39 protein-coding genes and 6 pseudogenes are annotated in these 53,634 nt (G+C 59.9%); 25 read left to right on the plus strand and 20 right to left on the minus strand.

The features are described from left to right. From NKI88_RS26730 to NKI88_RS26745, 4 genes are all read right to left on the minus strand, one after another. On the minus strand, positions 1–628 hold a 628-nt coding region (locus tag NKI88_RS26730), incomplete at its 3' end, for an ABC transporter substrate-binding protein (protein ID WP_352658387.1). Between the two features lie 1,055 nt (positions 629–1,683). Next, entirely contained in the window at positions 1,684–2,871 is a 1,188-nt protein-coding gene (locus NKI88_RS26735) for a glycine C-acetyltransferase (RefSeq protein ID WP_352658389.1), read from the minus strand. A 207-nt stretch (positions 2,872–3,078) separates the two neighbouring features. Next, a complete protein-coding gene (locus NKI88_RS26740) occupies positions 3,079–4,026 on the minus strand; it encodes an aminotransferase class IV (protein WP_352658391.1) in 948 nt (315 codons plus the stop codon). Between the two features lie 208 nt (positions 4,027–4,234). Further along, positions 4,235–4,687: an Lrp/AsnC family transcriptional regulator gene (locus NKI88_RS26745; RefSeq protein WP_352658393.1), complete on the minus strand. Its 453-nt coding sequence runs from the start codon at positions 4,685–4,687 to the stop codon at positions 4,235–4,237. A gap of 272 nt (positions 4,688–4,959) precedes the next feature. On the opposite strand from NKI88_RS26745, the pseudogene NKI88_RS26750 reads away from it, so the two are divergent. After that, positions 4,960–5,054, plus strand: a pseudogene (locus NKI88_RS26750) (IS21-like element helper ATPase IstB); the annotation flags it as partial. A 185-nt stretch (positions 5,055–5,239) separates the two neighbouring features. Here the strand turns inward: NKI88_RS26750 and NKI88_RS26755 are convergent. The 5 genes and pseudogenes from NKI88_RS26755 to NKI88_RS26775 all read right to left on the minus strand — a co-directional run. Then, positions 5,240–5,904, minus strand: a pseudogene (locus NKI88_RS26755) (methylenetetrahydrofolate reductase); the annotation flags it as partial. A 112-nt stretch (positions 5,905–6,016) separates the two neighbouring features. Further along, positions 6,017–7,057, minus strand: coding sequence for a phosphotriesterase family protein (locus NKI88_RS26760; RefSeq protein WP_352658395.1), 1,041 nt, complete (start codon positions 7,055–7,057; stop codon positions 6,017–6,019). A gap of 150 nt (positions 7,058–7,207) precedes the next feature. Beyond that, a complete protein-coding gene (gene tnpB, locus NKI88_RS26765; RefSeq protein ID WP_352658397.1) occupies positions 7,208–7,513 on the minus strand; it encodes an IS66 family insertion sequence element accessory protein TnpB in 306 nt (101 codons plus the stop codon). A 126-nt stretch (positions 7,514–7,639) separates the two neighbouring features. Further along, a pseudogene (locus tag NKI88_RS26770) lies at positions 7,640–8,478 on the minus strand (integrase core domain-containing protein); the annotation flags it as partial. A 166-nt stretch (positions 8,479–8,644) separates the two neighbouring features. After that, positions 8,645–10,063 (minus strand): aminotransferase family protein, encoded by a 1,419-nt coding sequence (locus NKI88_RS26775; RefSeq protein ID WP_352658399.1) that lies wholly within the window; start codon positions 10,061–10,063, stop codon positions 8,645–8,647. A gap of 798 nt (positions 10,064–10,861) precedes the next feature. On the opposite strand from NKI88_RS26775, the pseudogene NKI88_RS26780 reads away from it, so the two are divergent. The 6 genes and pseudogenes from NKI88_RS26780 to NKI88_RS26805 all read left to right on the plus strand — a co-directional run. Further along, a pseudogene (locus NKI88_RS26780) lies at positions 10,862–11,334 on the plus strand (transposase); the annotation flags it as partial. A 257-nt stretch (positions 11,335–11,591) separates the two neighbouring features. After that, on the plus strand, positions 11,592–12,800 hold the full coding sequence (locus NKI88_RS26785; RefSeq protein ID WP_352658450.1) for a site-specific integrase: 1,209 nt from the start codon (positions 11,592–11,594) through the stop codon (positions 12,798–12,800). 1,663 nt (positions 12,801–14,463) lie between these two features. Further along, a complete protein-coding gene (repA, locus tag NKI88_RS26790) occupies positions 14,464–15,657 on the plus strand; it encodes a plasmid partitioning protein RepA (protein WP_352658401.1) in 1,194 nt (397 codons plus the stop codon). Continuing rightward, positions 15,657–16,667 (plus strand): plasmid partitioning protein RepB, encoded by a 1,011-nt coding sequence (repB, locus tag NKI88_RS26795; protein WP_352658402.1) that lies wholly within the window; start codon positions 15,657–15,659, stop codon positions 16,665–16,667. Before repA ends, repB begins: the two co-directional genes overlap by 1 nt. A 155-nt stretch (positions 16,668–16,822) precedes the next feature. Continuing rightward, entirely contained in the window at positions 16,823–18,166 is a 1,344-nt protein-coding gene (gene repC, locus NKI88_RS26800) for a plasmid replication protein RepC (protein ID WP_352658404.1), read from the plus strand. A gap of 39 nt (positions 18,167–18,205) precedes the next feature. Then, complete coding sequence (locus NKI88_RS26805) at positions 18,206–18,439, plus strand: hypothetical protein (RefSeq protein ID WP_352658406.1); 234 nt, start codon at positions 18,206–18,208, stop codon at positions 18,437–18,439. A 25-nt stretch (positions 18,440–18,464) separates the two neighbouring features. On the opposite strand, the pseudogene NKI88_RS26810 reads toward NKI88_RS26805, so the two are convergent. Then, positions 18,465–18,767, minus strand: a pseudogene (locus NKI88_RS26810) (recombinase family protein); the annotation flags it as partial. A 52-nt stretch (positions 18,768–18,819) separates the two neighbouring features. Between NKI88_RS26810 and NKI88_RS26815 the strand changes: the two are divergent. From NKI88_RS26815 to scpB, 3 genes are all read left to right on the plus strand, one after another. Then, positions 18,820–19,692: an RHE_PE00001 family protein gene (locus tag NKI88_RS26815; RefSeq protein ID WP_502909494.1), complete on the plus strand. Its 873-nt coding sequence runs from the start codon at positions 18,820–18,822 to the stop codon at positions 19,690–19,692. Between the two features lie 117 nt (positions 19,693–19,809). Further along, the gene (locus NKI88_RS26825) at positions 19,810–20,832 is read left to right on the plus strand and encodes a DUF1403 family protein (RefSeq protein ID WP_352658452.1); all 1,023 of its coding nucleotides are present in this window, start codon (positions 19,810–19,812) and stop codon (positions 20,830–20,832) included. A 5-nt stretch (positions 20,833–20,837) separates the two neighbouring features. Beyond that, entirely contained in the window at positions 20,838–21,557 is a 720-nt protein-coding gene (gene scpB, locus NKI88_RS26830; protein WP_352658410.1) for an SMC-Scp complex subunit ScpB, read from the plus strand. 394 nt (positions 21,558–21,951) lie between these two features. On the opposite strand, the gene NKI88_RS26835 is transcribed toward scpB, so the two are convergent. From NKI88_RS26835 to NKI88_RS26845, 3 genes are all read right to left on the minus strand, one after another. Further along, positions 21,952–25,752, minus strand: coding sequence for a hypothetical protein (locus tag NKI88_RS26835; RefSeq protein WP_352658412.1), 3,801 nt, complete (start codon positions 25,750–25,752; stop codon positions 21,952–21,954). Positions 25,753–26,189: 437 nt separating this feature from the next. Continuing rightward, on the minus strand, positions 26,190–26,714 hold the full coding sequence (locus NKI88_RS26840; protein ID WP_352658414.1) for a hypothetical protein: 525 nt from the start codon (positions 26,712–26,714) through the stop codon (positions 26,190–26,192). Next, a complete protein-coding gene (locus NKI88_RS26845) occupies positions 26,687–27,130 on the minus strand; it encodes a hypothetical protein (protein WP_352658416.1) in 444 nt (147 codons plus the stop codon). The genes NKI88_RS26840 and NKI88_RS26845 overlap by 28 nt, the downstream gene beginning before the upstream one ends. Before the next feature lie 155 nt (positions 27,131–27,285). Between NKI88_RS26845 and NKI88_RS26850 the strand changes: the two genes are divergently transcribed. The 3 genes from NKI88_RS26850 to NKI88_RS26860 all read left to right on the plus strand — a co-directional run bounded on the left by NKI88_RS26850 (position 27,286) and on the right by NKI88_RS26860 (position 34,352). Next, positions 27,286–32,307, plus strand: coding sequence for an NACHT domain-containing protein (locus tag NKI88_RS26850; RefSeq protein WP_352658418.1), 5,022 nt, complete (start codon positions 27,286–27,288; stop codon positions 32,305–32,307). Between the two features lie 389 nt (positions 32,308–32,696). Further along, the gene (locus NKI88_RS26855) at positions 32,697–33,413 is read left to right on the plus strand and encodes a hypothetical protein (RefSeq protein WP_352658420.1); all 717 of its coding nucleotides are present in this window, start codon (positions 32,697–32,699) and stop codon (positions 33,411–33,413) included. Positions 33,414–33,629: 216 nt separating this feature from the next. Beyond that, positions 33,630–34,352, plus strand: coding sequence for an AbiV family abortive infection protein (locus tag NKI88_RS26860; RefSeq protein WP_352658422.1), 723 nt, complete (start codon positions 33,630–33,632; stop codon positions 34,350–34,352). A gap of 112 nt (positions 34,353–34,464) precedes the next feature. Here the strand turns inward: NKI88_RS26860 and NKI88_RS26865 are convergent, their stop codons facing one another. Then, positions 34,465–35,775, minus strand: a complete 1,311-nt coding sequence (locus NKI88_RS26865; protein WP_352658424.1) for a DUF4238 domain-containing protein — start codon at positions 35,773–35,775, stop codon at positions 34,465–34,467. Between the two features lie 186 nt (positions 35,776–35,961). Between NKI88_RS26865 and NKI88_RS26870 the strand changes: the two genes are divergently transcribed. From NKI88_RS26870 to NKI88_RS26905, 8 genes are all read left to right on the plus strand, one after another. Continuing rightward, complete coding sequence (locus tag NKI88_RS26870) at positions 35,962–36,591, plus strand: DUF6088 family protein (RefSeq protein WP_352658426.1); 630 nt, start codon at positions 35,962–35,964, stop codon at positions 36,589–36,591. Next, positions 36,584–37,648 (plus strand): nucleotidyl transferase AbiEii/AbiGii toxin family protein, encoded by a 1,065-nt coding sequence (locus NKI88_RS26875; RefSeq protein ID WP_352658428.1) that lies wholly within the window; start codon positions 36,584–36,586, stop codon positions 37,646–37,648. Before NKI88_RS26870 ends, NKI88_RS26875 begins: the two co-directional genes overlap by 8 nt. A gap of 105 nt (positions 37,649–37,753) precedes the next feature. Next, entirely contained in the window at positions 37,754–39,472 is a 1,719-nt protein-coding gene (locus tag NKI88_RS26880; RefSeq protein WP_352658430.1) for an SIR2 family protein, read from the plus strand. Then, positions 39,469–40,086 carry a hypothetical protein gene (locus tag NKI88_RS26885; protein ID WP_128304742.1) on the plus strand — a complete coding sequence of 206 codons (618 nt, stop codon included), beginning with the start codon at positions 39,469–39,471 and terminating at the stop codon, positions 40,084–40,086. Before NKI88_RS26880 ends, NKI88_RS26885 begins: the two co-directional genes overlap by 4 nt. Continuing rightward, entirely contained in the window at positions 40,083–42,497 is a 2,415-nt protein-coding gene (locus NKI88_RS26890) for an AAA family ATPase (RefSeq protein WP_352658432.1), read from the plus strand. Before NKI88_RS26885 ends, NKI88_RS26890 begins: the two co-directional genes overlap by 4 nt. A 524-nt stretch (positions 42,498–43,021) precedes the next feature. Then, entirely contained in the window at positions 43,022–43,297 is a 276-nt protein-coding gene (locus tag NKI88_RS26895; protein WP_352658434.1) for a helix-turn-helix domain-containing protein, read from the plus strand. A gap of 175 nt (positions 43,298–43,472) precedes the next feature. Beyond that, positions 43,473–43,892, plus strand: a complete 420-nt coding sequence (locus tag NKI88_RS26900) for a hypothetical protein (RefSeq protein WP_352658436.1) — start codon at positions 43,473–43,475, stop codon at positions 43,890–43,892. Between the two features lie 35 nt (positions 43,893–43,927). Beyond that, the gene (locus tag NKI88_RS26905; protein WP_352658438.1) at positions 43,928–44,635 is read left to right on the plus strand and encodes a hypothetical protein; all 708 of its coding nucleotides are present in this window, start codon (positions 43,928–43,930) and stop codon (positions 44,633–44,635) included. Between the two features lie 76 nt (positions 44,636–44,711). Here NKI88_RS26905 and NKI88_RS26910 read toward each other — a convergent pair whose 3' ends face one another. Continuing rightward, positions 44,712–44,945: a hypothetical protein gene (locus tag NKI88_RS26910; protein WP_352658440.1), complete on the minus strand. Its 234-nt coding sequence runs from the start codon at positions 44,943–44,945 to the stop codon at positions 44,712–44,714. A gap of 49 nt (positions 44,946–44,994) precedes the next feature. Here NKI88_RS26910 and NKI88_RS26915 point away from each other — a divergent pair, with 49 nt between their 5' ends. After that, a complete protein-coding gene (locus NKI88_RS26915; protein ID WP_352658442.1) occupies positions 44,995–45,381 on the plus strand; it encodes a hypothetical protein in 387 nt (128 codons plus the stop codon). Here the strand turns inward: NKI88_RS26915 and NKI88_RS31875 are convergent. Then, positions 45,369–45,620: an SOS response-associated peptidase family protein gene (locus NKI88_RS31875; protein WP_502909496.1), complete on the minus strand. Its 252-nt coding sequence runs from the start codon at positions 45,618–45,620 to the stop codon at positions 45,369–45,371. The two genes, NKI88_RS26915 and NKI88_RS31875, sit on opposite strands and share 13 nt — an antisense overlap. After that, complete coding sequence (locus NKI88_RS26920; protein WP_502909497.1) at positions 45,520–45,978, minus strand: SOS response-associated peptidase family protein; 459 nt, start codon at positions 45,976–45,978, stop codon at positions 45,520–45,522. The genes NKI88_RS31875 and NKI88_RS26920 overlap by 101 nt, the downstream gene beginning before the upstream one ends. A 506-nt stretch (positions 45,979–46,484) precedes the next feature. Here NKI88_RS26920 and NKI88_RS26925 point away from each other — a divergent pair. The 3 genes and pseudogenes from NKI88_RS26925 (at position 46,485) to NKI88_RS26935 (ending at position 49,575) form a co-directional block, all read left to right on the plus strand. Next, positions 46,485–47,660, plus strand: a complete 1,176-nt coding sequence (locus NKI88_RS26925) for a hypothetical protein (protein ID WP_352658444.1) — start codon at positions 46,485–46,487, stop codon at positions 47,658–47,660. A gap of 325 nt (positions 47,661–47,985) precedes the next feature. Beyond that, a pseudogene (locus NKI88_RS26930) lies at positions 47,986–49,184 on the plus strand (IS256 family transposase). 268 nt (positions 49,185–49,452) lie between these two features. Then, positions 49,453–49,575 (plus strand): hypothetical protein, encoded by a 123-nt coding sequence (locus NKI88_RS26935; protein WP_352603732.1) that lies wholly within the window; start codon positions 49,453–49,455, stop codon positions 49,573–49,575. 432 nt (positions 49,576–50,007) lie between these two features. Here NKI88_RS26935 and NKI88_RS26940 read toward each other — a convergent pair whose 3' ends face one another. The 3 genes from NKI88_RS26940 to NKI88_RS26950 form a co-directional block, all read right to left on the minus strand. Next, entirely contained in the window at positions 50,008–51,702 is a 1,695-nt protein-coding gene (locus NKI88_RS26940) for a hypothetical protein (protein WP_352658446.1), read from the minus strand. Between the two features lie 57 nt (positions 51,703–51,759). Then, on the minus strand, positions 51,760–52,827 hold the full coding sequence (locus NKI88_RS26945) for a dsDNA nuclease domain-containing protein (RefSeq protein WP_352658448.1): 1,068 nt from the start codon (positions 52,825–52,827) through the stop codon (positions 51,760–51,762). Positions 52,828–53,164: 337 nt separating this feature from the next. Continuing rightward, the coding region (locus NKI88_RS26950; protein ID WP_502909495.1) for an alanine dehydrogenase at positions 53,165–53,634 on the minus strand (470 nt) is incomplete at its 5' end.

The raw sequence follows: 53,634 nt of genomic DNA on the forward strand, positions 1-53,634 counted from the left end.
AGGTGAAGCTCGAGCCCGGCTTCGCAAGGGCCTGATTAAACCTGAACGGCCCTGATCCGATATTCGCGGTCACCTGCTCGGTCGCGGGGCGACTTGCATCCTTCTCGCGCATTATAAAAAGAGGCTGCCCGTTGTTGGTTGCCAGTAAATTGATCAGAAGCCCCAGCGGTTCCTTGAGCGCGATTGTGAAGGTCTTGTCGTCCTTCTTTGAAATATCCTTGGCTCGCTCCATAAGCAATTGTGCACTGGGTACGTGGACCCAGCGGCGGATCGAGGCGACACAGTCCGCCGCGGTGACCGGGGTGCCGTCATGCCAGCTCAGGCCGTCCCGGAGTTCGAACGTGTAAGTCTTCTTGTCCTCGGAAACGCCCCACTTCTCCACCATTTGTGGCTGTGGCATAAGCTTGGCGTCAAGCGAGAACAGCATGTCGTAGATTGCCAGGCTATGGTCGACGGTTATGTTACTCGTCTCAACGACTGGATCGAAGACGCGGAGATCCACCGCCTTCACCATGCGCACCGTCCGCGCGCCGGCTGCCGTCGTCTGCGCTCGCAGGACAGAAGGGATCGATAGAGCCGCTCCGGCGGCCATGCCTACTTTCATGAGGTCGCGTCGCGAGATCGTCATGTTCCAGTTCCCCTTTTTTGAGTTAAGCGCGCGCTTAACCTGCGCCTTCTTTAGAGTATTTGTCGAACGCCCGGGGGGAAGCAATATCCGCCTGTCGTTTCGACGAACGACTGATCGGTCGTTCAGAAGATGCTACTATCTGAGAGTGCAAGCTTGGCGCCAAAATGCGTCGATTGCTGAAATGCAGGCCGCACACAACGGCGCGGTTTGAAATGTCTCCACCTCCGCGAACCGCCCGGGGGCCGTCATGTGCGGTCGCAGGCGCGAGAGCCAATCAAAATTACAATGTAGCTTTTTGAGCGACCTTCCCTGTCGGCGCCGATCCGGCTGACCATTTAACCGCCGCAGATCAATTCGAGACGGGTCGGATCATGGGCGTTCGTCTTCCAAGCGATGAATTTCTTTCCAACTGGCATTGTGGCCTTCCGCTTTTTCCGTGCCCTCGGCCTCGGGGATCGCGTCTGTAAGTGCAAGTGCATCACAAAGCGAGGCCCACCTCGCATCGGCGGTATTCAGCGTAGCTCGCATTCATCACCGCACTTGCGGCGTGCGAGCGGTGAGATCTCCCAGTCGATGTCGCTGACTAGCACACCGAATCAGCCTTCTCCTGAACGACCTCAACAAGGGCGCCTTATACCTGATGAGGTCCACGGCCGTGCGGCTGCTGGGTCGATCTGCTTCTGAATATCCTCTCGAATTTGCGAGGCACGAGGTCGTGTAGGATTGAAGAAAAGGCGGCCGCCGACAACTGCATCCGGAAAACCGTGTCGCATGAAGGAGTGCTGCTCGGTCGGTTCATAATGGTCGTCTGTGCAGCGGGGAGATTCATCGTACTCTCTCCCTTGTAGTCAGACATCTTTGCGCGGGTCGGCCAACAGGTTACCAGAAATGATCCTTAGGCAACTGGGGTAGCGCTGGACCGGGCAGTTGTTGAGCCGAGCGCCAATCTAGCGGCAGAGTCGCCCCTCCAACGGGCGGTGCAAATGCCGATGGCGTCTGCGCAATGTGTTCATGACTTCCTCGCTAACACCGACGAAGGCGCTCCATACTGAATATCAGAGCACTCCCAATTGCCTGCCTACCTCGGTGAAGGCGTCGACCGCGCGGTCGATGTCGGCGCTGGAATGCGCGGCCGACATCTGGGTGCGGATGCGCGCCTGCCCCTTCGGTACCACCGGGAAGGAGAAGCCGATGAGATAGACGCCGCGCTTCAGCATGCGTTGTGCCATCTCCTGAGCAAGAGCCTCGTCGCCCAGCATCACCGGGATGATCGGATGATCCGCGCCCGCCAGCGTAAAGCCAGCCCTCGACATCTTCCAGCGGAAGCGGTTGGCATTGGCGTAGAGCTTTTCGCGCAGCGCATCACCATGCTCAACAAGGTCGAACACCTTTAGCGACGCCCCCGCAATGGCGGGCATCAGCGTGTTGGAGAAGAGATACGGCCGCGAGCGTTGGCGAAGCCATTCAATGACGTCGCGCTTGCCTGACGTGTAGCCACCTGATGCGCCTCCAAGCGCCTTACCCAGCGTACCTGTGACGATGTCGATGCGGCCCTCGACACCGCAATGCTCAGCGGAACCGCGCCCGTGTCTGCCCACGAAGCCAACCGCATGGCTGTCGTCTACCATGACAAGGGCGCCGTATTTCTCCGCTAGATCACAAACGCCGCCAAGATTGGCAATGATGCCGTCCATCGAAAACACGCCATCGGTCGCGATCAACTTGAAACGGCTGCCTTCGGCCTTCTTCAGTTCCTCTTCCAGTGCGGCCAGGTCGTTGTTGGCATAACGGAAGCGCCTAGCCTTTGAGAGCCTTACGCCGTCGATGATGGAGGCGTGGTTCAGCGCGTCGGAAATGATTGCGTCTTCCTGGCCGAGCAGCGTCTCGAACAATCCGGCATTGGCGTCAAAACAGGAGGAATAGAGGAGCGTATCTTCCATCTTGAGAAATGAGGAGACTCGCGCCTCCAGTCGCTTGTGCTCTTCCTGAGTACCGCAGATGAAGCGCACCGACGCCATGCCGTATCCATAGCGATCGAGTGCAGCCTTAGCCGCGTCCCGCAGGTCTTGATTATCGGCGAAACCGAGATAGTTGTTGGCGCAGAAGTTCAGGACCTTGCTGCCATCCGCAAGTTCGATCTCGGAAGACTGGGTCGACGTGATGACGCGCTCGGATTTGTAGAGCCCCGCAGACTTCAACCCGGCCAGTTCCGCCGACAAATGTGCAATGAAAGCGTTCTTCATCAGCAAGTCAGCAGAAATGGCATGAAGCAAGCCCTACAAAGGTACATGAAACTGGACGCTCATCATCGAGTGGCAACGGTTGTCAATTGGCTCAACTCGGCGCGCCACGAGGCCAAAGGTGAGCCTGCTCGAATTTGCCGGCGTTTGCGTGACGACAACTCATCGTCAAAGGCGCTGGCCAACTGGCAGTCGTAGGGCTCATTCCGCTCACGGATACATGACAGCAGTCGACCATGCCGGCTCATCGTGTTTATGCCAGTAGAGATCCATGAGCCGGCGGGTGATGGATCCGACGTGTGCATTGGCAATCGCGGTATCATCGATACGGGTCACGGGCATAATGCCGCCGGCAGTCGAGGTGATAAACACTTCGTCGGCCCCTTTGATCTCAGCACGACTGATATCAGCGGCCGTGGCTGAGAGTCCGATCTCGGCACAAAGATCGAAGACAGTCCGGCGCGTGATGCCCGGCAATACCCCAAAAGCGGGTGTCCTCAATGATCCGTCCTTGACAACGAACACATTGAAGCCGGGGCCTTCCGCGATGTGCCCGTTCGTGTCAATGACCAGCGCGGTCTCCGCTCCCGCGTCATAGGCGTCGAATAGTCCCTTCACTAGGTCGAGCCAATGATAGTTCTTGATTGCGGGGTCGATTGATTTTGGCGGGATGCGGACGGTGTCGCTGATCGCGACGTGCAAGCCTCTCTCCAGCTGTTCCTTGTTGGCAACCGAGCCAAAGCTGACTGCAAACGCCATGAAGCGGTTCTCGGCCTGGCGGGGATCCCGGCTGAAGGTCGGCGATGAACCGCGCGTGCAGATCATCTCCACGTACGCCGATCTGTGGCCTGACAGCGCGACGCAATCGTTGAGGATCGATGCTATTTTCTTGCGATCATAGGGCAGCTTCATTCGCAGCCGTTCGACGCCCCCGAAGAAACGGTCAAGATGCAAATCGAGCCGGAAGAACTTGCCATTCCAGACGTGAACAGTGTCGTAGGTTGCGTCGGAGTGCAGGAAACCCCAATCGAGCACCGAGATCTTCGCTTGGGACATCGGCAGATATTGCCCATCCATGAAAGCCACGCCGTCCGGATAGCGCCGTCGATCAACGTGATGCTCATCGATAGTTGGAAAGACAGGCAAGATCTGTATCATTGGGGTCGCCATTCTTTTTCCTTACACCTAGGAAACGATTGCTTGCCCACGTCGAGGTCGGGCAACTCACATCGTCCTGACGTAAGATCAACTGCGTCCTCTAGATCGCACACTTGATTAGGTGAAAAAGCTCAATCTGATGCCGGACGCGAAATGGCAGTTTCAAAAAGCGGTCCAGGTGATAATTTCAGCACAACCCCGCCCAACGCTACACCGCAACGCGTGGCTCGAACTTGACACGATCAAGCGAAATCATGCTCTGGAATTTTCGGACATTGGGGTTGGTGTAGAGCTTTGTCTTGACGAAGACGTCAAAGGCCTCGACGTCTTCAACGGAGACGAGCAACACGAAATCGGCGTCGCCCGTAACCATGTAGCACTGGGTAACCTCTTTGGCCGCGCGCATTGCGCGCTTGAACTCATCGACAAGGTCAAGACGCTCACGATCGAGCTCTACTGTGACGACAACGGTGAGCGATTTGCCAAAAGCCCTCGGGTCCACCAACGAGATGTCCGCAAGGATCACGCCATCCGAACGCAGCTTGTTAACTCGACGCATGCATGACGCTGCCGAAGAACCAACCACTTCTGCCAGTTCGGCAAAAGAGAGTCGGTTGTTCTTTTGTAGAGCCGCAAGGATTCTTCGATCTAGGTCATCCATGGAATAACGTCTGCTAAGATTGCAACTTCAATAATCGCCTGAAGTGGCGCTACAATCATCGCACTTTGCCCTAGAAATTGAAATAATCAAATCAATCTTGGCCCACGGACGTAACGAATTAACCACCTGGCGGTCCAGAGAGTCCGCCTGCGATCGACGCAAAGCCCCGGCATTTCAAACTGCGCCGCAACAGGCCATCACAAAAGTCAAAGCTGGTGCGCGCGACACCATGGTCCCGGCTCCCTTTTGCATTGCGTCGACGGGACAGGCCTGGCAAGTCGCACCTGGGATCGCCATTGCCCATTCTTTCATCCGCAACTGCGCACGCGGGCGCTTCTTCAACGTTGTCGACCTCGTCAACAGGCTCTGTCGCAAACTCGGGAAATGGGATCGTGAACGGCCATTTCGGCCCCACTCGTTCGCCCGGTGGAGCAGACCTTGGCCGGCCAGCATCGCCAGAGAAACTGTCGGCGACGGGCGCCGGCGAGGCTCGATGAAAGTTGGTTCATCTCCAATTTCTGCTTTCAATGCCATTTTGGCCGAACGAGTGCCGTGCACCACGCTGTGGATTCCTGAGGCCCCGGTGATCTCTTTCAGCTCGTTGATGATGTCGATGCAGATCTGCTTGCCTTCCTTCTCTGATCGGCTGCGCCCTCCATTCGCGCGATCACGGCATCCGGAATATCGACGCCCGGAACGTTGGTCCGCATCCACTTCGCTGTGCGGGCGGAGGCGAGCAGGCCGGCGCCGCGCAGGACACTTCTCGACCAGTCCGAGGTCTCGGACGCGCTTCATGTACTCGCGAAAGATCGGCACGTCGTAGCAGTATTGGCTCTGGACGAAATGTGCGCCGGCGGCAATCTTCTTCATTAGTCTGTGCGGACGGAATCGAGGGGCTGCGCGAACGGATTGATGGCAGCGCCGAGGAACACCGCAGGTGGTTTCGAGAGCTTGCGGCCGGACAGTAACCGGCTCTCGTCGCGCATGGTGCGGACCGTCTCGAGAAGCGACATGCAGTCGAGATCGAATACCGGCTTGGCGCTTGGATGGGTCGCCGGCCTGGACACCGTCGCCGGTCAGGCCCAGGATGTTCGCCACACCTATCGCGGCCGCGCCCAGCACGTCCCCCCTGGATTGCGATTCCTGTCGCGACAGGTGATTTGCATGATCGGGGCATAACCGGGGCAGGTAAGCAATGCGCAGATACCGACGGAGTGCCTACTCAGCCCGGACTGCCGGACCCGCTCAACAAAAGGCTTTGTTCCGGCAGCTTCACCCTGCGGCCCACATCCTGCTGTCCGCCGACGAGCACTGGCACTCGGAGCCTCGTCAAACAATGGTCAGCAGCCGCCGCGGATTATCGATCATGATTGCATTAATCTCATCCTCCGAATAACTGCGCTTTCGCATGTGGGGGAGTACCTTCTTCTGAATATGAGCATATCCATGGCCGCCGAACTCAGCCAATCGGATTGTTTGCCAGATATCGTGACTGATCACGATTTGACCGAGATGCCCGCGATCAATTAAACGCCTGATCGTCCGGATGCGCATGCCATCATTCGGCATGTCAATGTCTAGGAGACCGTAGTAGGTGTTTTCTTGCCCGAACAGGTCCCATTCCAGCACGACACCGGAGTCGGCCAAGCGAAATAGACGATCGTCGTCAAAAATCGTCCTGTCTATATGATCTATGATCGTACGCGACAGATCGGCACCGCGGTCCCGTAGGAACTCCGCAAGCATCCACGGGTGATCCGCATGCGGCGCCGGATGGATCGTCAGCGCAGCCCCTGTCTCTTGCTGAGCAATAACGGCGGCCGTCAGCACACGTTTCTCGAGATCAGTCCATGGCCACGAGCAACCTATTTCGCCAATGATGCCCGCATGTACCTGTGTTCCCCAAGCGCCCAGTTGAACCTGATCAGTCATCTCCTGGGCAAGGCTCTCGACAGTCCGCTTGTTGTTGTTCGGATCCTGGTACTGGTCGACGTAGTGACCGCAACCCATCACGATATGGGCGCCACTCTCCCGCGATACCTCGACCAGGGCTTCCGGATCGGGCACGAGACCGCCGATTGTCAGCTCGACGATCGTTCCGCCACCTGCTTCGACTAAACGAGCCGCCTCGCGCGCAGCCAGCTCACGATCCCTCTGTGTGGTGCTGCGTGCATCCGAGATGCCACCGGTCATTAGGTTCCAGTAGTCTCGCGGATCCGGACCGCCCATGGTCGACGCCTCCCGCCGAGCCGGCGGCGTGGCGTCCCAGATGAGATGCTCATGCATTAGCGTCGGCCCTAGCGCCGCTGGGTCAAAGAGGCCCAGAACCGTCTGGACCTTGCCCCTCATCTTGCTTCTGCTTAACCGCATTTCATTTCCGTTGACCTGCTTCCTAAATTCGGGTTCTGACAGCGCGTACTCACGCCGTGGCGTCGACGGATTCGAGCATTGTCTGAAGTGTTTGCACTAATTTCTCCACTTTGGCCGAGTAGGATAATAGATTGGCGTGTGGGATTGCCGTCAAACTTCACTGATTGCTGAAACGTTTTTGACAAGGGCGCGACGGCGTCTGAAATGGCGGTAGACATCTTGGGCCGCCCGGAACCCCAAGGTCGCTCGGGTGGATGGCGCGATGCGAACACGGTCCGCACGCTTCGAGCGGAACACGTGAAGCGCTCCAGAGAAGGGGTCGAGACCGCCATCCCTCACCAGAGCCATCAACGATGCGGCTCCCTTGCGAAAGTCGACCGGCTGGCAACTTGCTGGGTTGAAGTCTGCTGGGCTCGTCGACAACTCCGCAGGAATGGCAGGACGTAAGCCCTGCACAAGTATGACCGGACGCTCGTCTTCGAATGGTAACGGCTGTCGATTCGCTCAACGTCGCGCTTCAAGAGGCATGAGTGCGCCCGGTCGGCTTTCTGCACTTTGAGGGACGACGGCTCATTGCCATTGTTACGAAGCCGCTTCCCAGCTTGCGCCGCCTGGTGCATCTCGATCACGGGTAGATGGCAACAGTCTACCATTGCGGATCGAGCTCGGTCCCGCCATGGGATGGATTGGGTTTAGCCTGAACCTGTGCGGCTGCTCAGTCCAGGTTTTGCAGATGTGCTCGAAGGGGGTTAGGCCGTTGAGGCTCTTCGGGCGTTTGGCGAAATTGTAGGCGTCGAGGAATCTTGCCAGTGGGTACGTAGCCGATCATGGTTTTCGTAGTAGCGGCGCACGGTGGCTTCCTTGATCGTGCGGTTCATCCTTTCGACCTCACCATTCGTCCACGGATGGTTCAGCTTCGTCAGACGCGATATCGTTGCGGGCGCAGGCCACGTCGAAGGAATGGGCTCGGAAGATTTCCTTGCGCTCGATCATCGCCCTGATCTTGGGGACGCTCCAGCTTGCGCCTCCGGGCACTGTGAAGTGAATGCCTTTGTCGGTGAGAACGGTATGGATCTTGTAGGGCACCAGTTCGATCAGCTTGCGAAGGAAGCCGGCCGCAACACGTCTGGTGGCGCTTTCATGCAGTTCGGCGAAGGCGAACTTGCTTACTCGGTCGATGGCTACGAACATGTAGAGCTTGCTCTCCTCGGTCCAGACTTCGGCGATTCGTATGGAAGTAGCCGATCGGGTAAGCCTTGAACTTCTTGCGCGGCTTGGCGCCTTCGATGCCTGGCAGGCGGCTGAGGTCATCGCACTGGACAGCCGATGCAGACTGGAACGGGTGAGATGTGGGACCGTGGCCGCGCATAGAGGCAATCGTCGAGCGGCAGCAGCGTATGCCTGCGGAAGGCGACAATCAGCGTGAGTGGTCGTGGCGCTCGCGTGAAGTGTCTGTCCCATAGTCTGTCCTTGTCGATGGCGGCATCAATTCTACCATCACACCGTGGGACTAAACATCTAGGGACGGGTCCGACCGCCCCATTAGCAATGCAGTTATCCCATCGGATCGCTTTCGACTCGAAGCATCTAACTGTTCAGCTCAAGGGACGACGACCTCTTAGGAGAGCCGGCTGCAACACATTCAGCTTCAAATCTATTCCGAACACCCTCTAGCATACGCTCCAATCGCTGCCCGATCTGGTCACAGTCGGCTCGGGTCACGGTCAATGGCGGTGCAACGATGAACCAGTCTCCGTATTTCCCTCCGGACGTACGCCTCGAGTAGATTATGAGCCCTTCCTTCAGTGCCTCGGTCCGAGCGACTTCAGCCACGTTAAAATCGTAGCGAAATTGAGCCTTCGAGTCTTTTTCGCGTACCAATTCAACCGCGTATAGCAGTCCAATTCCGCGCACATCGCCTACAATGGGTGAGGTATTCATGAACTGCCTCAATATTCTCCCCAGATGTTCGCCAGCTTGTGCGGCGTTGGTAATTAAATCGTGATCGTCATATTCGTCCAGGACCGCGAGCGCGGCGGCGCACGAAATAGGGTTTGCGCCGTACGTGTGTGAAAAGTTAAAGCCGGTGAGCTTTGCCAACTCATCGACGGGCTCTGCAGGGAGCAGCACCGCACCTAAAGGACTGTAACCCGCGGCAATTCCCTTTGCCATGACAATGACATCTGGAATGCAGCCGCTCAAATGATGTGACGCGAGAAACTTACCGGTCCGGCCGGCGCCGCACAAAATCTCATCGAATACGAGAAACACGCCGTATCGGTCGCACAACTCACGGATGCGTTGAAAATAAACAGGTCGCGGCACGAGGCATCCGGTTGCCACACCGCCTACCGGTTCAACCACGTAGGCGAGGACGTTTTCTGGGCCGAGGTTTACGATAGTATTCTCAAGCGTCGCTACGCATTGCTCGGCGATTTCTTCAGGCGACAGTCCCGGTTCTCCTCGATAGGTCATTGGAGCGGGCACTTTGGCGCCTGTAACTGCGAAGCCAGATAGAAAAGGTGCTAAGGATTCATCGCCCGAAATAGCGAGCGTGCCGATTGAGGCGCCATGATACGAGGGCATGTTGGAGATCAAAATGCGCTTGCTGGACAAGCCCTTTGCAACCGCGTATTGCCGCAGGAACTTCAGCGCAAGATCCATAGCCTCGCTTCCGCCTGACGCGAGACCAACCCGTTCGAATGGCGCCCCCGCGAGACTGCAAAGCCGCCCTGTTAGCGCGGCGTTGGGGGCGTGACGCGCAACCCGCGGGTAAGCATAATCAAGCGTCATGGCCTGCTGATACATCGCATGCGCAACACGCTGATTAGCATGTCCGATATTGCAAGCTATAGGACCCGACGATCCGTCGATGTAGGCCTTCCCATGCTCATCGGACATCCAGATCCCTTCCGCTTTGACCATAAGCGGAACGGGCTCAGATCCATCTCGACTAAAAAAAGCGTCCTGAAACATTCCGGAGCTTGCGGCAAAATTCGTGACCAACTAACATCTCCAAGTGGTATTCTACATTCAGACGGTAGATGAAATTCTACTATTTGGCAGCCAAGTCTATCTATTCCTAAAAGTAGCGTTGGCAGCGTTGAAACTGCCCAAAGGCTATGACATCTGAGGTGGAGCTTCGCACCAAAAGGGGCCGCTGGCTGAAACGGTTGTCGCATACAGTGTTGTGGTCTGAAACAAGTAGGATCCGTGGCACACTCTGACTGTGCGGCTGGAGATGCAGGGAGCCGGTTTCTGGGACATTGACCAGCGCTATTTGCGGCCGAGCGAAGCCGGCGATCCTCTGGAAAAGCCGAACGCGCTAGTCAGTGGAGAGGGCCGGCAAGCCGCTCTCCAAGGCGTTGAAGCGCTCCGATGGAGCCGAGGGGCGGTCGTGCACCCTGCTGCACGCGCTTCGGCAGGCTCGGCTGGGGGCGCCGGCATCACCCAAGCCAGCCAAAGGGTCGCTCGACGACCCAGCGGCACGGAAGGACTTCGAAGCCCTTGGCGCTGTCGAGCCGCTTTTCTCGGCACGAACCAAATCCACCTTTCCGTGGGCGCACAACAGGCCTCGGGTTCGGTATCAACGGCGCGATCGTTCCCGAGTCCGCGTCGCTCAGGTCGCTTGCGTCACGCCGTCTCGCGGGCATAGTCGGCCCGGCCAGTTCAGGGCATCTTGTCCTTGATCGAGTTCCTTTGCAAAACCGACGGATCACAACCTCCTGAGTGTCCGCTCCAAAAAGACGTGAGTGATTTCAGCGGGTAGTGATTCTGTCGGATTGCTGAGATTCGGAGATCATGATGCCCTGGACCGAAACCACTCGCCCTCACTATGAACGGCGCTGCCGGCGCTACGCAAGCGACCTGACGGACGCGGAGTGGGCGCTGCTCGAGCCGCTGATGCGAACCGGATCGGCCGGCCGCGGAAGACGGACCTGCGCGAGGTCGTGAACGCGCTGTTTTACATGGCTTCGTCGGGCGGAGCATGGCGGCTTCTGCCGAAGGACTTCCCACCGTTCTCGGCGGTGCAGAAGTACTTCTGGCGCTTGCGGGACGAAGTATTGCAGCGCGCCATCAACAATGAACTCGTCATGGCGGCGCGCGAACGGGAAGGCCGCGGGAGGCAAGCCCGTCCGCCGGCGTCATCGACAGCCACTCGGTGAAGACCAATCGAAAGCGGCGGAGTTCGTGGCTTCGACGCCGGCAAGAAGGTCAAGTGCCGCAATCGGCACATCGTCGTCGACACGCTGGGCCTGCTGGTCGGCGTCGCCGTGCTATGCAGGGCCGAAACTGCGGGGCGCCCTGTAAAAGATCGGCAAGTTCACGATGGAGATCGTCAAGCGTCGGACAGCGCCGCCTGGAAGGGTACCGTGGTGAGGTAATACGGTGTGGGACGCAGTATCATCACCGACGATGATGAATCTCTGCGGCGCTTTTGGCAAGGACTTCCGACAATAACCGCCGCGCCTGTCGCGGATATGATACGAACGATAATGTTGCATTATCATTCGTTTTGCTCTTTAATAGGAAAATGGCCCAAAACGTCGAGCAGAAGCCAAGAAGTCACCCTCAGCAGGGCTCCGCATCGTCCCACAGCACGGGGGCCGATGTCGATCAACCCGCGGCGCAGACGGCGGCCGACGACCTGCCTGATATTGTCGAGGTCGTGTTCGCTATGAGCCAGACCGCGGACGATCTCGAGAATGGCGAAAAGTCCCCTGCCCCGCTGCCGGCGCCCGGTTCGGAGTCAACGTTTGGCCTGCCGGCGCATCTGGGAAAACTCGCCGATCGCGCCCGCGACTACGTTGAGGCGGCTAGCTCCGCCAACACCCGGCGCGCCTACGCCGCCGACTGGAAGCATTTTTGCGCCTGGGCGCGCCGCCAGAACATCGAGGTGTTGCCGCCCGATCCTCAGACCGTCGGCCTTTACATCACCGCGCAAGCCTCGGGATCTGGTCGGGACAAAAAATCGGTGGCGACGATTGAGCGCCGCCTTTCTTCGCTGTCTTGGAATTATACTCAACGTGGCCAACTACTGGACAGGAAAGACCGCCACATCGCCACCGTGCTGGCCGGTATCCGCAACACCCACGCCTCGCCTCCCCTGCAGAAGGAAGCCATTCTCCCGGAAGACCTAATTGCCATGCTGGAGACGCTCGATCGCGGCACGCTGCGCGGCCTGCGTGATCGCGCCATGTTGCTTTTGGGCTTTGCGGGCGGACTGCGGCGCTCGGAAATCGTCGGCCTAGATGTTGCCCGGGACCAGACCGAGGACGGCCGCGGCTGGGTCGAGATTTTCGACAAGGGTATTTTGGTGACGTTGCGCGGCAAGACTGGCTGGCGCGAGGTCGAGATCGGTCGTGGCTCCTCCGACTCGACCTGCCCGATGGTCGCCCTGCAGACCTGGCTGAAACTCGCACGGATTGGGCACGGACCGCTATTTCGACGCGTCACCGGCCAAGGCAAGGCTGTCGGCGCCGAGCGATTGAACGACCAGGAGGTGGCGCGGCTGGTCAAGCGCGCGGCGCTCGCTGCCGGCGTGCGCGGCGACTTGTCGGAAGGCGAGCGCGGACAAAAATTTTCCGGCCATTCGCTACGCGCCGGGCTCGCCTCCTCGGCCGAGGTCGACGAGCGCTTTGTGCAGAAGCAGCTCGGCCACGTCTCGGCGGAAATGACCCGCCGTTACCAACGCCGGCGAGACCGTTTTCGTGTCAATCTCACCAAAGCCGCCGGCCTATAGCCAAGGAGCGGCGATGCCTTCCAACGACGAGTTTGGATTCCGACGGTCGAATACCAAGCCCACTTCGATCAATTCGGTGCTCCATTTCTGACAGGAAAGAATGAGGAGAGTGATCGCTACTTTGACAGCCAGGCGTAGGAGAACCACGTCTACAGGGATCAACAACATTGCGGGGCGGTTCACCAAAGACGTTGAACATTTCCTACGTTTCGGTGTCATGCGCCGCTGCGGATGCTGATGTCGTCGTTTAGAAGCTTTCAGAGCATCATCATGCCTGATTGCGTAGCTCCGCTGATGCAGAGCAGTCGTATGAGGTCTGTCGAGACCTCAATGCCATCTCGACAGTTACGCGTGGACGATGGTCTTCCATGCCGGAAGTGACGCAACCAAAGCCGTGGCCTTCAGGGCCCATCATCGCAGCGGATCCGGCGCTGAAGGCAACGGCATAGGTACGCAGCATGGGAGGATGATGTGAAGAGTCGCCGGAATCCGACCCGCTCATCGAATGGCTGGGTTTGTTCCACCTGCGTCGTACACCCCTCGAGGTTGTTGCTGGATACGAGGATCTGAGCAACTGATATCGCGCATCCTACGCAAAAGTTCGACAACTTGTCTGACTTTCGAGCAGTGGGCCGTCGGATCGGCACCCTGATGATCGCGTCGCTCAAAGCTTCCTTCGCAAACCCGGCCACTCCCCGCCGCGTGACCAGCCTCGCATAAAATAGAGGCCCCTACCCTTCTTACACCGCTCTCCCGCCCGAATTTGGTGTCGTTCAGGCCCTGGAAAGTCTCGCCGGTTGTAGTCGCGGTCAACAGTATAGCGACAGGCTTATTTCGGCGGCGCCGAAACCGAAGTTCATTTCGGCTATGTCGGCCGGAGAGGCTCGCCGTCTGCAGCCCACGATGTGCCGCCGGTTGAGCGCTGCTGCCCAGCGCGACAATGCGCTCGACGATGGCTGCGCCGGTTCGACGAATAGACTTCTTGGGGCGCGACTGGGGGTCCGCCGTGCCTGTGGGCCTTCAGCCTCTAACCGCTCCATCCCACGGGGCAGGGTCTTGGCCCGACACACCATGGCCTGTGCCGTAAGGGAGAAAGATGTCCTTCGATGACCGAAAGAGCCGTTCGGCTGACTCTTTTTCGGTGCTTGACGCACACCTTCCCTTGCCTCACCTCGTATGATCGTTTGTCATGGTCGATCGGCTTTAAGTGGTCCATAGATCATCCGGCCAGCACATTAGATGGACAAAGCGTCCAGTTGTCCGCGGACAACTGCCATTGGTGAACGGCGCGCCCACTCTTCGTTCGCGCCGGCGGACGAGGGAGAGGCGGCTTCCTTCCGGCGCCATCTGCGTTCAGGTCATGCTCACCGACGCAAAGATGCGGTGTCGCGTCCTTTAGGCGGCGGTAGTGTTTATCTCCGATGCGCACCTACAAATTGATTTCTGGGCGGCCGTCAAGCCGGCATGCGCCGGATAACGAGCCTTGTAGGCTACCCTACATCCCAGGGAAGCGGAGCGCGCCCGGGTTGTCCGCGGACAACTGCAGCCTGAGAGGGTCAACACCCTCATGGTTAAGCGTTTGTAAAATGTTTACGAATCGGGTCATACTGTAACTGCGCAGTTTGAATGAAATCTGCATCAAATGCGTAGTTCGAGGCGAGCAATGCTACAAACGTATATGCAAACAAGCGGGCAGGAACATCTGCCGTCGATGTTGTCCGCGGATTCTCTCGAATTGTCACGGCAGCTTCAGTTGCACCAACAAAAGATTTTTCCTCCAACCTCCCAAAAAACGATCCGGCATTTCACGCCTGCAGAGGCCGCATACTATATCGGCATCGGCGAGGGATACCTAAGACAGGTGGCCTCGGATGGACATGGGCCGGTACCATTGGCCAACGGTCGCCGGGTCTATTCTCCTGCCGACATGGAAAACATCCGGCGGTCGCTCGACGAAAAAAACGGAACACCGAAATACGTTCCGAGCCGTCGTCCTGGCGAGAAACTGCAGGTCGTGGCCGTCATGAATTTCAAAGGCGGTTCGGCGAAAACGACGACTTCCGCACACCTGGCCCAGTACCTTGCTTTGCGCGGCCACCGGGTTCTAGCAATCGATCTTGACCCGCAGGCTTCGTTGTCCGCGCTCTTCGGACATCAACCCGAACTTGATGTGGGCGAAGGCGAAACTCTTTACGGAGCGATCCGCTATGAGGCGCCGCGATCGATCGCCGAGATTGTCCGCGCCACCTACACCCAGAACTTACATATCGTACCGGGAAATCTCGAACTCATGGAGTTTGAACATGAGACACCGAGAGCGATCACGTCGGGTTCGGCGGAATCCATGTTCTTCGCCCGCATCGGCGAGGTTTTGACAGACATCGAGAGCCTATATGATGTCGTAATTATCGATTGCCCGCCACAACTCGGCTTCCTAACGATGTCGGCGTTGTGTGCGGCGACGTCGGTATTGATAACGGTACATCCGCAGATGCTGGATGTGATGTCGATGAGCCAGTTTCTTGCGATGACTAGTGAGATGATGGCGGTCGTCGAAAGGGCGGGTGGTCGTACCAGCTACGATTGGATGCGCTATCTGGTTACTCGCTACGAGCCGAACGATGGTCCGCAAAGCCAGATGACCGGCTTCATGCGGGCGATTTTTGGCAATCGAATGCTTCACAATCACATGCTGAAGTCGACGGCAATCTCTGATGCCGGGGTCACGAAGCAGACACTCTATGAGGTTGAGCGACAACAATTCACGCGCGGCACATATGACAGGGCGATGGAATCCTTAAACGCGGTGAATTCCGAGATCGAAGCCCTGCTAAGGACTACTTGGGGGAGAAAGTAATGGCCCGCAAGAATCTCATTGAGGTTTCAACTGCAGAAGAAGCGCCGATTCCTATGGCGGATGTAAGACCGATCGCCGGCTTTGTCGCGCCGGCGGTTCGCAGTGCTCCCATCGGCGGCATCACAAGAACCCTGGGTAACATCACCCAGAAGTTCGAACGTGCGCAAGACATCGAGAAGCAGCTGGCAGAAGGCAAGATAATCGTCGAACTGGATCCAGCCCTGGTGGACGGGTCGTTCATTAGTGATCGTCTTGGTATCGATCCCGTAGGTCTGAGCGAACTTGTTGGCCAGATCAGAGCGCATGGGCAACAGGTGCCGATCCTTGTTCGGCCTCATCCGAAGACTAGTGGCCGGTATCAAGTCGCTTACGGGCACCGCAGGCTCGCAGCGGTAAGGGAACTTGGCATCAAGGTTCGTGCCGTTATCCGTGAGTTGTCCGATGACCAACTGGTTGTCAGTCAAGGTCAGGAAAACAATGCGCGGACCAACCTGTCATATATCGAGAGAGCGTTGTTCGCCGCCCGCCTTGAAGACCGGTCTTTCTCCCGCGAAGTCATCATGGCCGCGCTAAACGTCGACAAGGCTGCTTTATCTAAAATGATTTCGGTTGTCCGCGCGATCCCTATTGAACTGATTGAAGCAATCGGAGCAGCTCCGGAGGTAGGACGCCGACGGTGGATGGAATTCGCAGAAAAAATAGCTAAGGCCGAAATCGATCTACGTGCGCTCCTAACAACGTTGTCCGCGGACAACTCAAGTGACCAACGATTTCAACGAGCCGCCGATGCCCTGAACACGCTTCCTAAGGCGACCAAGGAACAGCCAAAGGCCAATCTTTGGGCTGCCAAAGACAAATCAGTTAGCGTGAACGTAAAATCGACCGCGACGAAGTCCGTCGTGACATACGAGGCAAAGGACGGTCCAACCTTCGCGGCATATGTCACGGGGCGACTGGATGACCTCTACCAGGCCTTCCGGCAGTCACAAAAAGCATCAACAGGAGACTGAAACCGCAAAAGAAAAAGGCCCCCAAGCGACTTTCGTCGTGGAAGCCCTTCTCCGTAGTAGCTGACTGAGAATCGCATCTCCACGAATCACTGTCAAGAGTCATTGGCGTCGTTTTGGCGAGCAGGTTTCTTTTGCCTAATCGAGGGTGAAAGAAAATGGAGACGAATATTGCGACGACGCCCTTTGGGCGGCGGCCGATGACGCTTGGCATGATTTCAAGCCAAGTCACCGCAAGGGCCGTGCCGAAGGACGCGACCGTCCACAAATGGCATGTCTTCCAAGATATCAAGGACGCCAGGATCGCCCTGGGCGCAACTGATCGCGCTTTGGCTATTCTCGACGCGCTGTTGTCGTTCCATCCGGACACAGCGCTTTATGGCGACAGCGAACTGGTTGTATGGCCATCCAACGAGCAGCTGATCCGCCGCGCCAATGGCATGCCCCCAACGACCTTACGGCGACACCTGGCCGTTCTGGTCGAGTGTGGATTGATCATCCGTCGGGACAGCCCAAACGGCAAGCGCTTCGCCCGGAAAGGGCAGGGGGGCGAGATCGAGCAAGCCTATGGCTTCGATATCTCACCGATCGTCGCGCGCGCCGAGGAATTCAAGGATCTTGCAGAAGCGGTCAGAAATGAGAAGAAGGCCTTTCGTCTCGTTAAGGAGCGGCTAACCATATGCCGGCGTGACATCGTCAAGATGATCGACGCGGGGATTGAGGAAGGCGTGCCGGCGAACTGGGGCAGGGTCCAGCAGGCCTACCAGGCTATTGTTGGTCAGATACCACGCACCGCACCTAGGCAGACTCTGGAGGCGATTGCCGAAGAACTTGAAGGCCTTTGGGCTGAAGTGCGTGAAGCATTGGAATCATTTGTAAAAACACAGAAAGTGGACGCCAATGAGTCCCGAAATGGGCGCCACATACAGAATTCAAAACCAGACTCTAAATTTGAATCTGAAAGCGGCTTAGGAGATAAAGATGAAGCGGGCGGCAACGTTGCGGACACCGACAACGTACGGAGCCTACCGAAACGCGAACTGCCGCTAGGGATCGTGCTGGATGCCTGCCCGAACATGCTTTGGCTGGTGAAGGGCGGCGGCGGAATCCGCAACTGGCGTGAATTTCTGGCCGCGGCCGAGGTTGGCCGGCCGACCATGGGCATCAGCCCGAGCGCCTGGGAGGAAGCGCGAACGGCAATGGGTGAGCAGCAGGCGGCGATTACCATTGCCGCGATCTATCAGCGGCAGGACCAGATCAACAGCGCCGGCGGCTATTTGCGCAGCCTGACGGACCGAGCAAAGGCCGGAAAGTTCTCAGTCTGGCCGATGGTAATGGCCTTGTTGCGGGCAAAGCTTGACGCGTCGAAAGCCGCTGGAAACGGAGCCGAAGCTGCTGCCGCCGATTTGGAGATGGCAGGCAAGGTTGTGCGCACCGAATCTAGGCTGGAAATCAGTGATGCGTTGCGCCGCAGCCTCGATAAGCCGAGGCGCGGATCATGATCAGCCGGCGGGTTTCGATCCGCACTCGGACATGGACGGTTGCTGCAGCGCTTGTCGGGACGAGCGTCTTATGAGAGCATCGAAGACATGAAAAACGAACACGACCCGGAACCGACGCCCGATGAAACCGCCGGGATGGTGTGGTGGAATTCGCTTACCGAATCCGATCGTGCGGCTTGGCTGGCGCGGGCCGGCAGCGCTGTTCCAGCTGATGCCTGGGCCGCATACAAGCGGCTCGGGAATGTTGAGCGTCAGCCACGGACCGTAAACTGAGGACTGTTCTGCCGCGGGATGACGGTCAGCTCGCGGGTAGTTCGGCGACGAGTCCAAGCCGGCGGGCTCGATCGAGCAGGTTCTTGACTGAGGAGGCAGACCATTTTGCGCTTCCTCGTGGGGTTCGCTCATGCAGACGCTCGAGCTGGCCAGCGATGTCGCGGAGCGACAGGTCTGGGTTAGACTGCGAAATCCCTGCCACAAGAGTCATCAGGCGATCTTCGGGAGGCAGAGGAGACGCCCGCTTTAGCAGTGTGGATTCGGCCAGGTGCTCGGTGACGAGCCACCTCACTGCCCGCCGCAGTCGTTCATGGACATCCGCACCCCGACCCACGAACTCACCCGGGCGCACGCGGTGCTGCGAACCCGCCGGCAGATTATTGCGCATACCGGACTGGGCGCTCAGCCGCGACGGTTTTTTGGCGCTGACCGGTCGCGGCGGCGCCCTGCCGGCGGCGGGCCAAAAAAGCCGGGACGGGGAGGGGGTTGGAGCCAGCTCCTTTGAAGCCGACGATCGCGAAGACGCTGAGGCCGACCGGCTGGCCGAAGAATTTGCCGAGATCGATGCCGTCCTGGCGCGCTCGTCTTGGATTCTGAATGGCGCCTACGTGCGGGCTCGAAAAGAGGGCCGGGCGGAGCCGCAATACGGCCTGATCTACGATCTCGACTGGAATGAAGAAGAACGGCTGGCCGAATGGCAGGCCGTGCTCGCCGACACGCGGGAGTGGCCGTCGGTGCTGCGCGCCGCAATCCTGCTCGAAGCGTGGTCGGACATTGAGGTGCTGCAGCATGCCGCCTGGCTCGGGCCGCTGTTTGTTGCCGCACTGCTGCGCCACGAGGGTCTTGCCGCCAACCATCTCGCTTGCCTGCATCTCGGCTCGAAAAACATTCCGCGTGAGCGGCGGCGGGCGCCCGATCGCTCCGATCGGCTGCTCGCCTTGCTCGATGGAATCCACGACGCAGCAGTGGCTGGCCTGAAGGAACACGATCGGCTGGTGCTGGCCAAAAGCCAGATGGAGCGGCGGCTCAAACAACGGCGCGCCAGCTCGAAACTGCCCGATTTGGTCGAGCTGGTGCTGTCCCGGCCGGCTCGTCTCCACCGGCATGATCCAGGAGCGGCTAAAAGTGACAAAACAGGGGGCGCTCAACCTGGTCGGCGAGCTCGGCCTGCGCGAGATGACGGGGAGGGGAAGGTTTCGCGCCTGGGCAGTGATCTGAGACGAGGAGGTTGCCGCCCTTGTTGTGGGCAATGACGAGAGACTAAGCTACTGATAAGGCAAGATTATCATTCGTTTTTCTCACACGACAGGCGCAGCGCTTTCTATCCATTTCGGTTGCCAAAAGCGCCGCTGTGATTCATCGTGCTTTCGATGATTCTGCGCCCCAAACCCTCTCCGCGCCACTACTCCGCGCTTGCCGGCGCCCCTTCGACTGTGCAGATCGCAACGGTGCCGGCCTGGTTGCGCCGGGCCATCGCGGATGCGCAAAGCCTTACGGGAAAAGATGTTGAGGACGTCGCGCTCACCGTAGGCGCCACCATTGGCGCGCTCGATGCGGTGGTCCGCCGGCAGGAGCGGTGGGCTGGAGCCTGGCGGCAACGCCTCGCGCTTGCGGCGGCTGCGGTGACGGCACGACAAGCCGGCCGCGTCGAGAATGAAGGCGCGCTGCGCGACGCCGTGCTGCTCACACGGCCGGGCGATTTTTTGTCCGTCGGTCCCGCCGGGCTTTTGCTGATTGCCTGGCGCCGGCTGGCAGGCCGGCCCGGGGACGAATTGTTGACGGAGAAAAACCTCGCTGCGGTGTTGGAAGAATTCGGCTACGCCCCGGATGATGAGGTGGTCAGCGATCTTGCGGATGATCTCCGGCAACTCCCGGCCGGCGCTGGCATGGTCGCAACGCTGACCGGCACATTCATGGCCGCCGAACGCCACGGCTTTGCGCGCGCCGTCGGGGCATGGCTCGCCGACGCCGTGCTGGCGCAACGGATGGGTTGGGCACACGCGGTGCCGCTGCTGGGCGCCGAGGCGGCCTTGGGCACAAGCGCTCGCCCGCGTCGATCGACAGCCAGCTCCGTGGCGACAAGCATTGAGACAAATCCTGAGCGTGCGAAAGGCCTGCTTGCCGCGCAGGCGCGCGCTGCGCTGCGGGCCGTCGATCTTTTCGCCGAGCTCGAGCGCCGCGCCGACCGGCTGCTTGCCGTGGCGCCAAAACTCCGGGCCAAGGCGGCGGATGCTGTTGTCGACAAGCTCCTGTCCGACGATGCGATCGTCGCATCGAAGCAGATCGCGGGCATGAGCGATCGCGGCCTACGCCGGTTATTCGACCGCCTGATCGAGCTCGGCGCCGTGCGCGAACTGTCCGGCCGCCCCACCTTCCGCATCTACGGGCTGTAACGATTATGGTGGAGGCAGCACGCAGGCGAGGGGGGAGCCGGTCAGATGACCGTCGATCAGCTGACCAGCTGTTTGACCGGGAGCTGGATCACCTGCCGCCGGAAGCGCGTTGGCGCGAGTGGATGAACCGCGTTGAGGCCACTATCTTTGCCGCCAGTGAGCCGGTCGGCCGCGAGACGCTTGGCCGCATTGTGGGAAAGAGCTGCAGCATTGAGCTGATGATCGACGACATCCGCGAGGAATTGCGCGGTCGCCCCTATGACCTGGTCGCCGTCGCCGGCGGCTGGAAACATTTGACCCGGCCGGCCTATGCCGACGCCATCCGCAGTGCATTTGGCACGGCCGCCGGTGGTAGCGGGCGTGCTGTGGACCTGACGCAGTCAGAGGTGCTGGTGCTGATGTGCATTGGCTACTTCCAGCCGATCACCCGCGCCGAGTTATCGTCTTTCTTCGGCAAGGAGATTTCTCGCGACCTGATCGGACATCTCCGCGGTGCCGGCCTGATCGCTTCCGGTCCGCGTAGCCCAACACCGGGCGCGCCCTACACCTACGTGACGACAAAAGCATTCCTGCTGGAGTTCGGCCTTGATACGCTGCGCGCCCTGCCGGATTTCGAGGCGCTCGAGGATGCAGGCCTGCTGTCGAAGGAGAAGTTGCTGGCTGGTGACATCATGCCGGACTTTTCCTCCAGCCATCAAAACGCCGACGTCGACGTCGAGGAATAGCTGCTCGCTGCCGCGCAGCAGCCTGCCGCCGTTGCGAATGTTAGCGGCTTCTCAATAGGCTCATCGCCCCAGCACACAGCGGCCAGGAGCTCTTTGGCGCCGTTGTCCGAAATTCGTAGGCATATTTCGGACAAGGAGCGGTTCCGGGTCGGGCGCTCAAACCATAGTGAGGCCGGTCAACCTCTGGAATGTACTCTCACGAGCGTAGTCGCCGATATTCCTGGGGCGGCCCCTTCGTCAAATGAGAGGAAGCGGAGCATTTGTCGCTCACCTTACGTGCGCGCGAGGGATCGAAGCCGCATGGCTGAGACGCCTCTTCGCGCGGCGCTGTTTCGAGAGCCAGGTTCGCTCTGGCGGACGCCCACACGCGTTCTTGTCGGCGATTCCAGCGTCGCTATTCGAAACGCTCGTCTCGGCCACGGTCGCGCTGTGTCTCCCACCGCTGTTCCTCGGCAACCGCGTCTGCAAGGCCCTTCTTTGCTTGTTCGACAAAGCTGATCGCGGCGGCGTCACCGCCAAAATCCAACCCATCCAGCATGCGCACGTTCGACTCGATGATCGCGGCGCGCGAGCCGCTCCAAGCGCGCGGCCGGAACCGCCGCAGAAATTCGGCCAAGACCTGCACACGGTCCGGGGCTTTTTCCAGCACCATCCGCGCCGCTTGGGTCCATTGCAGCGGTGCCTTTTCGTCGGGTCGGCGGAACAGCGTGACCGTCGCGGCGGCGACGGGATAGCGAATCGCGGCTTCAGCTTCGCACCACGCAATGAGGACATCATCCGGCACGGAATCCAACGGATTGCCATGCATGTGCGTCATATCCTCGATAGCTCTCACGCCGCTTTTGCGCAGCGCCGCATCGCCGTCAAAGAGCCCGTCAAGCGCGGCAACCGGTTGTGCTTTAACGACGCCCTTCACCAGATCGTCGTGATAGTAGGCTTGGGTCTTGTGGTCTTTCGTCGCCTCCAGAAACTTTCCAACGAGATCGCGAGCTATGGAAGCCCCGGCATCGCCAACAAGGCACAACTGCGCAATTCGCCCCAATCGATGATCCTCGCGGTCGTTCTTGTCGCCGAAGGTGATACGCCGGAGAAGCTCGCGCCCAGCTTCCAGACTATGCGGCGATGGCTCGTTCTTTTGCGTGCGGTCGGCGTGAAAGCGCATTGAAAGAATTTCAATAGCTACGTCGAAGCCACCGGCTTTGTCGGCGATCGCCACGATCAGATCGGCTAGCTCGCATGGGTCGATCCCGTCGGTTGCCCGGCCCCAACCCAGCACATGAAACCGCGCGATCGGCGCCGTGTTGCTTGCGAGCGATTCACGGAGACGCCTCATCCCTCGTGAATTGATCGGCACGGCCGATTGCAGGGTCGGAAACCACAATGCCAATGTGTCATGAAGAAAAGCCGCATCAAGAAGCCCGTCGGCTGCGGCGGCATCGTGTTCCGCAACCTTGTGTAGAATTCCGCGCAGCACCTGAACATTCCGATTGGATTCCTGTGTCTTCGCCAACTCGCTGACAAGGACGTCCCAAAGTGCGCCGCGATCAGGCGCAGCCTGAGCCATGCCGCGTCCCAGCAGCCACAATTGCCCTTCGGCGCTGACAAGCTCGGGGAGCAAGGTGGCAAAGGCATCTGCGTCATGCGCCAGCTCCTCGCCAAGCTGCAATATGATGCGCTCAGTGCGCGCGGTTTCAGCCTCGATGTCATCATCAGGGCCATAGATATCATCGAAATCAATGGCGCCGATCCCCCTGCGATTCATGACGATCGCTCGGACGTTCTCGATGAGGTTGGCAGGCCGGAGAAGCTTCTCAAGAGCGTCCAGGCGCGCAGCTATCCCCTCGGGCATGGATTGGCCATCGAACTTTTGGGTCTGACGGACGGCAATCCATCCTTCGCGCCAAAAGCCGCTAGCCGCGATTGCCCTGGCCGTCCGTTCGAGTGCATCTAATGCGCCGGCAGACGACCATAGCCCGCGGAGCTTATCCGCCAGCAGCGCGCGGATGGCCGGGGCTACGGGATGGTCCGCGGTCGCGAGGGTTCCGGCCAAATTCAGCGCGGACTCGAACCAATGAAGCACTTCGGCATCCGTTCGCGGATAGTAGCCGTGATCGCGCGGCCGCGCGCCAAAATCGAAGTTGTATGAGGACGTGAAGTGATAGGCTTCGAACATTGCGCCCAGCGCCCGAATGCCTAGCGCCCGGTCGGCCGGATCGCTTGAACGCAGCCAGGTTTCGACCGCGCGCAGGCGCTGGTCGACACTGGCGTGCGTGCCGGAGAGATAGAGGTAGAACAGGGATTCTACGGCGTCGGTCGCTTCGTCGCGCGCGCCATCGGCCTCCGGACGTGCGAAGCTTGCCAGGAGGGCGACCGTCCGATCAAACAATTCGGGATCGTACGCAAGCGAACGCATGAGCCGCAAAAGATGCCGCCCATTTTCCCGCATTGTCTCGCTGTCAGGCCCGCGAGTTGCGCGCTCGATCGCATCGAGGACGGCCGCCGGCGCCACAGGCGCGATGTTTTCTAGGATCGCCCGTCCGAACCCATTCAGATTGGCGATGTCAGCCACATAGCCATCGGGACCAAGCCAACGATCAACGATAGCGACCGCTTCCTTGCTGCCGTGAAGGTAGCCGAGACGCCGCGAAAATGATCTGAGCAGCCGTTCCGAGGCGCCGTTGACGAGTTGGGTTTCAATGGTTGCCCAAGGTATGTTCTGGAGCGCCACCGCGGCAAGGCGGTTTGCGATGGCGTGCGGCAGCACTGCCCGCCAAATTCCGCGCTGCTGCACGAGGTCCCTGCGGCGAAGCTCGGCAACGCCGGCGAAGATCTCGGCAGCGGCCTTTCCGACCAGGCCACCCAGACGGACGATCTCGGACTCGTCGCCAGTGACAGTTTCGCCATCGAACGAGAAGACCAGCGCGCAAGCTTGCGCCACTAGCAGCAACCCGCTGTCGTGCTCATGCCGCTGCTGGAACAGGCGCCGAAAAAGGCCGTCATCGGTTAGTCCGGCAAGCGATTCATTCTTGCCTACCGTTGCCGCAAGCGCCAAGGCGACCCGCGCGTTCCCACCAGAAAATTCGGCAATGGTCTGTGCTTCGACGTCGGAGAGCGACGGAAAGCGACGGTTGACCAGTTTCTGGACGAGGTCGGGCGATGACGGTTCCAGCCCGAAGACGTCCGTGCCCTCGGGCTCGTCCTCCCGAATGTCGTATTCGACGGTGACTACGCTGATCGTGCTGCCGGCAGTGCGGACGAGTTCCGAAAGCCGCCGGTGCAGTTCCTGCGGGCAATTGTCGATGACCAGGACTGCGCGCATGCGTTGGGCGACCAGATTGCTGGCGAGCGCGATCGGTTGCGGATCGGGCGTGTCCGCCATGTCGGCATAAACGGCAAGCGACGGATCGAGACTGCGCGCGCCTACGGCTGGATTGAAAAGCGCCTGGACAAAGCGGGTCTTCCCGACGCCGGAAAGTCCGACCAAACGCACAACCTTACCGGGTTGGCCCAGAAGGTCGCGGATTCTCTCAAGGCCAGCGAGTGCGGTGACGCCATCGCCATTCTCAGTGCTGCCGGTCTGGATGCGCAATGCGTCATCGGCAAGGTAGCTATCGTCGCTGCCGACAGGCGTATGCGCCCAAGAGCCATAGGGTTGCCAACCCAACAGAGACTTGCCGATGCGATCGCGGACCCACGGTATAAGGCCCGGATAACCGCGTACCCATGTCGCAATGCGTCCGCGGTCATAGAAATCGAGGGCGAGCTGATCCCGCTGCGCGATATCCTTGACCGCATCCGCCATCGCCTTGCGCCGGTTGGCAAGCGCCCCGTCCGCAGTCGATCCGGTTGCGCTGACAATGATGTAGGCGCCGACTTGCGCCGCCAATTCCTGAATGACGGGCCTTACCGTTCCTGCCAGGCGCATTTCCGCGAGAATTTCGCCGCGCGGCATATCCGGCTTCTTCACCTGAAAGCCCGTGGCGGCGCGCGGTACGAACCCGTCGATCGGCGTTCCGGCGGGGAGCGAAACGCGGACATCGAGGCCGCCATCAGCGGCGGTCTGATTGCCGCCCCAGGTCACCGCCGAAGCAGGAAGGCCACGGCGGCGTAATTCCGCCTCGCAAAGGAGAGCGACGAGAGATCGAAGGTCCCCGTCGTTCAAAAGAGCAATGTCGTCACCGGTGATTTCAAACATGCCGAAGGGTAGGCACGCGCGTGATTCCGGTCAAATATTGGCCGAACGTCGGGATTTCGGCACGCATAAAGAGAACAGGTCTAATCAAATACCGAAGCGACGCGCTTCGACGGCAAGCGCCTGAGGGTGTGAGCTTGGCGTCCTTGGAAAACGATTGGCGAAGGTGATGCGTCCTTCAGTCAGTTTCCACTGTGCTCAGCACGGATCATGCGCGGCGTGCAGACGCGCAATTTCATCGCCACATCCGAAATCGCATACTCTCACGTTTGTGAGGCAAGTTGGAAATCGAGAATCGAACCAACGCGCCTGAGGGTCTAACGACAGTTAGAAAGTAATCAGGAATGGGACGCGGGGATCGTCTGAAGGAGCTTGGCGTTTATGCGCTGCCGGCGTCGGTTGCTCCCGAAGCATGTCATTGACGGACACACCCAGCAACGTCAGCCCGCTAATCGGGCCGTCATCAAACGATCCTCGATGCACCGAATGGCGTCAAGCGCCGACGATCCAAGCTGCTCCAGTCCAGCGAGTTGGCGAAGCGTGGCAATATCCGCCAGGTTGCCATATTGACCAAGCATGCTGATGGCGGGGGTCAATGCTTCGCGCAGCTCAAAGTAGTCGAAATATCCCTTCTGACGCTCGGGATGTTTGAGGCACGCCCTACACATTTCGGCAACCTCTTCCGGGAAGGAAGACGCGACCGAGATCAGCACGGGTTCTTGCCCAAGCTTTCGCGATCGATGATCCTCCAGCAATTCGAAGCTGTGGAACGCGTGCCAGATGGCGCGGAGACAACTGACCGCGGTGCCCGCCTCATGCGTAAGCAGGACGGCGAGGGGCGCTTCGCAGGCAGCTCGCCGGCGGTCTTGCGGTAGATCGCAGCGATTGACCCAATAGAGAATTTCGGCGCATGCCTTCAGCGTTTTTTGGGCATCCGTCAAACCATCGGTACCGTTATCAGGCATGTCGCGTTGAAGTCGCGCCAAGGCGATATGGGACTGTTGGACAGAACACCAATGCTGCTGCGGGATACCCGACATGCTCTTGCGAGAAGGCGCTCATGGCGTCCCGCAGCGCGAGTTTCGCATCCAGCGTCTGTTGGTAGAGATTGGCGATCGGCTTCCAGGCGCCGGATGCAACTTGCACCGCCCAAGGACCGTTCGTTTCGCCTCGCACCGACCCGATAGGATTTGGCTTCGATGACGAGCGTCTTGTCTGGCAGACCGACGACAAGGTCAATTTGCCGCCCGGCAAAGTGTAGATTCGCCAGCACAACCGCCGAGCGCAGATCGCCGGCAAGGAGGGTAACGACGGTCTTTAGAACGGCACGATCGGAATCATGCTCGATCAGGCCGCCAATGTAGATGTCGAGAACCGGCATATGCCTCCCTCTTCTTTAGTTAGAAGAGTACACCGGCTTTCGTTTGTAGCCAATTTTCGTCAAACCAGGAGCAAGCGTCACGGCTACCACGTTCGTTAATAGGGGCGACGTGCCTCTGTGAACCGATGCCTAAATGGGCGGACCCGGATAGCAGGTTGAGCGGCGGGTTGCGGACGGTCTTTAGCCCGTTGATTCACAAGGAATTTGTAGGCGATGACAAACGTGTCGGATTAGGTGAACATCGCCGCATGCCAAAGCGAAAGCCGACATTGCCGCCCAATTTCGAAGAAGACCCTGCGTGGCTGCGCGCTGAGCCGGAAGGCGGAACGATCCCGCCCCCGGTCGAGGTGCGCGCGGACAGGTTGCCGTTCCTTGAGCGAGGATGGAAAAATTTCGAGCGGTTATGTTGCAGGCTCGCCGGCGCTTCCGGGCATGTCGAGAAAGCCCGTGTCTACGGGACACCTGGCCAGAAGCAATATGGCATCGACATTCTCGTCCGCTTGAATGATGGAGCCTACGAAGTCTGGCAGACAAAACGTTACGAGACGGCGCGCCCCGGGGACATCGATCGCGCGGTAGAAATCTTTCTTGCCGATGTCTGGGCCGAAAAGGCGCGCCGGCTGGTGCTGGCGTTTGCATGCCCGCTGGAGACCACCGGTCTCATCGATGCGATCGAGCGCGGCCGCAACAAACTTGGCGCCCGAAACACCGCCTTCGAGCCTTTCGACGCGGGCGATCTCACACACGAGCTCGTCGTGCAGCCTGAGATCATCGATGACTTCTTCGGGCGCGCCTGGGTGGAAAAGGTCTGCCCACCCGAGGCGCTCGATCGCCTCAAGGATCGCCTGTCGGCACCAGATCGGTCGGCGCTTCGCGAACGGCTGCGCACAGTCTATGGTTCGTGGATTGCTGCGGTCGATCCCGGCCTGCCCATCGCCAATCTAGGGCGTCTTGGCAAGCCAATTCCAGCCCTACCAATTCAAGAACGGTTTGTCGAACCGGACATATTGGTAAGCTCCCGCCACGGCCAGTCCGTGAGCGCTCCACCGGCTGACGAACGCCAGCAAGACCAGCCTCCAGGCGAGCCTCAAGTAAATATCGGAGTGGACAAGACGAGGGATTCGCCCCGAGCACGCACCGTATCATCTGAACAGCGCGTGGCGCTCGACGGTCTACTCGACACCGAACGCCGGATCATCATCACTGGTGAGGCAGGGTCCGGCAAAACCACATTGCTTCGAGCGGTTGCACTTGACCTGCTTGCAGCGCACCCGCGGTTTCCAGCAGTCAAGAAACACTATGCGGGCTTTGTTCCAATTTGGGTGCCATTCGCGCTGTGGGCTCGCATGGCTAGCGGGGGAGCGGCGCCTCCTGGACTCGAAGCTGCGGTCGTCGGGTTTCTTGAGGCGCGCGGCGAATCCGAACTTGGTTCGGACGCCAAGAAGGCGCTGGTCAGCGGAAAGGCGTTGCTGCTCGTCGATGGCATCGACGAGGCCCAAGATCCGGTCGCGGCGCGTACAATCGCGGCGTTACTTTTCGCTCAGGCGGATGCAAGGCAGTTGCCGGTGATTGCAACGTCCCGGCCTCACGGGCTGAGAACGCTCGGTGCCTTGCCGGCGGCGTGGCCTGTCGTATCGCTGGCGACGCTCAATGTACGCCAGCAGGGGGAGCTTGCTCAACTGTGGTTCAGGGTCATCGAAACCCTCGAACAGGAAGATGGTGTTGACCCTGTTCGAATTGCGATCCAGTCCCAGAACCGGACCCGCACATTCATGGAAGCGTTGCATCAAAGCCCAGGTATCGCTTCATTGTCAGCGACACCGCTATTCTTGCTCGCTCTCCTCGGTCTGCATCGGCATGGAAAGGCGCTGCCGCGTAGCCGGCTTGCCGCTATCGAGGAAGTCGTGGCGCAACTTGTCGAACACCAGCCGCGCCGCCGCGATGTTGCTGCCTTGGCGACGGCACGCTCACCCGGTCTGCCACCCCGGCAACGTGACCGCATCCTCGATGATTTCGCCTATGCGCTTCACGCGGCAGAATTGGCCGGCGATACCCCTGATGCGGCAAGCGTAGAGGCGGCCATTGCGCGCGCAGGAGCCATGCTTACGGCGCGCCAGTCAGGCTTGGGAATCGACCCGGCGGAGGAGATGGCGAACGAAATCTTTGCTTTCGCCGAGGAACGCGCGGGTTTGCTGTCACGCAAAACGACTGACGCGGTAGGCTTCCTCCACCTTTCATTTCAGGAATTTCTTGCGGCCCGTCATATCAACCATCGTCCGCTCGGGGACCGGATCGAATTTGTCCGGACGCATGCCGCACGGCCGCGTTGGCGCGAGCCCATCTTGTATCTTCTTCATCTCACGCGCAGCGAAGCCGAGGTTGGAGAACTCATCCAGTCGATCGCGGCTGCACCGTTCGATGACGAACTTGGCCGCGGGACGCGGGACGCGCTCCTGACCGATGCGACATTCGCCGATCTGGCGCATGACATTCCGGTTGTGACTGCAATTGCCGAGCGGCTGTTCGTCGAAGTGGAGTCGGTTGCGTTCGGAAAGCGGGAAACTCACCTGCTGTCCGCCATAGTGGACGGGCTGCACTCCGAAGCGCTCGGGACGCGATGTGTCGGCAAGCTTTCTCAGTGGCTTCCCAACCGTCACGGGTGGAGGCGCGCAGCGGCCCTGCGCGCGATGCGGGGTTGGCCCGCTAGCCGTCAACCCGAATGCATACCGGTATTGATGCGCAGCCTGTATGCCGATGAGGAAACGACACGGCAGGCTGCCGCAGAGATGCTGTCGGTGTTGGCGGAGGGCAATGCCGATATCAAATCGGATCTCCTGTCGCGACTGGCAAGAGCTCCGTCGCCCAGCGCCGTCGCCTCGCTGCTCTACGCATTGTGCTGCGGCTGGAACAAAGACGAAGAAACCGGACGGCTTGCGGCGTTGGGCCGTGGATCGGTGGATCGAGCTATTGCTATCGAGGCTATTCGTATTCGTGCCGTGCGCAATGAAAGCGATGAGGCTGATCTTGACCACTTCTACGGGATGCTGGCGACGCGGCATGTTATGGGCGGGCTGCCTCATCCCTGGCTGATGCAGCACTTCGTCGACACGCAGCGTGACCGTTTCATCGAGAAGCTCGTAAGGAGCATTGGAAATCCCGAATATAAGAACCCGCACGATCTCAAGCCGCTCGTCGCTGCTTTGATCATGTGCGATCCGGAGCACCCTTTGGTCGAGGCTGGACTGCACGCGCTGTTGGGCCAGAATTGGTTGCAGAGGGAGATTTTTGGCCCTGACGGTTTTCCCGCCGACCGCATCAAGTGGACAAGCGGACTGCTGGAGACCGTCGAAGGTCTGACCCAGAAAGAAAAGGCTTACTTTCCGAACTTCGACTTCTACTGGGTTGCGAAACGGACAAAAATTGAGAGCCTCAAGGCGCGCTTCATTGCCGACCTCAAGCAAGATCGGAACGGTTTCAAGTTCTGGTCAGCGAAGGCTCTCGTCGAAGTGTGGGGGATCGATGATCCGGAGGTGCGGGGCGTGCTTCTCCCCTTCATGGACGCCGCGCCAGCCGATATTGCGCTCGTAGCGCATCTGTTGCCGGCAATCGTTGATGACGCGGCGGCATGCCGCAAAGCGTTTCTCGGGGCACTTCGTGGACCGGTCGAGCGGGCTGATTTTCTGTTCCCTGCGCTGCGCGAGGTAGGCGTGAGAAGCGATGACGACGAGGCATTTGGCGTCTGCTTAAAGTCGCGCGAGGCAATGAAAGCACCGCTCTATCGCGATCAATGGCGGGAACAGATGATCCTTACCTTTCCGAGCCGGACAGAGGTCCGCAATATGGCGCTAGGTGAATTGCGGCGTCGCGATGGGGAAATCGGGGCTGTCGCCCTAAGTTACCGCGGCGACGATGAGATGATCTCAAGCATGCTCGGCGTGCTCGTTCCGTTGCAGGCGGACGCGCGCCTCGCGCTAGTGACAAGTCTCCGCAAGGCCGGCGTAGGCGATTCACGTGCTTTCGATCTAATAGACGCCGCGCGAGAAGACTCGGACGGCTCGGTCTCGAGCGAAGCAACGATCAGTGCGACTGAGATCAAGGTGGCGCTACATGCAATCGATGCGGCTGACATTGCTCGCCTGGACGCGGACTTGGAAGCCGTCGGTCATGACTATGAGGCGCGCCGCAGCGCCGCAGCGATCTCCCTTGGTATTGCAGGCAGCTTCGACATTTTTGTGGCTAAGACCGACCGGACCGAAGCTCTTGAACTCCCAATCTCCCGCTCCGTGCGGCGAGGGGATGACCGTTATCTGCGTCGTATCCTCGGTCTCTGGCCCGGCTTACTCGTGGCGCTCGACGACCCCGATGTGGTAATGAAGCGATTTGGATTGACGGCCGAGGCGACCCTCGACCTTCTCGATCCCATCTACCCGAACGCGAGACAGCTCTACGACGCCCTTATGAAAACGATCGATGCGGCGCCGAATGTCCAGCCGCATGTGCTGATGGGTGCTGTGGCCAAGTTTGAGCCTGCCAGCGAACGGCTGCGCGGCCTGGTATTGTCTCAACTGGTCCCCAAGCGCGTCGTTGACTATCAGGCCGGATTGCTCGCGGCAGAGATATTCGCGGACCAGTTTGCTGATGACCGCGAGATGAGAAGCGACGTGCTGGAATCCTTCCGCAAGAACCCACACGGCGCGGCTGCCGGTGCGCTCGCCGAGTTGGCGGTGCGCCACTCTGATCCGGAACTGACAAGCACGCTCCGGGAGAAGGCAATCGGCGAGCGCTACGATTTGCCGACGCATTTCCGCCTGATGGCCGCACTGGCGTCCGCGGACAATGTTGTCGAGGACGCGCGCGAGCAGGTCACCACATTCGAGCTAACTGCAGAGCCATATCGAACAATGTCTTGGCCATCCGCCGTTTCGCGACGCGTTATCGCCGATAAAGAGCTGCAATCGAAATTGTCATCGGCCTTGGAGGGAATCCCATCTGCGGCCGTAAGGATGGCATTGCTGTCATGGATACACGGCGCAATTGGAGTCGATGCCCAACTTCGGGCATCGATTACCCGCGAGCTCGTGCGAGAAAGCGAACAGGCTATTCCAAGCGCTGTCTTTGATGTGTTCTCCGGATCTACGACGACACTGCGGCAGATGCTCGGAACTTTCTTAGAGTAGGCGAGAACCGCGAATAGTATTGGCGGGATCGCAGAGGGATGAGAGGCGCGCTCGTCATCGATATCTGTGCTGCATGAAAATGCCCCGCGCTGGAGCAAAATCGGGAGGCGCGCGCAGCGGTTCCTGGCGCTGGCATCGTATCTCGTGGCAAGGCAGGTAGCTGTGGCGCTCGCGCTCTAAGAGCGCATCAAACGCCTACCTGCGCGTGCGTGGCGATGAAGCGCAGCAGCCGGTCGACGGGCTCTCAACCTAAATCACCGGACGGGGACGATACAGGGCGTGGGGGCCATCTGATCTGTGGCTTGTGGGGCGCTTTCCAACATGGGGTGTTGCCAGATACCGCAAATCCGTTGAACGTCACGGTGTGATCTGTGCGGACGGAGAACGCGATGGGGCTGATAAATCTAAGTGATCGCGAGAAGCAGGCCATCGATGCGATCAATAGCGGCGAGCTTCATGACTTGGTTGATCAGGCCATGAGGTCAGAGCACCTCGGAAAACTCAGCGGCCTACCACTCTACGACTGCGGAGAGTACGTGGCCACCAAGCTTCGGTACTTCGATCGAGCGCTTGCGGCATATAGGATCGCGAAGTCGGCCAAGAAGCGGGAAGAGACGCTATATTCTGCTCACAAGGCCGGCAGTGATATGACTTTTGCGTTCGCCCAGATAAAGCAACGCTTGGAGGTCGAGGAACGCGAGAGCCAGCTATTTTTTGTCTACGATCCGGCGATGCCTCCATTTGGTCTGACCCAAAACATGCAAGTTCGCGTCAGCTACCGGTGGCGCCGGACGACCGGGGATGAATGGACTTCCGGGTCCATTGTCTTCAAGCACAAGGTCCGGCCCCGTTTGGAGTATCATGCACTCGCTCAGCCGAAGCCTAAGCGAAAGCCGAGCGCCAGGAAGCTTGCGGAGAACCGTGAGAATGACCTGCTTCACGAATGGGAGCACTTTGAGCGGTTGGCTCATTGGTCAGTGCGCGACTATTTCCGGGCGGGCCATGACGGAGCGGGCATTCCTGGTCAGTTTGAGGTTAGGCTCGGTGACCATGACGGGCTGAACAATTTCAGCGCTGATTTCTGGGGGCGCAAGGTGAGCTCCTGACGACTATTCGCCCGCCATCGCCTTCTGCTGAAGATTGGCGGGCTCCCAGTGCTATGGACGAGCCGGTGTATGCAAGAAAAACTCCCCGAGCCCGTCGCGGTCGCCATGTATTGGAATGCGATGAACCACTCGCGGTCGCGACCTTATGTGCAGCGGTTCGTGATGCCGGACTACATGAAGCAACGCTACTGAGTGTGTTGGGACAAGGGGAGCAACGTGAGCGAAGACAATGCGAAACCGGACCTGGCGTCCTTGGAGGTCCTCGTCCGCGGGGCGGAAAAGACATTCGACAACGCGGAGCACCTCTTCTTCGAGGCGGAGCTCCTGGCCAAGGCAGGAGCAGTGGCACGAGCCCTGTGCCTGCATCAGATCTCGTTAGAGGAATGCTCCAAGGTCGACACTCTTGGGGCGTGGGGAATGAGCCTGGTCATGGGGTTGGAGGTCGACCAGAAGAAGGTGCTTGCCGCCTTTGCCCGGCATGCGTCCAAGAACAAATCCAATGCCTACCTGCTCGAAGGATCGGACGCCGAGAAAGACGCCAAGCGGCGCGGTGATCTCAAGGGAGCCATAGAGGCGTTCAAGAAGAGCCAGGCCGAGTTTCACGACGCGTCGAACCAAGCGAAGAATGCCTCGCTCTACGTCGACTGGGTGGACGTCGAGTTCGTCGCCCCGAGCGAACGCATCACCGAGGCGATGCTGGCAGAGATCAAGGAGCGGAATGCTCAGTTTCTCGGTTATGCCCACAATTCGGTGAAGATGCTTAAACGGACTGCCGCGTCTCCCGAGGATGTTCGTGGCATGTTCTCCGGGTTTGTCGAGCAGGCCGAAAAACTACGGGATACGAAGCCTGACAATCCAATCGAAGCGATCGAAACGTGGCTTTGGGATTTCTTGGAGGCAGAGCGGCGAAAGAGAAGGAGCGAGGATCCCGGTCAGTGAGAAAGTTTCTGGCCCGCATGCTCACCGCCCTCCGTGATGATGATAACTATTCGCGAATGCGTGCGGCGTAATGCTGAAGTTCCTCCTGTAGGTTATGGTGCTGGGTCGCTTCTCAACCCTCGTTCTTGCCACTCGCTTCGCGGATCTGGCGGTCTAGTGCCCGCAGCGAGTCATCGAAATGCACCGCCCTGAACCAACCGGCCCCGCGATTGGCGAGCTTCTCAAGTTTCACGTGGCCGAGATGCCTTTGCTGCCGCGGCCCATTGTATAGCTCGACATAGTCGAGCCGCACGTCTCTGGCGGCGGCATTGAGCAGCGCGAGATCGCTGGTTCTCGCGGTAATCCCTTCGCCGTCCGCGTCGATCTCTTCGAGATGCAGCAGGCAATGGTCGCGTGGACCATGCACCACCATGTTCCATCCCTCGGGCATGTGTCGCCTGGGCGGCGGGCCTTCCCCCATTCTGCCGAGATGGACCAGCGCATCCCGTTGTACGGTTCCCGGTTTTGCCGCGAGCCGATCGCCCACGCCGCTAAAGTCTGCCGTGTGCGAGAACAGAAATCGTCGCGACTGCGTCACCTGCACGAAATTGTAGCGCTCTACTTCTTTATCGCTGATTGTGACAGGCTCGCCGGAAGCCAGGCCCCAGCCATAAGCGCGTAGCGCCGCATGCTCGCTGCCGTCGGTGGACAGGAGATGGTCGAGCCGTGCAACGATCGTCGGGCAATGCCAGGTTAAGAGCAGGCTCGGACTTAACGGCAGATGCACGAGGATGCCCTGCGCCTGCAGTGCATGATCGCCATAGGGAAACGGGTTGCTGAACACGACCGGGTGGTCAGAAATCAGGAAGCGCGCCGAGCCCGCGGGCTCAACCAGGCCCGGCATCAACCGGAGGAACGAATCCCGATGGCTGGCGCGCTTCACAAACGCCTCCATGGTGCCGCGCTTGGCATCGGCCTCAGTCGGCGGTGCCAGTTGCGGGTGATTCAAGTCGGCTCCGAGTTTATCGAGCAAGTCTCGCATCTCTTCGGCGAGCACGCCCGGCGTTTCACGTGCCAATTTTGTTCGAAACAGCTGGACCGTACCAAGGTCCGCCAGCGACAGCACCTGCTCCTCGCGCATCCATGCTAGTGAGCGGCGCTCCGCGATCTGGGCGACAATAGCTGCTCCGGCGGTATCGACCTTGTCGAACATCGCCTCGAAATTGAGCCGTCCGCCATCGTCAATGATCGTGTTGAAGCCGTTCTCCGACCCCGCGTTGAGGATCGACGACGTGAAGCTCTGGCCGGTCGTCTTGTCGAAGACGCAGATCTGCGTGCGGCCCTTGTCGCGCGCAAAGTGACGCAGCTGCGCCTGAGTTACATAATGGTGCTTTCTGGAGGGCTTGGATGGTTTCGACATAGATAGAAAATAAGATGCACTCATATGGCGACCAAGATAGTAGATGCGAATTCATAAATCACGCTCGAAAAGCCGCTGGTGGCAAAAGAGTATGTCCGGGGCAGTGCTCGCCGGCTATAGGGTTCGCCCAAAAGGCCCAGAAAACAAGGGTTTTCCGCCGAGTAGTTTCATCCCTTGCATGTCAGAAAAATATGCTCTATTTTCTGACACATGGATACGAACCTGTCTTCAGCTCCGGATCGGATTGTGAGGCGCGCCCGCAGCAGCGGACGCGGCAGCGTTTTCACGCCCAACGATTTCCTTGACCTGGCTGGGCGGGCGGCGATCGATCAGGCCCTGTCTCGCCTCGTCAAGAGCGGTAGGCTCCGTCGCCTCGCGCGCGGCCTTTACGATTTCCCCAAAGTGCATCCAAAGCTTGGCCCCCTTTCTCCAGCGCCCGATGACATTGCCCAGGCTCTGGCCAGAGAGACGGGCTCTCAGGTGCAGGTCGCCGGCTCGCGCGCGGCGAACGTCCTCGGTCTATCGACCCAGGTTCCGGCCCGCAGTTCATACCTGACGGATGGTCCATCCCGTCGGGTGGTGCTCGGAAAACGTATCGTCGATCTCCGCCACGCTTCGCCTAAGCATCTCATCGCACCGGGCAGTGCGGCGGGGACTGTTGTTCAGGCGCTACGCCATTTGGGGCCGTCGCGGGCGGCAGATATCGTTCATGTCGCGTCGCGCCAGCTGTCGCCGAGCGACAAAAAGAGGCTCGCCTCGACGGCCGTTCAGGCCCCGGCCTGGATGCGCCCGACGCTGCGCGCTATTGCGGACACCAGATCGGACACGGCCAATGGATAGCTTCGCTCGCCAGGACGCGTCCGATAGGGCGGCTGTCTTCGGCGAGTCCGGCGCCTTGCGTGGCGTCGCCAGCATTATCATCGAGAAGGACTTCTGGGTTTGCTGGACCTTGAAGCGTCTGTTTGAACTCCAGAAGGGCGACGCGGCCACTCTGGTTTTCAAAGGCGGCACCTCTCTCTCCAAGGCCTATGGGGCAATCCGACGCTTCTCGGAAGACATCGACCTCTCCTTCGACCGTGCCAATCTCGGCTACGACGGCGATCGTGATCCAGAGCGGGAAGGGATCAGCAAGAAGCAGTCCGCCAAGCTGATCGATGCGCTCATGGCCGATGTCGAAAAGCATATCGCCAACAACATGCTTCCTGCCCTGCGAGAGGCGATCGCGGCCCAACTTGCCGAGCCGGTCAAGGGCAACTGGTCGCTCGAGGTCGACGCAAACGACCCCCAAACCTTGAACTTTCACTACCCGGCCGCACTGACCGGTCAGGACTATCAAGGCATCGCCTACATCACCCCGCGAGTCAAACTGGAGTTCGGTGCGCGCGGCGATCCTTGGCCGACCGAGCAGAAGACCATCCGGCCTTATTCAGCTGACGATTTCCCCACCTTCTTCGAGAATCCGGATTGCACCGTCACGGTCCTTGCGGCGCGCAGAACGTTCTGGGAGAAGGTCACTGCGCTTCACTCCGAAGCGCACCGTCCCGAAGACTCTCCCACCCCTCAGTATTTTTCACGCCATTACTATGATGTGGCGATGCTTCTCGACACGGCCGAGGGGCAGGCGGCGGCGGTCGATTTCGAAATGTTGGCGCAGGTCGCCAGGCACAAGGCCGTGTACTTTCGATCGAGCTGGGCGAGCTATGACACCGCGCGTCCGGGCACCCTGCGCCTGATGCCGGCCGAGTATCGCCTAAAAGACCTGCGCCCCGACTACCAGGCCATGCAGGCGATGATGTTCGACGAGAAATCGTATTCGTTCGATGAGATCCTTGCGCGCATCGAAAAGCTGCAGAAGACGATCAATTCGGATGTTCCGACCGCCGACACGCCGAAATAGGGTCTGCTGCCGGAGCATGGCGTTCTACTTGGCTGTGTCGCTATCTAGCCGCGCGCGCCATGCTCATCTACGGTCAATATCTATCCGCGGGTCGAAAGCCAAAGTATGCCAGCTGCGCCAAGCGCTTCAACGATTTCCGTTCGTCAAACTCTCGAGATCCTCGATGGTCCCTTTCGCAGCGTCGCGACGGGCATCGCCGAGGACCAGTATGCCTTCTGGCTTGGTTCGGGCATCTCATTCGGGCGGGTGGATGGCCTGAAGCACATCATCGTGCGCGTGATGGAGTTTCTGCGCCAGCAGATCGATCCGGCCGACCCCAACTGCCCCTATAACGTAGCCCTCAAGCGTGCCCTCGGCCTCGCACCGCTGTCGGCCGACGAATGGGCAAGGGTCGATCTCACCCTTGGCTTCGCTGCTTGGCCGGACCAGGCCGCCATTGTCGCGCGGCTGACCAACAATTATGCTCGGCTGCTCGACGTCGCGGTTGCCGGGAAGGCCGACGACTATCTGCTGTGGGACGGCGTTGGCGTCCCCGCCACCTTCGCGAACCCCGCCATCGAACCCGACGTCGAGCATTTGTGTATGGGCATTCTAGTTCTCGAGGGCAGTGCGTCCAGCATCGCCACGGCGAACTGGGACGGGCTGGTCGAGAAGGCTGTTGCCGAACTGACAGGAGGCGTTCCCAAGCTCGTGGTCTGCGTCCGCGCCGAGGATCTTCGTCAGCCGGAGCTAACCGGTCAGATCATCAAATTTCACGGCTGTGCGGTGTTGGCCGTCGCCGACGAGGGAACCTACAGGCCGTTTCTTGTCGGCCGCTACTCGCAAATCAACCGCTGGGCCGCCGCACCCGAAAACCAAGCCGTGATCAACCGTCTGCTCGATATTGCTGTTTCGAAGCCGACCATCATGATGGGCCTGTCGGCCCAGGACTCCAATATCCAGGCCTTCTTCGCAAAGGCGGAGTCGGTGATGCGCTGGCCTTGGCCTGGAAACAGGCCCAGCTTCGTCTTCTCGGGAGAACAGGTCGGCGCCGACCAGGAGGGACTACTCAAGAACGTCTATCCGCAGACCTATACGGCGGCGACCCGCGACCAGATCAACGAGCAGTCGCTCGTCAAAGCCTACGCCAACCCGCTTTTGCTCGCGCTCGTCCTCTCGGTCATCGCCGACAAGATCAAGGTCATGGTCGACACGGTCCAGGGTACCCTCGACCACGCGGCGCGCGCAGCTCTGCAACAGGGAGTGGTAGCACTGCGGGACCATCTGGCGACCCTCGACAATGGCGATCGACTACAGTTCGTCCGCAAGTTCGTCGACCACACCTCGCGCACGATGACGATGTTCCGGGACGGAGCCGCAGGGGTTGCCCCGCGCCGCTACAATCCTGTAACGCCCTTGCCGCTTCACCAGATTGCGGCCGACCAGACCCTCCCTTCATCCGGATTGCCCGAGATCGCGGTCTTTGCCGGTTTGCTTGGTATTGGCGTGGCGGACGGCACCTGGTCCTTGGCCGAAAGTGATCCCGCTGATCCCGCCTCGGGTGCAGTGAAGGTGGTGACTGCGTCGGCAAGCACCAAGCTTGTCCTTGCGGCCAATGGCCGGTCAGCGATCCGGCTGCAGCAGAATGGCCATATCGATGATAACGAGGACGCCGTCCTGGTCTATAGTGCCGAGAAGCCACCGCCGATGCCCCGCTCGCCCCGAAGCTCACCCGGCCGGACGGGCGTGCTGGGGTTGCGGGAGGTCAGCATTTACGACCTGCTCCAGCACGCGACCAGTGCGGCAGATCTCATGCAGCAGTTTCGTTCGGAGGCAGCGATATGACCATTGCCACGCCAGTCGAGGGAGTCGTCGCGTTGCTTTCGGAAGCCGGTTACCGCCCGCTGTCAGTCCCGCTGTCGATCGCCGGCCTAACCTTCGACCTTCCAGCCGCCCTGGTCGGCGAAAGCCCGTCGCCCGATCTCATCCTTGTCGCTGACACGGCGTTCGACACCGAACAAAAGATCCTCCGCAAGGTGGAAGGGGTGGCACGCGCGCTCGACGTCACCCGCTCCAAACGTCCCCTGACCACGATCCTCGTCGGGCCCAAACCCTCCGCCGCCACGCTTGATGCCATGACCAAGGTCTGCCGTGTGCTTCCCGTCGGTGTCACCGAACATGGAGCGACAACAGCTCTGCTGGAGAACTGGCTGGCTGTCCTGCTGCCGCTCAAGCTGCCTGAACCGACCAGCGACACGGCGGAATCGCTGGGCTCGATCGTCAGCAGATCCGCCGATCTTGACCAAAATATCGTCGGCCTGGTCGCCTTCGCAGACCAAGGCGCAGCCGGCGTCCAGCAACATCTGCACGAGCTTCTCAACACCGCCATCGAGGCCGAAATCGAACCAGAAGAAGACATCGATCTTGGGCCAGAGCTAACACAGGGAGCTTCGGAATGAGCGCTGCTCAGTTGAGTTCGATCACCCTCACAAACTTCCGCAGCATCAAGGGGAGCATCACCGTCCCGCTGGATGCTCCCATAGTCCTCATCCATGGCGCAAACGGAGCGGGCAAAACAAGTCTGTTGTCGGCCATCGAGCTGGCTCTGACGGGCCAAGTCGCGTCGCTCCAACGGGTCGATCCCGACTACGCAGCCCACCTCGTCCACAAGGACGCCAAGTCCGCGGAGCTCAAGATTGAGACGAGTGGCCTCGATCGCAATGAGACCAGCCTCAAGGTGACCGCCAATGCGATAGAGGGGAAGGCGCTGCTCGGACCGGATCTCGCTCGGTTCTATGCCGAACGCTGCTTCCTCGCGCAGTCATCGCTGGGCCGCCTCCTCGAGCTCTATCAGGATTCCGCGAAGCGCTCGGATTCCGCCCTTACCAAGTTCGTCAAGGACCTGCTGGGCCTTGATCACCTCGATGCCATCATCGATGGGCTGCATGATGCCGGTGACGTGCGGCGGCTGCGAAGCGGCGTTCCGGGATATGGCGAGACCAGGGACACCATTCCCCAGGTCGCGGGCGAACGTGACCGCCTGGGTGCCGAACTGGAGAAGACTGATATCAGGATCCGCCAGCTGGAAGAGCAGAACGACGCTCTGTCGAATCGGTTGGTCTCAGTTGGCGACCGACCCGTCACCGGCCCAACTGCCGGCGAGACCGAGCAGAGCGAACTCCTGAGGCTCACGACGGTGCGCCGCGAGGTTGAGGCCGCTAGCTTGCAATGGCAGCAGATCGCCGGCACAGACCTAGCTCGTGATCGCGCCGCCGCGCAGCCCCGCAGCGAGAACGCCGGCCGGGCGGTCGCGGCATGGTCCGCGACAAAGGGAGCCGCGCTTCAGGCCGTGCTCGAACGACTCGTGCCCTTGTTCTCCGACCTTCCGTCGGTGAGCGCCGGCGGACCCCAGCCAGCCCATGCCGCCGCGACAAAAGCGGTGCGGGAAGAGCTGCGGCGTTGCCAGGATGTGCTCGACAAGGACGCGGCCGACGCCAAGCTGGAAGCCGATCATGAAGGCGCCGTCACACGCGGTCGGGCGCGCATACAGGCGCTGGAGCAGCAAATCTCGAACCTCGCATCGGAGGGCGGCGCCCTTGCCCAGGCGTTGAGCGGCGTGCTGCCGCATATCCATACCGACGACTGCCCGGTTTGCGGTCGCAATTTCAAAGAGACCTCAGAGGTGCCGTTGCAGGCCCATGTCTCTGCACGGATAGCAGAGCTCACCGCTGCTGCCGGGCAGCTTCAGGCCCTGAGCCGCGACAGGACCTCCTCCCTCTCGACCGTCGCTGTCGCCGAGAGAGAGCTCGGCGAGGTCCGAGGGCGACGCCTCGACGCCACCAATCGAGACGCACTTCGGACCCGGGTGGCGCTGTTGCAGGAAGTGGACCTGTCACTGGCCGGCATGACCAGCGACGTGGAGGAAGGTCAACGCCTGATCGGTGAGGCCGCTGCTGCTTCCCGCGCGCTTTCGGATCTCGCCGTTCAGGACCAGGGCGGTACGGCCTTGCGGCAGTCGGTCGAGCGCTTCGGCACAGAGCTCGGCGTGGCGCCTCTGGCCCCCACCGAAGACATAGCAGCGGCTCTGTCGCGTTTTGCCGCCGAGGCCTCACGGCTCGTTGAAATCTATACCGCGAACCAGACGATCCGCCGCGAAATGGCGGGGAACGCCCTTGAAGTACAGCGCCTCAATGCCTTGAGGCAACCAGTCGTTGATGCAACGGAAGCCGCTCAGGGTCGCCTGGGCCGGCTGAATGCCGCGAAAGAGCGCGCGGACCGCCTGATTCTTGACGCCCGCGAGCTGGCAAAGCGCGCCGGGGAGGCCCGGACCGCCATTGTCAGGAAAGTCTTCAATGGCTCGCTAAACCGGGTGTGGCGCGACCTCTTCGTGCGGCTGGCGCCGGAAGAGCCATTTGTCCCTGCCTTTGCCGTCCCCGAAACCAATGGCGGCCCGGTCGAGGCAGTGCTTGAGACCTGGTATCGCTCCGGCGGCAAAGGGGGTGATCCCCGCGCGATGCTGAGTGCTGGCAACCTCAACACGGCCGCGCTCACGCTTTTCCTCGCTCTACATCTTTCGGTTTCCCCCGATCTTCCCTGGCTGGTGATCGACGATCCCGTGCAGAGCATGGACGAGGTCCATATTGCCCAATTTACCGCATTGCTCAGAATACTGGCCAAATCGAACCTGCAGCGCCAGATCATTATCGCGGTGCACGAAAAGCCCCTGTTCGACTATCTTTCGCTCGAACTCAGCCCAGCATTCCAGAACGACCGGCTGATCACCATCGAGCTCAGCCGCAGTGCCGATGGCCAGACGCTGATGAACTATCTGCCTCACGTCTTCACTCCGGACCAGGCGGTCGCGGCATGAGCCCGGCTCAGGTCAAAACGTATCTTCGAACAGAACCCTGCGAACGGGCAGCTCTTCGGCCCATAAGCCGGACATTCGCTTGCAAAGTAGCGGCAGCTCTTGATGATCTTGGACTGGTCCGCCAAGCGCATGAAGTCCTGATGAACCTCGGCGCGCGCCCGGAATGCGGCGGGAGCGATCCCGCCGGTCGAGACCAGTAGCGCTCGACGCCTCCCCTCGCGCAACGCCGGTTCCAGGCAATAGTGTACCGACCGAGCATCGACGCTTCGATCTCGCCGATGCTTGATTTCGATGTTGTACCAGGTCACATCGTCGCGACTGATGTCACAGCCCAGTAAGTCGGCCCCGGCCCAGATCCCCGCAGCTTGCCGAAGGGCTTAAAGTCACCCGACCTTGTTGATCCAACCTTGAAGGTCGAGCCCGCCAAGGTGAAGACACGCGATTTCAAATAAGCTTGCCGTCACAAAAATTGTCATTTATTTAGATAAACGTAAATTCACACTAAGTTGGCGGAGGGACGAGCGATGCCGCTTAGCCTGACGAACGCCGAAGCCCGCGGTCGAACCTATGCCGCGGCCCGTATGTTGGCCGGGCTCGATCAGGCCGCACTTGCCACAGAGGCTGGCGTGTCCGCGGCGACGGTCTCCAATGTGGAGCGAGGACGGGAAGGTCGGCCCGCGACACTCAAGGCGATAAGGAAGGCTCTGACACGCCAGGGCGTGCTTGTCGGCTTCAGTCCAAGCAACGGACTAGCGTCCGTTTCGATCTCCTTTGCCGCCGATGAGGAAGAGGAAGAGTGAGAGATGAGGTACTTCGGAGAATTCAACCGCGTCATCTGCGACAACATTCGTATCGCCGCGAGGAGGTTGCGCAGGTTGGGGCTCAACGCGCAGGTCCTGCCCCACAAGACGTCGCTAGTGATCGTGCGTCCGCGTGGGATGTCATGGGCTGATTTCACCACTGCGGTTGCAAACGATGCAGCCCATCATCGTGTTCCAGTCGCAATACATCGCTATCATCACCCTTCTGAGGTCGGTAGGGCACGTCTTCGAAAAGGTCGACTGCGACACTTCCGACCGGAAAGCGTGGGCCAAGGGAAAGTGGCCCGACTGGCAGCAGGCGTCTATTTTCCAGAGCTTCATCAAGCCCAAGCGCGACGCGCTGCTCAAGGAGTTTCGAGGCGGACTTGAACTGCGCAATGACGCTTTCGAGTCCCCGGCCGTGCTCGCGGATCCCTCGATGCCCGGCATGGTGTCGACGGTGACGACGATGGACGCCAGCAGGTTGCGGGATGCAGACGGTCGCCTGATCATGCCGGCCATCCGCGAAGCGATTGTCTTCTGGACTCGCTGCCTCAGCGAAGCCGAAGCAGCGTTTGGCGAATCGGCCCTTTAGCAACCGCGCAATCCGCCTATCGAGAGAGGTCGCCAATGACTGAGCAGGATAGCACGCCACAGCCAGGAACGCTGACGCATCGGCTCGGCGCCATCTCGAAACTTGAGACCGAGCTCGTCGACAAGGCCCACGCCATCCTGCCAAAAGGCGCGGTCAACATCGTTGATTTCTTCATCCTGGGCGCTACGCAGCGCACGCTGTCACAGTCCCGCGGCTTCCGGACGCTGATCGAGACCAGGAACTTTCCCTCCGCGACGATTCTGTTGCGCACGCAAATTGATACCGCCATGCGCATCAACGGCCTCAGGATGATGGCGAATGTCGAGGCGGACGTTCAGCGCATCTTCAAAGGCGAGCGCACCTTTGACCGCCTGGTCTCGAGTCCCGCTGCCGGCGGCGGCAAGCCCGAGCGCCTCACCGACGCTTTCCTCAAAAAGAAGCTCGCGGAGGAGCATCCCTGGATCGAGCCCCTCTACAGCCAGACCTCTGACTTCGTCCATCTCAGCTTTCGCCATCTATTTACGGCGATCACCGAGACCGATGCGGCAACACAGATGGCGACTATGGCGATCAGCGGCACCGATCCCAAGCAGGATGAGAGCGTGTACTACGAAGTGTGCGATGCATTCTTCCGCGTCTCTCGACTGAGCTCCATGACCATTCTCGCCGCGCTGATGGCCAGGCATCTGGGGGACAGGGTCATGGCCGCCGCTGCCGCGCGGAAAGCCAACGGGAATGAGTGACGCTCGACGCCCAACGATCGAGCTCGATCGTCCCGAGGCGTGGCCCTCGGATCTCCTTGACGTGCTTACCACCAATCTAGATGCGCTCCGCTCGCGCGAGAAAGGTCCGTTGAGTGACCGTTACGATGCAGCGGTCTACGCGGTGGTCGAGGCGTTGGAGCCTTACAGCGTCGTCGGTTGGCATTGCACGCGTCTCGCCGATCAGGAGGTCGAAGACATCAGAGCCAATGGAATGGCGCTCCTCGACGTCGATCTCGTGTCCCGTCGGATCGATGCCGCAATCCGGCACGAACTGATCTCGTCGAACCATGGCGCGCCTAAAGGCAGTCAACCAAACCGCGGAGCGATACCGGGCTGGCATGCTGTGGTTCTGTTTCTTCACCCCAGCTCGCGCGGGCGAGGGCGGTATCGGAGATCTTCTCCGCTATTGGGGTGGGGAGGCGGTCTACAATTCGCATGACCGGCACCCGGAAATGGGCAAGGTCATCGCGGGGGTCGGGCGGCCCGCTATCGTTGAAGCAGAAATCCCCGTCGCGTGGTGTGGTCGCGATCGCGGCCTGCGGCTGGCGATGAACATTGGGCAAAGATACGTCATCGCCCAGGGAACGCGCAGTCCGAACTCGACCGATGTCGAAGACAACATCAAGCGGCCGCTCCCCGCAGAGTTGGTCCGGGCGGTACATGTCTTCCCAGCCCCCGAATTCCTGACGCTGTCTGGCTGCTCGGATTGGCATTATCCCCTCTGACCTGAGGGGCTAGTCTGAACCGGGGCGGACCGTTTCCGCAAGCGACCAGCCGACAATGGCCGCAACAGCTCGGCCTGCGGCTTAGTAAGATAGAGCCAGGCGGCCCAATCCCGCGGCTGCAGCACGACCACCTGTCGGTCATGGTAGGGCTCGATGTCGGGACCCGGCGAGGTGGTCAGCATCGTGGAGCTTACCGGGTGATTGCGCTGAGCTTCCCGCCACAGCCCCGCAATCGCCAGAAAGGGTGATCCGCCAGTGTAAATCGATGCTTGGTCTTGGGTATCTGGTGCCGCTGAATTCGAAGAAACCGGAGGCCGGGATCGGACATCTGTTGCTCTTGGAGAAATAGCGGCCCTCCGAGCGGAAATTGAAGACGGGGCCGCCTTTGGGGCCATTTGGCGCAAAGCTGAAGTTCATCGGCACCAGCTCGACCCCGTTGCCGGCAGCGCGCATCACCGGCGCCATGTCGTTGATCCGCACCAGATCGGATTGCGGCAGGTCCAGTTCCGTCTGCTGCGTCGGAATCCCGAGCTCGAGATCCTGCATCATCTGGCTGTATTCGACCCAGCGGACGTGTTGTTCGTAAGCGTTGCACATGAGCAGAATGATAGTGCACGGACGAAGCATTTTCGAGGGTGGAGCGTCCGCCTTCGGAGCCGGGCTGTAGGTGAACCGAAGCCCCGCCCTACGGGTCTTCGCCCTTCGGGCTTTTATCCCTGACGCGAACGGCATCGCCGTCGAAACTAAAGGGACTTGGTCTTGCCGCTCGCGCGTTGCGCCGGTCAAGGACGTTGCGCCGCGGCTTGCCAACGATGCGCCTCCCGGCACTTTCGTTGGGTTGCGGACCGCGCCCTTTCCCGCCTTGCTCTTCGCGGACTTCGGGTCCCGTCCCCGAAGTGTGGGGTAGGGCTGAAGTCAGAAGGAACGCGCGAAGCGCGTGCGGAGCAGGATGGAAAAGCAGCAACTGAAGAACTGAAGGACAAGGTGCCATGCGCCGCGGTGCTCGAGCATCTGGGCTTTGCTCTCGACGTCAAAGAGAGCACCCGCAAAGGCGACCCCTAGCCGCACTTCAACATGTACCGGCAATAGCCTATCTGTCCGACATGACGCTTGAAAAATTCACCTCACAGCTCAATGCCACCACTTTCTGGAAGGAGTTCACCTTCTCCGAAACGAGATTCTTCCCTCGTCCGAAACAGCAGGTCGAACTGGCGGACGGAATGGTGAAGATCGGATCATTGGCTATGGTGTTCCAGCTCGAGGAACGGGCTGAGGAGACGTCGGACCCTGAGGCTGAGCGACAGTGGTTCCGGAGGAAAGTCCTCCGGAAAGCGACGGATCAGATCAAGGACACGGTGCGGTACCTGGCCGAGCACGAGGAGATCCGCCTCACGAACGCACAGGGTCACGAGATAGCGGTGAAGGGGGTCGACCTCCTAGACATCAAGAAGATCGTCGTCTTCCTTCCTGGTCGGCTGCTGCCTGCGGACTGTTGGGAGACCAAGTTCCACGTCTCGGCCACGGTTGGTTTCATTCATATCGTGGCCGCGCACGACTATCTGGGAATATTGGACAAACTGCGCGTCCCCGACGACGTGCGGCTCTACTTCGAATATCGAGAGTCGGTCCTGCCGCAACTGCGCGAGGCCCGCGTGGTCGTGGAGGAGCCCGACATCATGGTCGCGTTCCTGTCGGAGATGGATTTGCCGGAGCCTGGATCGATCGAGAAGTTGCGCGCCTTCGTGCAGGACCTTGGCGGGTTTGATCTTTCATACATCCTGCGGGACCTCCAACTTCACATCGTCAACCCTGAAAGGAGCACGGACTACTATCGGATCATGGAGGAGTTCGCTCGCGTCCCGCGATCCATCTGGCGCGAGTTCAAAAGGCGGCTTGTCGTCTCCCTCGAGGCTAGCAAGGCCGGAACACCTCGTCGACCTTTCAGATTCGCATTCCCGCAGACAGACTGCACTTTCATGGTCGCAAGTATGGACCCCGACTGGCCGGTGACCGGCGAGGACGGTATTAGGATGAGAACGAACGCCGTGGAGCTGTTCACGCGAGCGGCGAAGTACGATCTGAAAACTCGGATCGGCGTTGGGCTGCTGATCTCCAAAGATGGCGCCCACTCCCTGCTTGACTGGTGCCTCATAGACGAGCCCTGGTCGGCCAATGCCAAGCTGGAGGATCTACTCTCGACGCCACTGTTCGGCCCTGCTCGCGAGAGGGTGGTGGACAGCTACCACTTCCGTGGCGACAACGCCGAGCCTGGTACTTAAAATCTCCCGTCGGCGTTGGATTCGTGGTCCGGAGTACCCAGCCGACTTCTGCGTCAGGCTGCTGATCTCCCTGGCGGTCATTCGTGGCAAAGCCGGCGCGGGTCTGGGTTTACTCTCCCGCGCCAAGCCTCCGGAACGCAGCCGAATGACCCCTTCTGGCGCAAAACGTCTATGTTCACGCTTCGTGCTTCAAAAGTCGCATAGATAGTGTGCTGAAGGTTCTGCAAAAAGTTTTGGAGAGAGAACGGCGCTTGCTCTGAGGGGCGAGCGGCCATGGCACGGTGGTGACGTTACGATCACCGATTCCCGTGGAAGGGGAAGTGCCATGACCAATCGAGAAGTTAGACTGAGCAGAGGCGAGTTGAAAGCATTGCTGTTGTCGGATGAGGACGGCTTTCGCCAAGCATTGCAGAGTGTCGTGCAGGAGGTTCTTGAAGCCGAGATGACGGAGGCGATCGGGGCCGAGAAAGGGGAGCGGACGGCAGAGCGGACGAGTTACCGGTCCGGCTATTACGAGCGCAAGCTGGTGACGCGGGTCGGGGTGCTGGAGCTTCGCGTTCCGCAGGATCGGGCTGGCCGGTTCTCGACGGAGTTGTTTGAGCGCTACCAGCGCTCGGAGAAGGCATTGGTGTCGGCGCTGGTCGAGATGTACGTGCAGGGCGTCTCGACCCGCAAGGTGAAGGCGGTGACGGAGGAATTGTGCGGCCACTCTTTCTCGGCCTCGACGGTGAGCGAGGCGACGATGCGGCTGGATGAGGCGCTCAAGGCGTTCTTCACGCAGCGGCTCGAGGAAAGCTATCCGTATCTCATTTTGGACGCGCGCTACGAGCGGGCCCGCGAGGCGGGCGTGATCGCCAGCCAGGCGGTGCTGGTGGCGATCGGCGTGGATTGGGAGGGCCGGCGCCAGGTTCTGGGCGTGGAGCTGGCCAACCGGGAGAGCCATTCGAGCTGGCGCGAGTTCCTGACGGGGCTCAAGAATCGCGGGCTCGCCGGCGTCGAGTTCGTCGTCTCCGACGACCATCCGGGGCTCAGGGCGGCAATCCGCGAAGTGCTGCCCGAAGCGGTCTGGCAGCGCTGCTACGTGCACTTCCTCAGAAACGCGCTCGACTACGTGCCGCGCAAGGTCGATGACGATTGCCTGATGGAACTCAGATGGTTCTACGACCGGCGCGACCTTGCCGAGGTCAAACGCGACCTGGCGCAGTGGATCGCCAAATGGCAGGCCAAATACCCGAAGCTGGTCAACTGGGTGGAAGACAATATCGAGGAGACGCTGAGCTTCTATCGGCTGCCGCTAGCTCACCACAAGCACATGAAGTCGACGAACATGCTGGAGCGGCTGAACCAGGAGATCAAGCGCGCACCCTGGTCGTTCGCATCTTCCCCAACCCACGGAGCTGCCTGCGGCTGGTTCGGGCGTTGGCGGTGGAGATCCACGAGAACTGGCTCGAGGCGACCCGCTATCTCAACATGGATCATCTGCGCGAGCACAAGAAGGAGAGCCTGAGGGCCTTGGCCGCCTGAGCACCGTCATGTGTGCGCCGCTCAGCTAAACACGGGGGCTGCGCGGCGGACACGCCGACGTCACCGCGATGCCATGCCATTTTGCAGAACTTGACGCACACAACTGTCGCATAAATGGCATTGTGGAGTGCGGGACCTCAAGAGACCAGAGCGGATAGCCTTGTTTCCTGAGACTATGCCAGAATTGTCTACTTCCCGTTGCCGCCGTGGCAAGGTGTCGTTGGAGCGATCAAGCCAGGCGACGGCCGCTGCCTAACGTTCGCCTACCGTGCACCAGAACCTCGAATGGAGCGCCGACAATTTTGAGGGGCTGTACTGGATCGATGTGCAGGAAAGCTGCATTGCGGTCGGTTCGGCCCTGGTCCAGGAGGTCTCCGACGACGACACCTGAAACTACTTTAAGATTGGTCGAAACACCTTGGCCAAGTTGACGAGCTACCTACATCGAGATCGGCTTGATGCACCCCGAGGGCCATGACCGCCCATTCCCGGAACTGGCGAACAAGATCGCCCGGAGGCATCAGTTCGCCAATATGACGGGGCCTCAATTCATCTTACGGCGTGGAACGACCGAGGTCCACGAAATCGATTCCGATCAGCCTTCGGATCACATTCCGTTCTAGAATCAGGCCGGTGGGCGGCCCATCGGCTTTCGGTTGGTAGAGGCCCAATCCCCAGACCGATCTTTCCACAGCAGCGCTCGCGCATGATTGAAGCACGGCAACGCGAAAGAACAAGGGCGCAGAGAGTCTGGCTTCGGTTGGTACTATCGACGCGGGCGTATCAGGGCGCCTACGTTTCGTCGCTACATTAACGACGATAGTTAGGTCGTCATCTGATCCATCAATGGCTGCATCGAACTGAGAACACCCTCGTATTCGTCCTCGCTGAGGACCGAGAGCTTTCTGGTAAACTCAATCACTGATCCTTCCTTGATATCGTGCCCGTGCAGAGAAACGGTACCTAGTATGGTCTGGGCATCGTCCGGTCGGGATTCGACGATCAGGTCGATCATTGCGGCGACGTTCTTCGGATCCTGATCTTGCTGGTTCGGACTGTCGATCACGATGGGCGCGAACAAGGCCGTCGAATGCTGGTGGATCGTCCTTAGTATCGCGAGGAAATAAGCGAGGATGGCGCGAGGCAGATCGCTCCCCGTCTCGGCCACCCTCGCTGGTATCTTGGTGTAGTCGTCCGCTGTGTAATTCGTGACGTCAAGGCGGTCGAGATAGGGGATTATGTGCCTTGCATAGAAGGCGACGATGTCTTCCCGCCGTTTCTTGTCCTTCAACTCCTTTAGGCGTTCCTCGATCTTGCCGATTTCGCCGAAAAGGGTCGCGATCTTAACGTCCAACTCCTCCAGTTGGCTGTCGAACATGTTGGCGGCGATGCGACGACCACGACTTTCGATGACCTCAAGCAGGCTGACTTCGCCGCGCTTGGTGTCGAGCGTAGTCTGGATCTCCTGCAAAGTCTGATCAGCATCACGTACATCAGCTTCTGCCTTGCCGGCCTGGGCAGCAAGTACACGGATTCTTTGCTGGGCTTCCGTGAGGAATTCGAAGCAGGACTCGCGGTCCTGAACGATGCTGAACCTGTTGGCGAAATCGTTGCGGTGGACGGTGCCGCAGGTCGGGCAGAAAACTTCGACCTCGTCCAGCTCGCCGGCAAACTTGGCGTCTTTCTCGAGTTCGCCGATGGCGGAACGTACGACTGCGGTCTGTTGGTCCAGGATCATGCGTTGGTCGAGAATGTCGGCCAGTTTACCGGCGCGTTCCTGCCGGACCTGCTTGACCTGTTGGAGGCGTTGTAGCAATTGCTCGATGGCCTGCTCATGGCCCTCGGTCGAAAGCTCTAATCCATCGAACGACGCCTGCAGGTCGAAACGGGCGATCGCCTTGCGGACGACACCGCGATCTGCCTCGAACGTCTTCTGCTCGAACTCGAGGCCGCGTCGCTCCGCACTGAGTTCATAATACTCATTAGGCAGGATGCCTGTGTGGTATTCTAAAAGATCCTTTCGGAAATCGACGTACTGAGTGAGATAGGCGAATGAGTCCAGCGGCTTTCGCCACCCGGCATCCTGATCAATGTAGAAGGGCAGGAAGGCGTAGGCTGGAGGCGGGGATTCCGAAGTCTGTTCGCGGTTGGTAAAAACCAGTTTGAAGTCGATTAGCTTGGCGATGAAGGGGGCCAGTTCCTTGGTGACTTGGCTGGTCGACAGAAGCATTTTGCCGCTCGAGTCGAAGACCCCGAAATTTTCCTGATTGCGGAGGATACGATAGCGGATGCCATCGACCGTGAAGATGACGAGCGCCTTTACGTTGGCCCTGGCCCATTGAGGATGGATTTTCGGCGGGGTCGCGCCGAAAGCCCAATACAGGCTCTTGATGACCGACGACTTTCCAACGTCATTCTCCCCCTGAATCACCGTCAGAAGCGGGTGAAACTGTACCGTCAGAGCTTTCCGTTCCTTCAGGGACAGCAACTCCAGACTTTCGAAGCGCAGTTTTTTCATCGTTCTTTTTTCGCAGGTTTCTTATCAGAAGTCGGTAGCGTCGGTCGTCGTTGGAGGTCATGGGCTGAACTCGTAAAGTATGGCCGCCTTGACGAAGTGATCGCTGGCGTCCGCCTTCCATGCGCGGACGACGGGTTTGGCGAGAGCGAACACCGCGTCGACGAAAGCAACCAAGTCTTCCATCCCTGCGTCGGCGCCGTCGATCGTGTCGTCGATCAGCTTTCGCAGTCGCTCGTTCATGGCAACCGTCGCCGCGTTTGGCCTGGCGCGCATGGCTACCTCGTAAGCGCTCCACTCCCGCTGAATCTTTGTCTTTTCGATGAAGGGAAGGTTGAGCTGGTTGGATACGGATCCCCAATCCGGGCGGCGCTCGTGTTGGCCGCAGATATGAGTGAGCCACTGCGTCACCTCCGCACGCGTCACGAACTTTGAGGCCTTTAGCTCGTCAAAACTTGAGAAGTCGGCGAGTTTCTTCGAACGCCGCCTGCAATAGTCGTTCAACATCAGGGCGAACGGCTTAGGCGGGATGTGCGATCCAACCCCATTCGCGAGGAACGATGCGATCCGACCGAGTATGGCATTTTCGTAGCCGGCCAGATTGAGCTCCGAGAATGCGAAGAAAAACAAGCTCGTATGCTCGGGATCCTTGAAGCCCCCCGCCTCCTCGGAAAGCTTTGCGATAAATTTCTTGAGTTTTTCCTTTTCGGCCAACGAGAAGCCGTTCTCCCCGTGCACCAGGATGACTTCCGGGAGCGGTTGGTTGCTGACGAAAACGAGGCGTTCGACAACGGCGCCGAAGCGGAGGAAATTGTCGTACATCTTGCCGGCAAACGACGCCTGCTTGACCCCCTTGACCGTAGTCCTGTTCGCGATGCGTGCGAATGACCAGTTGCCTGTCTGCTTGGTTTTGACCTGATAAAAGATCACCTTCGTCGGGTCGTCGGCGTCGTCAAGCGAGACGACATCGTCGTGGAATTCGAAGCCAACGGCATAGTTCAGCCCAGCATCATGTAGATCGAGAAGCTTCGAGATGCCCCAAGCCGTCTGGTAGTCGAAACGTTCGTAAGCCGTTCGCCCGCCGTCCTCGCGTTCGTCCACGGTCAATAGTTTCTCTTTGACGCCCATGCTGCCTCCCGCGGCCCGCCGTATTCTCCCGGGCCGGCATGTCTAAAAGAGAACCGCGCCCCCTCGTAGGCATAAATCTAACCCAAATCAATGAGCCAAATGAATAGACGACGTCCAGGTTGACAGAAGACTTTCATGACTTTCCATCAGCCTGCGGTTCCAAAATGATCGATTGTGGGTTGCGGTATAGCTCAAGCAACGAATGCACCGAGCATCCGGAGGCGCCAAAGCGCTTGCTCACGGGAGGAGGACGGCAAGAGCCTTTGGCCAATCGTCGCCAAGAAAAGCCCGCCGGAACGAACCCGGCGGGCAAGACAGGAGGAATTCGTTGTCCGCGTCAGGCGGCGAGCACGGCCTTCGGCTCGACCAGTTCATAGCCGAGCGCCTCGGCGACCGCCCGGTTGGTGATCTTGCCCTTGTGGACATTGAGGCCGTTGCGCAAATGGTGGTCGTCGACCAGCGCCTTCAGGCCCTTATCTGCAAGCTGCAGGCCATAGTGTAGCGTCGCGTTGTTGAGCGCATGAGCCGAGGTGACCGGCACGGCGCCCGGCATGTTGGCGACGCAATAGTGGATGACGCCGTCGACCTCGTAGGTCGGCTCGGCATGGGTGGTGGCGTGCGAGGTCTCGAAGCAGCCGCCCTGGTCGATGGCGACGTCGACCAGCCCCGAGCCCTTCTTCATGCCCGACAGCATTTCGCGCGAAACCAGCTTTGGCGCCGCGGCACCCGGGATGAGCACGGCGCCGACGACGATGTCGGCCGAGAAGCATTCTTCCTCAAGCGCCTCGACTGTGGAGTAGCGGGTGT

Origin of the sequence: Mesorhizobium sp. M0317 (assembly GCF_040321555.1) — a bacterium.
GTDB lineage: Bacteria > Pseudomonadota > Alphaproteobacteria > Rhizobiales > Rhizobiaceae > Mesorhizobium.

Coding starts and splice junctions, on each gene's coding strand:
- NKI88_RS26875 (WP_352658428.1), top strand. CDS start 36,584: ATGGATAGCTTCGCTCGCCAGGACGCGTCCGATAGGGCGGCTGTCTTC.
- NKI88_RS26895 (WP_352658434.1), top strand. CDS start 43,022: ATGCCGCTTAGCCTGACGAACGCCGAAGCCCGCGGTCGAACCTATGCC.
- NKI88_RS26760 (WP_352658395.1), bottom strand. CDS start 7,057: ATGCGGTTAAGCAGAAGCAAGATGAGGGGCAAGGTCCAGACGGTTCTG.
- scpB (WP_352658410.1), top strand. CDS start 20,838: ATGGTGGAGGCAGCACGCAGGCGAGGGGGGAGCCGGTCAGATGACCGT.
- NKI88_RS26825 (WP_352658452.1), top strand. CDS start 19,810: ATGATTCTGCGCCCCAAACCCTCTCCGCGCCACTACTCCGCGCTTGCC.
- repB (WP_352658402.1), top strand. CDS start 15,657: ATGGCCCGCAAGAATCTCATTGAGGTTTCAACTGCAGAAGAAGCGCCG.
- NKI88_RS26920 (WP_502909497.1), bottom strand. CDS start 45,978: ATGTGCAACGCTTACGAACAACACGTCCGCTGGGTCGAATACAGCCAG.
- NKI88_RS26890 (WP_352658432.1), top strand. CDS start 40,083: ATGAGCGCTGCTCAGTTGAGTTCGATCACCCTCACAAACTTCCGCAGC.
- NKI88_RS26865 (WP_352658424.1), bottom strand. CDS start 35,775: ATGAGTGCATCTTATTTTCTATCTATGTCGAAACCATCCAAGCCCTCC.
- NKI88_RS26915 (WP_352658442.1), top strand. CDS start 44,995: ATGCTGTGGTTCTGTTTCTTCACCCCAGCTCGCGCGGGCGAGGGCGGT.
- NKI88_RS26840 (WP_352658414.1), bottom strand. CDS start 26,714: ATGCCTGATAACGGTACCGATGGTTTGACGGATGCCCAAAAAACGCTG.
- NKI88_RS26925 (WP_352658444.1), top strand. CDS start 46,485: ATGACGCTTGAAAAATTCACCTCACAGCTCAATGCCACCACTTTCTGG.
- NKI88_RS26785 (WP_352658450.1), top strand. CDS start 11,592: ATGGCCCAAAACGTCGAGCAGAAGCCAAGAAGTCACCCTCAGCAGGGC.
- NKI88_RS26845 (WP_352658416.1), bottom strand. CDS start 27,130: ATGCCGGTTCTCGACATCTACATTGGCGGCCTGATCGAGCATGATTCC.
- NKI88_RS26740 (WP_352658391.1), bottom strand. CDS start 4,026: ATGATACAGATCTTGCCTGTCTTTCCAACTATCGATGAGCATCACGTT.
- NKI88_RS26735 (WP_352658389.1), bottom strand. CDS start 2,871: ATGAAGAACGCTTTCATTGCACATTTGTCGGCGGAACTGGCCGGGTTG.
- NKI88_RS26885 (WP_128304742.1), top strand. CDS start 39,469: ATGACCATTGCCACGCCAGTCGAGGGAGTCGTCGCGTTGCTTTCGGAA.
- NKI88_RS26900 (WP_352658436.1), top strand. CDS start 43,473: ATGCAGCCCATCATCGTGTTCCAGTCGCAATACATCGCTATCATCACC.
- repC (WP_352658404.1), top strand. CDS start 16,823: ATGGAGACGAATATTGCGACGACGCCCTTTGGGCGGCGGCCGATGACG.
- NKI88_RS26855 (WP_352658420.1), top strand. CDS start 32,697: ATGGGGCTGATAAATCTAAGTGATCGCGAGAAGCAGGCCATCGATGCG.
- NKI88_RS26940 (WP_352658446.1), bottom strand. CDS start 51,702: ATGAAAAAACTGCGCTTCGAAAGTCTGGAGTTGCTGTCCCTGAAGGAA.
- NKI88_RS26945 (WP_352658448.1), bottom strand. CDS start 52,827: ATGGGCGTCAAAGAGAAACTATTGACCGTGGACGAACGCGAGGACGGC.
- repA (WP_352658401.1), top strand. CDS start 14,464: ATGCTACAAACGTATATGCAAACAAGCGGGCAGGAACATCTGCCGTCG.
- NKI88_RS26745 (WP_352658393.1), bottom strand. CDS start 4,687: ATGGATGACCTAGATCGAAGAATCCTTGCGGCTCTACAAAAGAACAAC.
- NKI88_RS26905 (WP_352658438.1), top strand. CDS start 43,928: ATGACTGAGCAGGATAGCACGCCACAGCCAGGAACGCTGACGCATCGG.
- NKI88_RS26870 (WP_352658426.1), top strand. CDS start 35,962: ATGGATACGAACCTGTCTTCAGCTCCGGATCGGATTGTGAGGCGCGCC.
- NKI88_RS26910 (WP_352658440.1), bottom strand. CDS start 44,945: ATGGTTCGACGAGATCAGTTCGTGCCGGATTGCGGCATCGATCCGACG.
- NKI88_RS26880 (WP_352658430.1), top strand. CDS start 37,754: ATGCCAGCTGCGCCAAGCGCTTCAACGATTTCCGTTCGTCAAACTCTC.
- NKI88_RS26835 (WP_352658412.1), bottom strand. CDS start 25,752: ATGTTTGAAATCACCGGTGACGACATTGCTCTTTTGAACGACGGGGAC.